Here is a 57,671-nt window from a genome sequence, read left to right on the forward strand (position 1 = left end):
CCGGCCAGGTCGTCGCCGCCCCCGTCTCTCATCTCCCGCCCGGCGATCCCCCGGCCCCTCCGCCCACCGGGCCCCTCCGCCCACCGGGCCCCTCCGCCCACCGGGCCCCTCCGCCCACCGGGCCCCTCCACCCACCGGGCCCCTCCACCCATTGCGCCCCTCCACCCACCGGGCCTCGCGGCGCAGCGAAGGAAACGTCATGACCGTGAAGACACATGAGCCGGGGCGGCCCTGCCTCCGCCCTTCACGCCCCCGCGGTGCGCCATGCCTCCGCCACGGGAGTGCGCGCGGTCGGGGCCGCGGCGGGCAGGCCGACCCCCATGCCACCCGCCGTCGGACGGTTCCCACCGCGCGGGCGATCAGGCGGCGGGGGTGGGGTGGCGTGGCCCGATGACCGTTCTGGACACACGGGCGCTCAACCGCGCCACGCTGGCACGGCAGTTGCTGCTCGACCGCGCCGACGTGCCGGTCCTGGACGCCGTCGCGCACCTCGGTGGGCTCCAGGCCCAGGAACCGCAGGAGCCGTACGTCGGACTCTGGTCGAGGCTGCGCGGGTTCGACCCGGCGGCGCTCGGCGACCTGCTGACCGGGCGGCGCGTGGTGCGCACCCACCTCATGCGTCGCACAGTCCACCTGGTGACCGCGGCGGACGCGCTGGCCTGGCGGGCCCGCCACGAGGTCATGCTGCGTCAACGGGTCCTCGGGACCTACCGGCGCGAACTCGCCGGGGTCGACCTCGCCGAACTCGCCGCGGCCGGCCGGGCGGTGATGGCCGACGGGCGGCCCCGCACCATGGCGGAACTCGTGGGTGCGCTCGCCGATCGCTGGCGGGCCCCGGGACCGCGCGCCCTGGGGGAGATGGTGGTCGCCGCCCTCGTCCCGATGGCGCAGCTGCCACCGCGCGGACTGTGGCGCATCCGGGCGGGGGTGCGCAACATGCGCCTCGACTCGTGGCTGGGGCGAGCGCTCGACCCGCCGGCCCCCGCGGGCACCGATCCGGTCGGCCGGGCGCTCGTACGGCGCTACCTGGCCGCCCATGGTCCGGCGGCCTCGGCCGACCTGCGGGCCTGGTGCGGACTCGCCGGGCTGCCGGCCGCCGTCGCCGCGACACGCGGGGAACTGGTCGCCTTCCGCGACGAGCGCGGCCGGGAACTCCTCGATCTGCCCGACGCGCCGCGCCCCGACCCCGGCACCCCCGCCCCGGTGCGGTTCCTCCCCGCGTTCGACAACGCGATCCTCGGCTACCACGACCGCGGCCGGATCATCGACGACGTCGACCGCGGCCTGTCGGTGGCCGGTGCCCGGGTGGTCCTGGTCGACGGCCGGGTCGCCGCGACCTGGAACGCCGCGGCAGGCACGGTGACCGTCACACCGCTGCGCGGCCTGGCCCGGGCCGACCACGCCGCCGTGGCCGAGGAGGGACACCGGCTGGCGTCCTTCCTGTCCGACGGGGACCGCCACGGCGTACGGATCGCCACACCGGTCCACTGACCGACGCCTGCCAACTCCCTTCCCGTTCGACTTACTTGAGACGGCGCGGCGGTCAGGACGGGAGAGTGGGCGCGGTGGCGACGCACCAGCCGTAGGGCGGCAGGGACACGGACCCGTCGCCGGCGGCGGGTGTCGCGTCGCCCGCCGCCGGCTCCCACGCGGCGGCCGGCACGGTGGCCGTGGCCGCCTCGCCGCCGTAGTTCAGCGCGACGGCGACGGCGGCGCCGCTGTCCGGGTCGTGGAGCGTGTAGGCGAGGACGGTGTCGTCGACGGTGTGCGGGCGGGGGCGGGCGCGCACCAGCCAGGGGTGGCGCCGGCGGACGCCGATAAGGGTCTGGTGCAGGCGCTGGACGTCGAGCCCCTCGGGGCCGAGGCCCGAGGGGGAGTCGGGGAAGGCGGGGCGGATGGCGTCGTCGCCGCCCACCCGCTCCTCCTTGACACCCTGGCGCCCGCGTTCGTCGCCGGCGTAGACGGACGGGACGCCGCCGACGGTGAAGAGCACGGTCAGCGCGTGCGCGAGGTGGCGGGGTTCGCGCAGTCGGCTGGCGATGCGGGTCACGTCGTGGTTGCCGACGAACGTCTGCGGGGCGAAGACGTCGAGCAGCGCGCTGTGACGCGTCAGGGACCAGGCCAGTTCGTGGGGGTTGACGTCGTTGAGCGAGCTCCAGATCGCCTTCCACAGTTCGTACTGGGTGACGGAGTCCAGCCCGCCCTCGGTGACGTACGAGGTGTAGTCGCCGTGGATCACCTCGCCGCACAGCCATGCCTCGGGATGGCGGGCCCTGACCCGGTCCGAGACCGTGCGCCAGAACGCTTGAGGGACGGCGTAGGCGGCGTCCAGTCGCCAGCCGGAGACACCGCGCGCCAGCCAGTGGTCCATGACGTCGGTGACGTGGTCCACGACGGCCGGCGAGGCGTGGTCGAGCGCGACGAGATGCCCGTGGCCCTCGAAGGTGCGGAAGTCGTCCCCCTCGGGGACGAACCAGTCGGCGTAGGAGGAGGCGGAGCCGTGCCGCACCACGTCGGCGAACGGAGCGAAGGAGCGGCCGACATGGTTGAAGACGCCGTCCAGCAGCACGTGCACGCCGCGGGAACGGGCCTCCTCCACGAGCCGGACGAGGTCGTCCTCGGTGCCCAGACGCGGATCGACACGGAAGTGGTCGACGGTGTCGTAGCCGTGCGTCTCGGACGCGAAGACGGGCCCCAGCGCGAGCCCGTTGCAGCCGAGCCCGACCAGGTGGTCCAGCCAGTCGGCCAGGACGGGGAGGCGGTGGCGCGGGGCGGAGTCCGGCGGCAGTGCGGCGGGTTCCGCGCCGAGGAAGCCCAGCGGGTAGACGTGCCACCAGATGGCGTGGTCGGACCAGGGCACGGCAGCCTCCATCAACGGGTTCGGGACGTGCGGTCGGCGGTGCGGACGGGGGAGTCGGCGAGACGGTTCATCAGCCCGGCGGCCAGCAGCAGCACCTGGCGTTCGGTCTCGGTGAGTTCGGCCAGGGCGAGGTCCAGCCAGGTGTCGCGCCGCGCCATGTCGTGGGCGAGGGCCTCCCGGCCGCGCGGTGTCAGCTCCAGCATGCGCTGGCGTCCGTCGTGGTCGTCCCGGGTCCGGCTGATGAGTCCCTCGTGCTCGAGTTCGGCGTAGACGCGGGTCAGGGACTGCGGCTGCTGGTGGTCGGCGGCGGCGAGGGCGCCGGCCGACATGGGGCCGTTGCGCAGCAGGTGGGCGAGGACGCTGTTCTTGTTCGGGCTCAGCCCGTCCGCGGGCCGCTCGGCGCTCAGCCTGCGGGCGAGCCGCGTGACACCCTGCCGGATCTCCGGGGCCGGTAGCGGACGGGCTGGTCGCTGAGACGTCACGACTCAAGGTATCACTTGCTAAATCGCCCATGTCTTCGAAGGGGCGGACCTTCGTGAGGTGCATTGCGTCGGACCTCAGCTGATTGCGAAGGTGCCGCGATGCTACGTGGTGCGTAGGAGTGGACGAGGCGGCCGTGCCAGGTACGGCGCCCTGATCACGGCCGTCGGCGGGCCGGGCGAGTCCCGTACCGTGCCCCTGACTCCAGAAGTCCAAGAGCGATGAGTTCCGCGGTGGTTCCCCGTCTGACTCGTTACAACAGATCACTCGCGTCCGAGGAGAGCATCGTGACCGTCACCTACACCTTCGACGTCTTTTCCAGCCTCGACGGCTTCGGCAGCGCTGACAGCGACAGCTGGGGTGGTTACTGGGGCAAGCAGGGCCCCGAGTTGCTGGAGCACCGCCTCGCCCTGTACGGCGAGGAGCAGCGGATGGTCTTCGGTGCCACGACGTATCGGGAATTCGCGCAGATGCTGGCCGACAACACCGAGGAGTCCGGGGTGCGTGACCCCTGGGTCACCCGGATGAGGAGCATGCCGACGACGGTGGTGTCGAGCACGCTGCGGGAACCGCTGGACTGGCCGGACGCGACCGTCGTGCGCGGCGATGCCGTCGACGCCGTCGCCCGGCTCAAGCAGGAGTCCGCGGTGCCGTTGCGCTCACACGGCAGCCTGTCGTTGAACCGGGCGCTGATGGCCGCCGGTCTCGTCGACCTCGTCCAGGTGACGCTCTTCCCGGTGATCACCGGTCGGACCGGAGATGCTCCGGTCTTCCGGGGCGCGGCCGACTTCGACCTCGAACTGGTCCGGAGCCGAACGCTCGACGGCCGCGTCCAAGAGCTCCTCTACCGGCCCACCCTGCATGTCTGAATCCGGACCACCACGTTCACCTCTCATGACCTGCACCTGGACGACAGCTCGCACCCCTACGACTTCCGGCCGGCGGACGACCGGGAACGCCGGGTCGTCAGAGGGTTCGGCGTGGACGTCCCCAAGGCGCTGCTGCCCCTGCCGCCGCACCGGATACGGGAGTTGCTGAATCGGCGCCTGTCGGGGCACGAGGGGATCGGCGCCCTGCTGACGGACTTCCTCACCGGACTGGACCGGCAGGCCGACACCCTCCGGCCCTCCGACGCGTCCCGCATGGGCAGGGGCGTAGTGGATCTGCCGGCGGCCTGGATCGGCCACCTGCTCGACGCGGACGCCGCCCTGCCGCCCGAGACCCGCCAGGTGGACGCGGCCCCGACGAACTCCGCGCCCGCGCCGGAGGACAGCCGGACGGCAGACGGCAGCTTCCGAGCCCATCCGTCCACCGTGTCAGGCGGTCGAACCCGCGCCGGAAGCGGCGGCGGGTGTGCGCAGGGCGAGCATGGCGATGTCGTCGTCGTTGTCGCTGCTGCGCATGCGTTCCAGCAGGGAGTCGCAGAAGGAGTTCAGGGGGCGGTGGGCGAGGGAGGCGGCGTGCCTGCGCAGGCGGTCCAGGCCGTGGTCGATGGGGTGGAGCGGGGATTCCACCAGGCCGTCGGTGTAGAGCAGGAGGGTGGACTGGGGCGGCAGGACGGTGACGACGTCGGGGCGGGGTCGGGTGATCCCCGTGCCGAGCAGGAGGCCGTGGGCGTCGTCGAGGTAGCGGGCCCGGCCGTCGTGGCTGATGAGCAGCGGGGGCGGGTGACCCGCGTTCGTCCAGTGCAGTTGCCACAGCTCACCGTCGGCGAGTGCGAGGGTGGCCAGGATCATGGTCGCCATGGGGGCTTCGACGATGTGCCGTATCGCTTCGTCGAGTTGGGTGACGACGGCACTGGGAGTGCTTCCCGGCTGTGACCACGCGAAGGCGCGCAGCATGTTGCGGACCTGCGCCATGCCGGCCGCGGCGTCGAGGTCGTGCCCGACGACGTCCCCGATGACCAGGGCATGGGTGCTGCCGGCGAGGGGGAAGGCGTCGTACCAGTCACCTCCGACGGAGGAGGCGTGCGGCGCGGGCACGTACCGCGCTGTCATCTCCACCTCGGGGACGGCGGGGAGGTGGGGCAGCAGGTGGCGCTGCATGGTTTCGGCGACTTTGCGCTGACGCTGGTACAGGCGTGCGTTGTCCAGGGCGAGGCCCGCGCGGCGGGTGAGGTCCTCGAGCAGCGGCAAGTCGTCGGCGGTGAAGGGGTCAGGACGCCGTGAGCGGCCCAGGGTCAGGGCCCCCAGGACATTGCGCAGGCCGCGGACGGGAGCGATGGCGGCGGAGTGCATGCCGGTGGCGGCGAACAGGCGTTGCTGCTCGACGGCTATGCCCGAGTCGGGCGGTCCCTGGTAGGTGGCCGGTCCGGCCAGGGAGGAGGCGGCGCCACGCAGTGCCCGGGACAGAGGCATCGGGGACTCCCCCGGCACCGGTGGCATGGGTCCCTGCAGGTCTTCCCGCTCGACGAGATCGCCGTCCTTGTGCCCTACGACCAGTGCGCGCCGCACCTCGTCCCGCTCGGTCAGCAGGTCGAAGACGGCCCAGTCGGCCAGCCGGGGCACCGTCAGGGCGGCCAGCCGGCGCAGCGACTCGTCCACGTCCAGGGTGGACGTCAGCTGGGTCGTCGTCTCCGCCAGCAGGGCCAGGCGGTCCATCTCCGTCAGCGGCGCGGGGACCGCGCCGAGGGCACCGTGTGAGGCCGTCTGGTCCCACCCGTACAGCACCACCACCGCGCCCGCCGTGCCCGAGGTGGGTGACAGGGGTGTGACCAGCCACGACAGCGGGACCAGGGTGCCGTCACCGCAGAGGAACCACTCCGCGTCGCCGTGGTCGGTGCTTCCGCCGAGAAGCGCCTTCCGCATGCGGCAGCGGGTGCGGGGGATGAGGTGCCCGTGGATGTCCCGGTGCAGCAGGTCGTGGAAGTCCTGTCCGACGAAATCCTGAGGGCTTCGGGCCAGCAGGTCCTGGGCAGCGCGGTTGGCCGCGACGACGAAGCCGTCGCTGTCGATGAAGACGGCGGCGGCCCGCAGTCCCTCCAGCGTTGTGGCGATCCGGGCGTGGGCCCGCACCTGCTGCCCGTCCGCGGAGGACGCGCTGGTGCCCGCGCCGGTGACATCCATGATCCTCCTCGCCCGATACAGACCATTCCCAGTTCCCGGAATGGGCGCCCGCATTCCCATGATGAGGGATGCGCGAGATTGACCTGCGGAAACGCGCCTGCGTAAACGCCGGTGCCGGGGCGGGGGAGGACGTCAACGGGTCGGTTCGATGATCTGTTGGGTCCCGTTGACGCCGAGGAGGCCGAGGGCGTCCGCGTTGTCAGGGTTCCCGCGGGCACCGTCACCGCCGAGGACAAGAAGAAGATCATCGAGCGCACCACCGACCTGTACGCAGATATGTTCGGGGAACGGGCCCGCCCCCTGCGGGCCCGGCGTCACGGTGCCGGGCGACTCGTCTCGAAACCCCGGCGCGAGCATGACGCCCGGCCTCCACGGAGGGCACGCCGCCGGGGCACGGGGACCTGGCGGCGCCCTCCCGGAAGACGGAGTGGCCGGATCTCTCCAGGGCCGGGCCACCCCCGTCGCTCCTGGTGGTGCTTGCCGGTTCAGGGACGTACGTCGACGTAGTCGCCGCCTGCCTTGGCCGGGCCGGTGGTGTGGGTGCCGGTGAAGTTCCACCGCCAGTAGCCGTCCTTGACCGCCTTGGCCGTGGTGCGAAGGGTGCCGGTGCCGCTGGTGTTCACCGTGGCCACGGTGGTGTAGGTGTTGCTGCCCTTCGGGCGGAACTGCAGTTTCACGGCCTGGCCCGCGTATCCGGCGTACCGGTAGGTGTCCCAGTTGGCCCGCACGAGTTTGCCGGTGATGGTGATACGGGCGCCCTTGGCCACCGGTTCCGGTGAGGCGTCGACGGTGAGCCGCGCGGCCCGCTTGAGGCCGAACGACCCCACGCCGGGGGCGAAAACGGAACCGCCGTCGTGGGCGTCGACCAGGGCGTCCACCGACCAGGTCCCCGCGTTGGCGTTGGCCAGGTCCACCGGGTCGTCACTGCCCGGAGCCGTGTGGGCGTTGACGGTGAACGCGGTCGTACATTCCGTCGCGCTCTCGCAGTACGCGTCGGTGGTGTAGAACCCGCCGTGCGGGCCCTTCAGGTCCACATCGGCGAACGACAGACCGGAGTCGTCCGATCCGGTGACGGTGACCGGGAACTGCACGTCGTGCGTGATGCCTACGATGACGTCGTGTCCGGAGTTGACGGTGGCACCGCTGACCACCGGGTCGCCGGGCGCCGCGTCGGCCGAGGCGCCGACCCCCGCCAGCAGAACGGCGACGGCCCCCACCACGACACCGCGGCTTGTCGCGCGAGCGACGGGATTGCGCCGTATGACACGTGCGGCGGTGACGGGCGGGGCGGTGTCGCGCCCGCCGCCTTCTCTGTCGCCAAGGGGTGCTGCGAAGCGGCTCATGGATCCTCCCGGAGATGGCAGGGCCGCCTTGCTGCCCACCGCACCGACCACGAGGGCGGTCGGTGGCGAGCGCAGGAGACCGAGGTATGTCCCTCCCTACGACTGCCGAACCGGCCCGATCGTTGCCCCCGGCCGGGCGGCAGAACAACCGGCCACCCGCCGGTCCGGCACGAACAGCAGCCGAGACAAGGGCGGGTGACCCTGCCGTCGTTCCTCGTGCTGCTAGGAGAGAACGAGAGTGGCGGCGGTGGCGGCGGCGACGACGGCGAGGACGCCGGGGGCCATCGCGCCGCCCCGGGTGCGGGGATCGGCGTAGTCGCCGGCCCTGGCGTGGAAGGCGACGGCTCCGACGAGTAGGAGCCCGAACCCCGCGGCGGCGGCCACTCCGACGGGCTGTACGAACAGACCCGTCAACAGGCCCGCGGCGGCGACCAGTTCGGCCAGTCCGATGAATCTGACCAGGCCGGCGCTGAGCCCGCCCGGCCCCCGCAACCGGTCCGGCACGGAGCCCTTGAGCAGTGCCTTCGGCAGCCCGGCGGCCAGTCCTACGGCGGCGAGCAGCACGCTCAGCACGGCGGCGGCGATGAACACGAGGGGGAGAACCTTTCGGGAGAGGGTCGGTCGGGGATGCCCTGCCCGGTCAGGCGAGCGGCTGCTCGGTGAAGTTCCTGAGCACCAGGGCGTGGGGGGCCTCGATGAGCCGGCCGCCCTCGTCGATCCGGCCCAGCTCGACCGCCGACAGTCCGAGGGTGTCCGCGAGCCGGGCGATCCGCGCGGTGGCCTCGGCCGAGTCGCCGGCGACGAAGACGACCCGGCGGCCCTGGCCGGCGGGCACCGGGGCCGCGAGCGCCCGCGCGGGCAGCTGGTTGAACGCCTTGACGACCTGCGCGCCGGGCAGGACCTCGCCGACGTAGTGCGAGGAGAGCCGCCCCTTGAGGATGTCGGGCGCTCCGGGCGTGTAGTGCGCGTTGGTGGTGTCGACGACGGTCTTCCCGCTCCAGTCGGGCAGTGACGTGCCGAACTTCTCCACCGCGGTGAAGGGGATGGCCATGAGGATCACGTCGCACGCGAGTGCCTCGGCCAGGGGCACCGCGCGGACCGCGGAGCCGAGAGAGGCGGTCAGGCCGCCGATCGACTGCGGTCCGCGCGTGTTGGCGATGCGTACCTCGACCCCGGCTCGGGCGAAGAGCTCCGCCAGGGCCGAGCCGATGTTTCCGGTGCCCACGATGGCGTAGCGGGTGTCTGCGGACATGTGTGTGTTCCTGTTCCGGTCGAGAGGGGGGAGCGGTCGACGTGATGCGGGGGGAGCACGTACGGCTGCCGCGGCCTCGCCGGGCCGCCGCGGTCGCCGTGTCCCCGTCGGGCGGGGCGCCGCCGCCGTCAGCCATTTGGTTGACGTGTTAACCAAACCGTAGGCAGGAATTGGTTCACATGTCAACCAAGGCGTAGGATGCGCCCATGGGAGAACCGCGGTGGCTCGACGAGCGCGAGGAGCGGGCCTGGCGCGGCCTGATGAAGTTGCAGGCCGGACTGTCCGAGTACATCGAGCGCCAGCTCCGCACCCGGTGCGGGCTGTCGAGCGCCGACTACCAGGTGCTCGCGCACCTGTCGGAGGCGCCGGACGGGCGCCTGCGGTCCTTCGTCCTCGGGGACGCGCTGCGCTGGGAGAAGAGCCGTCTGTCGCAGCACCTGACCCGGATGCAGAACCGTGGTCTGGTCACCCGTGAACGCTGCCTGGATGACCAGAGGGGCGCCGTCGTGGTCGTCACCGAGCGGGGGCGGGCCCTCGTCGAGACCGCCGCCCCGCTCCACCTCGCCGACGTACGGGACGTCCTGATCGACCACGCCACGCCCGCCCAGCTCGACCTGCTGGGGGATCTCGCGGACCAGGTCGAGGCGCGCCTCGCCGAACTCGATCCGAAGGCGTGACGACTCCTGCCCGCCCGGGACCGGCGGACGGTTGAGCCGACGGACCGACGGACCGACGGACCGCGGCACGGCCGGACGGTGGGAGCGGGCGGGGTCGTGCGGGGTCGTTCCGGCCGATCGCCGGAACGGTCGGCCCAGGGGCCGCTACCGGTCGCCGGAGACGGCTCGTCCGAGGGTCAGCGGGTGCTCCACTTCTGGTTGTCCCTGCCGTTGCAGGACCAGAGTTGGAGGCGGGTGCCGTTGCCGGTCTCCTGGTCCTTGACGTCGACGCACTTGTCGGCCTGCGTGTTGACCAGGTCGTGGGCGGCGTTGAGCCGGAACTGCTGTGCCGGGTTGCCGCTGCACTTGGCCAGCTGGATCACGGCGCCGTCGGACCTGGAGCCCCAGGCCACGTCCATGCACAGGCCCATGGACCGGACGGTGCCGTCCGACTTGAACTGCCACTTCTGCCAGTTGGCGCCCCCGCAGTTCCATATCTCCAGCGGAGAGCCGTCCTTGCCCTTGTCGCCGACGATGTCGATGCAACGGCCGCCCGCGTGACTGTAGACCAGCACTCCGGGCGCCACGGTCGTCGTCTTGCCGGTACCGGTGCTCGTGCCGGTCCCGCTCTTGGTGCCACTGCTGCCACTGCCGGTGCTGCTGCCGCTGCTCCCGCTCTTCGACGTGGACGTGCCGCTGCCGCTCTTCGACCCGGAGCCGCCCTTGGCCGAGGACGAGCCGGAATCCGCGTCTCCCTTGCCGGAGCCGGCCGCCGACCCGTGCTGGGAACCCGAGGCCGTCGTCGACTTCCCGCCGTGCGCGGTCTTCGACGGCGACGACGAGCGCGGGGCCCCCGGCACCGGGGCCGCCGAGCCGAAGCTCCCCGGGGAGTCGCCGCCCACCGAGTCGCCCAGCACGGTGCCCGAGGTGCTGCCCGCGTCGGCGGCCCGTACGGCGGTGTCGTCGTCCTCCCGCGTACTGATCAGGAAGGGCACCGACACCAGGAGTGCGCCGGCGATCGCCGCGGCGGCCAGCATGGCTCTGGGCGGGCGGCCCGGCCGGCCCTCCTTGGCCGCGCCCGCCTCCGAACCGCCGTCCGCCGAGCCCGCCGCCACCGCCGGCCCCGGCGCGCCGACCGCTTCGCCCACGCCGGTGGCCGCACCCTCGCCGCCACCTTCGGCCACCGCCGTGGCGCCGGTCCCCGCGTCACCGCTCGCCGCGGTGGAGCGGGTCTCCGCCTCGCCACTTGCCACGGTGGGGCCGGTCTCCGCCTCGCCGTCTGCTGCCGGGACGCCCCTGGTGGCCTGCCGTCCCGGCGCGGCGGGGGCGGTCACCGGGCCGGAGGAGGTCTCGCTCTCCGCCTCCGCCTCTGCCGGGGGTCCCGGCTCCGGAGCGGCGGACGGCCACAGCAGCGGCTTCGCAGGGGATGCCGGGGCGGGGGAACCCGCCCGGGCGGCCGGTTCGGCCTGGGCGGCCGACGCGCTCGCGCCCTCGGACCCGGCGGCGTTCTCGGCGGCGTTCTGTGCGGTGGTCAAGACGTCCTCCTGGCGGAGTTGCTGTGGGGGGCGAGGCCCACCGGGCCGTGGCGTTGCTGTCGGGTGTCACCGGCCATGTCTCAGGCCTCCTGCGGACGGGGAGCGAGCGCGGAATAGACCACGCCGTCGTACGCGATCCGCAGCGGAACGCCTGAGCCGGGGCCGTACCGGTGTTCGGTGGTGCCCGGACCGGTGATCACGATATCCCGGCCGACGGCGTGCGCGGTCAGCATGGCCACGGTCGCCGGGTAGTCGGCCAAGGGGGTGCGCCGGAGCAGGAGTTGCACCCGCTGCGCGCGGTTCAGCGGTACGGCGTCCACCCTCAGCCGGTCGCCCAGGAGCGCGGCCTCGGCCAGCTGGCTCTGCGGGAGGTCGATCCCCAGGGCGCGGATCTCGGCCGGCGTCACGGTCTCGTCGTCGGGCACGAACTCGGCTAGCGGCGCCCGCGACGGCCCGGCCCCGGGCGTGCCGGTGTCCGTGCCGGTGACCGCGCCCGTCCCCGGTGTGGCCGAGAGCCGGTCTGCCAGCCAGTCGTGCAGGGCGTCCCTGCCGGTTGCGGCCGGTGCCGGGGCGGGGTCCGCGGAGTCGTCGCCTCGGGGAGTGTCGCTCCGGCTCGCGAGCACCGCGTCCCGCAGCGCCGCCACCAGTGAGTCCTGCGGGGACCGCTGGACGCGGGGCTCGTTCGCGTGCGGGGTCGGCCGGGGCCAGCGGGCCGGGGTGGAGGCCAGCGATCCCGTCGGCACGTCGACAGGCTGGTTCGGCACGGTCGTCGCCAGTGCGCGGAGGCGTGCCTCGGCCCGCGTCTGGGCGGCGGTCGCCGTGGCCTGCCGGGCGCGGGCGTCGCTGACCAGGTCGTCCAGTTCCCGCCGCCGTACACGGGCCTCCCGCGCCGCGCCCTCCGCGGACTCGTGCCGTCCCACGGCGTCGGTGAGGTCTCGCGCGCGCTGCCCCGCTGCCCGGCGGGCCCGTTCCACCTCGCCGCGCAGGCCGGGCAGCGAGCCCTCGGCGACTCCGAGGCTCTCCTGCTCCACGCTCAACGCCAAGCGGACGGCGCCGAGTTCGGCACGGTGTCCGTCCCGCACGGCGCGCAGCTTCTCCAGAGCCTCGCCGGCCTCGCGGGCCCTGGTCCGGTCGGGGCGCTCGGTGTCCTGCTCGGGCGGGTGGTTGCGCTCGATGGCGGCCACCGCCGACTCCGTCTCCCGGACCGCGACTTCGGCGGCGCGTACGTCGCCGGCGAGCGTGTCGATCCGGGTCGTCAGGCGGGTGGCGAGCGTCGTCAGGCGCGTGACCTCCTCCGACGACTCCTGCCGGGCCCGCTCGGCTCGTTCCAGGGCGGCCTCGGCGGTGCGGGCGCGCTCCCGCGCGGTGCGGGACGCGGCGCGGGCCTCTTCCACGAGCCCGGCCTCCCGTCGTACCGCGTCGTCGGCGTCGGTCACCCGCGCGGACTGCGCCTCGGCCTCGCCGGCGGACGCGAACTCCTGCCGCCGGGCGCCGTGTTCGGCCTCCGCGGCGCGGACCAGGGAGGACGCCGCCTCGCCGAAGCGCCGCCAGGCCTCCCCGGCTTCGGCCGACGGTTCCCGGGGGGCCCCGGTGGCGTCGAAGCCCCACACACGGAGCCGGTTGTCGTCGCCGCGGACGACGAGCTCCACGGGCTTGCCGGTCTCCGCGGCGGCGCGTGAGGCGGCGAACAGGGCCCGGCCCAGGTGGTGTTGCTCGGTCGGCGTGTCACTCTCGGCCGTAGTGGGGGTGTCGGTGTCCAGGGCGAGCCAGAGCTGCGCCCCTTCGTCGGCGTCCGCGATCTGCGAGGCCAGGAGGCCGGGCAGGCCGCGCAGCGGATGCCGCCGCCAGTCCCGCAGGTCCGCCTCCGCGACGGCCTCGGGCCGGGTGCCGGACGTGGTGTCGGGTCCGGTGGGCGGGGCGGCGGCCCGGGCCTCGGCGTCCGCGGCGGCCCGCACCATCGAGGGCAGGTCGTACACCTGGGGGTGCGTACGCGGGGGAGTGATGCCGTGCCCCAGCGCGTCCCGCTCCCCGATGCGCACGGTCGCGGTGCCCGTGACATGGCGTACGCCCCGCGGGCCGCGCACCGTGATGTGGGTGTCGACCAGTGCCTCGTAGGTGCGGGTGCCGTGGGAGTCGCCCGTGGGAGCGGTCGTCGTGCCCGTCTTGAGCCATTCACGGCGGCCACCGCCGGCGCCCTCGGTGGTGCCCGTCGTCCGAGGCTGGTGCGCGAGGACGGGCACGGTCGCGCCGCCGAGTGTCCGGTTGTCGTCGTCGTGGCTGTAGGCGCCCTGGAAGCTGAGGCCGCCGGTGGTGCCGGCGCTCTGCGAGGACCCGCCGCCGACACCGCTGAGCGACAGCCGGTCCAGGGTGACGTCGGCGGCCTGGGTGACTCGGCGCGGGTGGTGCAGGCTCACGGACAGGGTGGGCGGGTCCGTGGGCTCGGACTCGAAGGGGTAGGCGCCGGGCATCGTGCCGGTCAGGCCGGCCGCGGTGCGCGGCTGGTCGAGGGCGATGTCGCCTGCCTGGATGAGTTCACCGATGCGGACGGTCGTGCTCTCCGCCGACGTGGACGCCTTCAGGGACCGCCACGTCCGCCGCTGACCCGGTGCCACCTCACCGAGCGCGGTGGCGAGTTCGTCCGCGGCGTTGAACTCGAAGACCGGCGCGGGCCCCGTCGGCACGAAGTGGCCGCCCGGCAGGGCCGGCGCCGCCGGACCGACGGTCGGCGGGCGCGGTCCGTCCGCGTCGTCGGCGGTGGCGGCCTCGCTGCCGGTGAAGCGCAGGGTGACCGTGGCGGGCACCGACGCCGTGCGGTACGGGCCGTTGCCGAGCACCCGGCTGATCCAGCTCGCGGTCTCACCGGCCCGCTCCGGGTCCTGGTCGCCGTAGGCGAGGACGCCGCCCCGGAGGAGGCCACCGACGATGTTGGGCGGCCAGTCCGCCACGAGTTCCGACCGGACGGCGACCTCGTACACGTAGTCGAGGTCGAAGTCGGCGGCGTTGTCGGTGCGCAGCCAGAACCGGTCCTCCGCCGTGGTGACGGCCTTCGTACCGTGACCGCGGGTGCTGCTCGCGCTCAGGACGGGCCCGCTGCGGTCGGTGCGGGTGTCGTGTTCGGGGCGCGGGTAGCGCGTGGTGGGGTTGAGGGTGAGCCCGTGCTGCGTGGTGCGGGTGGTACCGGTGGTCTCGCCGGACGCGGTGTGCGCGTGGTACTGCTCGAGGCCCGTGCCGGGGCCGGCGTTGCGGCCGCGCGCGGTGCGCAGGGCGTTGGCGTCGCCCCGGGGCCGGGCCGTGAGGGTGACCTCGACCAGGCGGGCGCCGCCGAGCGCGAGATGCCTGAAGTGGAAGCGCTGCACCCCTCGTGGGCCGCGACCGGGCAGGGCGCGCAGACCGGCGGTGGAGGTGAGGTCGGCGATCCGCGAGGCCACGCCGGGCAGATGGGCGGAGTGCCCTGGCCGGGTGACACCCGGCGCCTCCGCCTCGACGAGAGCGGTCAGTTCGGCACGGAGCCGGTCCCGCCGCTCCACGAGACGACCGGGGGACGCGGCGTCCCCCTGGCCGGTGCGGGTGCCGCCGGAGGCGCTGCTCGGCTGCGGCGCGGGTTCGTCGGACGATGTTACGGCGGGGCCGCCGGACGGCGTCACGACCGGGCCGCCGGGCTGCGTCACGGCGGGGGTGCCGAACGCCGCTACGCCGGGGGCGTCGGACGGCCGTACGGTGTGGGCGTCGGTCCGCTGTCCGGCCGGTTCGCCGAGCTGGGTGACGGACAGGACGCTCGCCAGGCCGGGTTCCCCGGTGCGGGTGAAGCGCTGCGGCAGGGGCAGTGTCCCGGGGGCCGCCGGGGCAGCGTCGAGTCCGTCGATTCCGGCGAACCACCGCTGTTCGCGGGCGAGTTGCCCGTTCGTCATGAGGAACTGCACCGCTTGCGGGATGTCCACGGCCACCGTGACCGGGCTGTCGCTGCCGTAGCCCAGGGTGTTGCCGACGGCGTTGCGTGTCCCGCGCCGGAGCGTGACCAGGAGGGTCGCGTCGGCGACGACGCGGTGTTCCTCGTCGCTCTCGGTGGCGGTGCGGTTGACGGAGGTGCCGGCGGAGAGGGTGGCCGCGTCGTCCGTCCTGGTCGTGCGGGTGTACTTCGCGGACGGCCCGAAGGCCGGTGGCCGCTGCGCCGGGGCAGCGGACCCGCCGGTGCCCGCTGACGGCACCGGCGCCGGTGCCGCCGTCGGTGCGGGACCCGTGTTCGGGGCGGGGCTCGTGGTGGTCGGCGCCGGTGTGGTCGCGGCCGCCGGGGTTCGCGTGCCCGTGACGGCGACGCCCAGTTGATGGCTCGCGCCGGCGGACTTCTGCTGGGCGCTGGAGTCGACGGAGACCACGCCGGTCTCCAAGTACTGCTTGGCGGTGCCCAGATGACGTGCGTCGCGCAGGACGCCGCGGATCTCCAGGGAGTACTCCTGGTCGGCGCCGAGACCCGGCAGGGTGATGCCCTCGACGACGTAGGCGCCCTTGAGGATCTGGTGTCCGCGCGCCGACAGGTTGGCGGGCGACAGGGCTGCCTGGAGCACTTCGGCGGCCAGCGTGGTCGGATCGGTGTTGCTCTGCCCGGCCAGGCCGGTCGACAGCAGCCGGGCCGCGTCCCTGAGCACCGCGGGGCTCGCCGCGCCCACCGCCCCGCTGACGGCGGCCAGCAGTCCGGGCTCCGGGCGCCCCGGGTGGCTGCCCTCCGCGAGCCGCCGTACCGCCTCCTGGAGCACTCCCGCGCCCCGGAAGACGTCCACGATCGAGTCGTCCGGGAGTTTGACGACCCCGGCCACCGGACTGCCGTCGGGGCCGGTCATCGCCAGCCGTTGCAGGTCGGTGTCGTCGGGACGGCGGACCGTGGCAGCCGGCGCGGGCGCCGCGGGGGTCTCGGCGGCCGCCAGGGTGCGGTGGCGGGGGACGGCCAGGGTGATGGTGCCGGAGAGGGTTCTCGGCAGCGGTCCCGGCGCGGGCGGCTGCTCGCCGGGCGGCACGTAGGGGTGGGCGACGGTGTGTTCGGCGAAGCGCACGGCGGGCTCGGCGCCGGGACCGTCGTACAGGTCGAGGGCGAAGCGGGCCGGTACCTCGAACTCCTCGCTGCCCTGGTTGGTGCCGATGAAGAGCTGGTCGTGGCCGAGGCCCGAGCCGGCGGTGGCCGTGTGTGCCGTCTGGTGGGCGAAGGTGTAGTCGCCGCCCCCGCCGAGGGTGCCCGAGCCCTTGGTGAAGGGGCCGACGGGACCGCTGACCGAGCCGCCGAAGCCGGCCGACCAGCCGTAACCGGAGGACTGCTGCTCGGTGCCGCCCATGCCGAACGAGGTGAGGGCGACGTGCTGGACGGACGGACGGGTACGGGTGTGCCGGCTGCCAGGCGTGGCGTCGGTGCCGGTGCCGACGTCGCGGGTGGCGGTCAGGTTCAGCTTGATCCGGTGTGTGCCGGTGGCCGTGGGGCGTTCCAGCCAGAGGCCGTGACCGCCGTCGACCATGGCGTCGGCGGCGGCCCGCAGCCCGATGTCCGAGCGGGCCTGCTCGAACCGGCGCAGGTTGTTCAACTGGGCCTGGACCAGGGCCTCGTCGGGCAGTACCCGGTTGCGCAGGGGCGTGTCGGTCCGGGGCGGCAGGTAGCCGCTCGCGCGGAGCCAGTCCTCGGCGTGCGCGAACAGTTGCTGCGGGCCGTGCAGCCTGAGCGGCACCGCGGTGATGCCGAGGCCCTGGAGGTTCTCCAACTCGGCGGGCAGCGAACGCAGTTCTCCGTCGGCCGGAGTGTCTCCCCGGGCATCCTGCCTGGCCGGCAGGCGCAGGTGCATGCCGTCGGGCCACGAGTCGAACGTGTGGGTGGTCTCGCCGCCGCCCGGCCGGACCAGCGTGACCGTGTGCCGGACGTCGGCGGGGGTGAGCAGGTGGCTGCGGTTGGTGCGCAGCGCGTGCATGATGCCCGCGCTGCCGCCGCTGCCGAGGGTGTCACTGGTCTGCCAGCGCACCCCGCCCTTGCCGAGGACGCCGCCGGAGACCGCGCCGGAGGCGTCGGGATGTCCGGCGGCGAGGCTGCCGGTGAACGCCGGACCGACTCCGAGGTCGACCCCGACCCCGTTGGTGACCTTGGCCTGGCCGTCCACCTTGACCGTGTGGACGAGGTGGCTCTCCAGGTTGATTTTGCCGTCCTGGCTCTGGTGCGTGGGCCGTCCCGGCGTGACCTCGGTGGTGACCTTCAGCATGCCGATCGCCCGGCCGCGCGCGTCCAGCAGCAGCGGCGAGAAGATGCCGCCCGACAGCTGCATGGGCAGGGTGCCGCGGAGGACCGGCTCGGAGAGGAACGCCTCCAGCGCCTGCGCGGAGGACTCACCGAGCGCGGACAGGTCCGCGTGGAGGACGCCCCGGACCGTCTCCAGCAGCCGGTGCGGTTCCGCGACGGTGTCCACCCCCCACATCGGAAGGTCGTCCAGCCGGGCCGGCGACGGCAGTACGGCGTCCACGTCGGCGTCGACGGCCAGATGCTCGGGGAACCAGACCGTGACCGGCCCATGCCCTTCCGCCACACCCCAGTTGTCGGTCGGCGCCATGCGCGGCACATCGACCCGCACCTCCCAGTCGGTGTCGAACCGGTAGGCGTGGGACAGCTCGTTGCTGCGCTGCGCCGTCGTGGTCTGCACGACCTGGGTGACCGACGTCGACAGCGACAACTGATTGTGCGTCAGCGACAGTGAGGGGCTGAAGTCCCAGGCCCGCACGGGTCCGACCTTCGGGACGGGCAGGGACGCCGACCACGGCACGGACACCGTCCGGAAGGTGCCCGACGCCTCGGTGTCGCCCCACTCCTGCGTCCCCAGACCACGGCGCTCCACCCGTACGTCGGGGTCCGACGGGTCCTGCGAGCCCTGCCGCCGCGACGGCAGGGGGTCGCGCAGGGCGAGCCGCACATCGACGGTACGGCGGCGCCCGTCGACCTCGACGGTGATCCGGTGCCCCATGCCGCTGCGCAGATACGGCAGGTTCAGCACCAGCTGCTCTCCACTGAGCAGGCGCCGCAACCGGGCCCGCACCGGATGGTCCTGGGCCACGGGCGCGGAAAGGCGCAGCGCCCGCAGCACCTGCTCGTGCAGGCCCGCCACGACCTGGGCGGGAAGCGGCTCCACCTGCACGAGCCCCACGTTCCCGTCGCGCTGCGTGCCGTACCTCCGGACGTACGAAGACGGAGTCACCGGTGCGAGGGGGGAGGCGGCGGTGGTGGTGGTTCTGCGGCGGGGTGGGGCGATGGTGTCGTGGTGGGGGTGGCCGATGAGGGTGGTGAGGAGGGCGAGGTGGCGGGGGCGGAGGCCGGCTTGGGTGTAGTGGGTGCGGTCGTGGGTGGTGGCGGTGTGGATGTCGTGGGGGATGGGGCGTTGGTAGATGCCCATGAGGCTGCCGTGGATGTCGGGGCGGTGGCGGGCGGTGTCGTCGCGGTGTTCGTCGCGGAGGCCGAGTTGGTGGCCGATCTCGTGGGTGAGGTCGGTGGTGGTGGCGTTGGTGCGCCAGGTGTGGTGGGAGGTGCGGTGTCCGGTGGTGGGGTCGGCGAGTTGGACGGTGAGGTGGGGGGTGGTGCCGGGTGGTGCGGGCAGGACGGTGACGTGGAGGCGTTCGCCGGTGGGGAGGCGGTAGTGGGGTGTGTTGAAGGTGTGGTGGACGCCTGTGGTCACGCGGTCCCAGACGGCTTGGCGGTCGGTGTCCGGTATGGCGTCGGCGTTGGAGAAGGCCACGGTGACGGTGAGGTCGATGACGGGTTCGCCGTTGTGGGTGAAGCGGCGGACGTCGAAGGCGGAGTCGACGCGGTACTGGGTTTTTTTGCCCTTGCGGGTGGTGGGGGTGGAGACGGGGTCGACCCAGCTGTGGGAGCGGGGCACGGGCGTCGCGGCCGAGCGCGCCGCGTGCCACCCGGCTTCCGCCGTCGCCGCGTCCGGCTTCCCGGGTGTCGGTGACCCGTCGGCCGAATCCGCCAGCGGCGCGAACGGATCGGCCGAGTCCGTGGAGGCCGACTCCGTGACCGCCGTGCGGAGTTGGGCGATTCTCGTCCGTGCGTCCGCGACCGACTCCCTGGTCCGCGTGAGCTCCTCGGTGACCGCCGTGAGCTCCGCCTGCTGCTCCGCGAGCTCCGTGTTCAGCCGTTCCAGACGTTCGGCCGCCGTACGGGCGTCCCGCTGGTCCGGACGCTCCGCCTGAGGCGTCGGCGTGGCGGCCCGCGACCGGACGCGGTTGATGGCGTCGACACTCGACGTGAGCTGCCGCAGCCGGATCCTGGCCGCCCGGATGTCCGTGGTGAGCTCGCTGATACGCCGCCGATGCTCACCCCTTCGGGTCCGGAGCTGGGCGATCTCGCCCTCCAGGTGGGTGATCTCGGCCTCGATCGCCGCGATGCCCTCCCGCGCCAGACGGATCTGCGCCTGCACGGGAGTCTCGCGGTGCCCCACCAGGTACGCCGAGATGTCCGTCAGGTCGGCGTCCGTGAAACCCTTGTGCCGGGTGTTCGGGTCACCCGCGACCTCGGGCTTGGGGTCCTTGCGCACGTTGTCGCGGCCACGGACCCACGAGGGATGGTTCACCTCGGCCGTGTTCCGCCGGATCGCCTCCTTGAGCTCCTCGTTGTTCCTGTCCGACTTGGAGAGCAGTTTGTCCCGCTCCAGATCCGTCCGGATCCGGACGACGTACTTCCCGGAGCGCGTGGGCGGGGTCACCAGGATGCGTTCGTAGCCCGGCGCAAGGCCGCCCTCCCGGGTCCTGCCGTCCGGGGTGGCGGCATGCCATTTGGCCATGCGGTCGCCGCCGTGACTGCCCTCCTCCTCCATGTAGCGGACGGTGTGACCCGCCAGGGCGAGGGCTTCGAGGTTGCCGCTGCGGAAGCCCAGATGCCGGAGGCCCGCTGGGGAGCCGCCGTTGAGCCGGCCCTGCCGGTGCAGGTACTCGTACAGCCGCATCTGCCCGATGCGGCTGTCGCCGCCCCAGGTCCGCACGCCCTCGCGGTCCGTCCAGAAGTCGGTGAGGTCGTGGACGTCGAGTCCGGCCGTCCGCTGCGCGGCGACGATCGGCCCGTACTTGTCGCGCAGCGCGTGATGGGTCTTCGCGTCCCCCGCGATGATCACGAGGGGACCCTTGTCCCCTCCGGGGCGCGGGCGCCGGTTGATGCCGCGGAGGATCTGCTCGATGCCGGTGTAGCTGGTGTCGTGTTCGACGTGGACGTCACCGCGCTTGCCGCTGAAACGGGACCACAGGACGATCGTGTCCCGGCCCGGCTCGACCGTGATGCCCCGGCCGGCCAGCCAGGAGGCCACCGCCGCCTGCTGGTCCGGGGGGAAACCGGCGTCGTCCAGGCGCCAGTTGGCCCGGAGCCGAGCGCGCAGGTCCTCGTCGAAGTGCTTCGCGACGAGGGTCGTGCCCGACCCCACCGGGACCAGGTAGTTCTTCCGCTGGTTCTTGGTGAGGCTCAGGAAGTGACCCGCAGTGACCCGGTCGGTCTCCAGCTCCGCGGCGGTCTTGATGTCCGCGGCCTCGAAAGTGGTGGCTTCCGTGAAGTGCACCTGCCGCTCCGGGACACCGCCGGCCAGATAGAAGTCCCGGATGTCCGTGCCCTTGTCGCGCGGGTCGGCCCCCTCGCCCCGCGGGCCGCCGACCACCACCACATGGAGGTTGGGGTCGCGCAGCAGCGCCGCCGCGATACCGAACTGGTCGCCCGTCGCATAGCCGGGCTGATGGATGACCATGCTCGGCCGCACGGCCGGGTCCGGCGGGCCGACGAGGGCGTCGAACCGGGCGGCGAGGTGGGTGAAAGGGCTCTCCTGCGGGGCGTCCGCCGTGTCACGGAGGCCGAGCGCGCGGCCGAACGCACGGGCCAGGTCGGCGGGGGTGTCGTCGGTGCGCCACAGCCGGCCGGAGGCGGGACGGCCGGAGTCCGGGCCGGTCAGCTCCACCGCCAACTGCGCGTCGTCACCGGGCGCGACCCGCTCGACGGTGACGTGCAGCCGTTCGCCACCGGGCAGCCGGTGGCCCGGGGCGTTGAAGACCTGCTCCACACCGTCGGCCAGGTGGTCCCACAGCGCGTCCGCGTCCGCCTCGGGGACACCGTCGGCGTCGGAGAGGGCCACCTTGACGGTGACGTCCACGATCGGGATGTCGCTGTGACTGAAGCGGCGGACCGTGAAGCCGGACGGAATGTCGTACGACGCCGTCCGGCCGCTGCCGCTGCCGCTGCCGCTGCCGCTGCCGTCGCCGTCACCGTCGTCCTGCGCCCGGTGCGGGTCGGGGTTCTCGCTGTGGCCCTGCCGGGGATACGACCGCTCCACGGGCGCGGCGACGGCACGTGACATCCGCCAGTTCTCGGGCAGCGGCACGACCGCGGGGGAGGGGTCGGAGCCGTCCGCGTCGACCACGGGCGCCAGCGGATCGGCGGCGTCCGGCGGAGTGGACCGCGACGCCTGGATCGCGGTCCGCAGCGTGGTGAGACGTTCATCGGTCCGGTCGAGTTCGATGCGCGTCTCGGCCAGTTCCGCGGTGATCCGCCGCAGCGCCGACTGCCGGTCGGCGAGCTCGGACCGCAGTCCCGCCAGGCCCTCGTCGGCCACGCGCGCCCGCCGCTGGTCCTGCCGCTCCGACGCGGGGGGCGGCGGCGGAGCGTCGCGCGGCACGCCGAGGTTGCGGTTGATGGTGTCGACGACCGATCTGAGCTGCCGAACGCGCCGACCGGCCTCGGCTATCTCACGGTTGAGTTCGGCGATCCGCCTTCGGTGCTCGGTGCTGCTCGCCTCCAGCCGGGCGATCTCGCCGGTCAGACGGGCGATGTCGGCCTCGACGGCCGCGATGGCCTCGTGCGCCAGCCGGAGCTGGGTCTCCTCGGGCGTCTCCGGAGTCGGCTCCAGGTAGTCCGCTATCGCGTCGAGGTCGCTGTCCTTGAAGCCCTTGGGATAGGTGTTGACGTCCTCGTGGATGGGGGCGGGTTTGTCCGCCTTGCGGACGTCCGTCTTGCCGCGTACCCAGTGCGGGTGGTGGAAGTCGTTCGCGGGATCGTCGATCTTGTTCCTGAGGTCAGTCCTGGTCTTGTCGGCCTTCAACTCCTTCTCGTAAGAACCCACTTCGTCGCGGATCTGGACGACGTACTTCCCCGACCGGGTGGGCGGGGTCACCAGGATGCGCTCGTACCCCGGTGCCAGCCCGCCACCTGCCGTCCTGCCGTCGCCGGTGGCGGCATGCCACTTGGCCATGCGTGCGCCGCCCAGGCTGCCCTCCTCCTCCATGTAGCGGACGGTGTGGCCCGCCAGGGCGAGGGCTTCGAGGTTGCCGCTGCGGAAACCCAGGTGCTTCATCCTGGACGCGTCACCGCTCCAGCGCCTGCTGCGGCGGTCGAGGTACTCGTAGAGCCGCATCTGTCCGACGCGGCTGTCACCACCCCACGTCCGCACGCCTTCCCGGTCCGTCCAGAAGTCCGTGAGGTCGTGCACGTCCACGTCCCGCGCACGGTGTTTCGCGACGAGCCCCGGATACTTGTCCGGCCGCCCGGCGTTCGTCTTCGCGTCCCCCGCGATGATGACGAGCGGCGGCTTGACGCCGTCCGGGCGCGGTTGGCGGGAGATGCGGTCGAGGATCTGCTCGATGCCGGTGTAGCTGGTGTCGTGTTCGACGTGGACGTCACCGCGCTTGCCGCTGAAGCGCGACCACAGGACGATCGTGTCCCGGCCCGGCTCGACCTCGATGCCCCGGCCGGCCAGCCAGGAGGCCACCGCCGCCTGCTGGTCCGGGGGGAAACCGGCGTCGTCCAGCTGCCAGTTGGCCCGGATCCTGGCGCGCAGGTCCTCGCTGAAGTGCTCCGAGACCCAGGTCGTACCCGACCCGACGGGGATGAGGAACCTCTTCTTCTTCGTCGCGCTCAGTCCGGTGTACGGGGTGGGGGTACCCGCGGTCACCTCGGCGGCCACCCTTTCGGCTGCGGCCTTGATCCCGGGCGCGTCCAGGGAGGCCGCTTCCTCGAAGTGCACCTGGTGCTCGGGCACACCGCTGGCCCGGTAGAAGTCCGCGATGTCACGGCCCTTGTCGCGGGGGTCCGCGCCGGCACCCGACGGACCACCCACGACCACCACATGCAGGGCGGGGTCACCGAGCAGCGCGGCGGCGATACCGAACTGGTCCCCCGTCGCATAACCCGGATGTGTCAGCAACGCCCTTGCGTCCGGCGGCGGTTGCGTCGTCCCCGAGGCCCCGACTGCCTGCCCGGTCGACGGACCGGCCACGGCGTTGCCCGTGAACGGTGCGAGGGGGGAGGCGGCGGTGGTGGTGGTTCTGCGGCGGGGTGGGGCGATGGTGTCGTGGTGGGGGTGGCCGATGAGGGTGGTGAGGAGGGCGAGGTGGCGGGGGCGGAGGCCGGCTTGGGTGTAGTGGGTGCGGTCGTGGGTGGTGGCGGTGTGGATGTCGTGGGGGATGGGGCGTTGGTAGATGCCCATGAGGCTGCCGTGGATGTCGGGGCGGTGGCGGGCGGTGTCGTCGCGGTGTTCGTCGCGGAGGCCGAGTTGGTGGCCGATCTCGTGGGTGAGGTCGGTGGTGGTGGCGTTGGTGCGCCAGGTGTGGTGGGAGGTGCGGTGTCCGGTGGTGGGGTCGGCGAGTTGGACGGTGAGGTGGGGGGTGGTGCCGGGTGGTGCGGGCAGGACGGTGACGTGGAGGCGTTCGCCGGTGGGGAGGCGGTAGTGGGGTGTGTTGAAGGTGTGGTGGACGCCTGTGGTCACGCGGTCCCAGACGGCTTGGCGGTCGGTGTCCGGTATGGCGTCGGCGTTGGAGAAGGCCACGGTGACGGTGAGGTCGATGACGGGTTCGCCGTTGTGGGTGAAGCGGCGGACGTCGAAGGCGGAGTCGACGCGGTACTGGGTTTTTTTGCCCTTGCGGGTGGTGGGGGTGGAGACGGGGTCGACCCAGCTGTGGGAGCGGGGCACGGGCGTCGCGGCCGAGCGCGCCGCCTCCCACTGCGCATCCGCGGACGTGACATCGGCGGACGTGACATCCGCGGCCGGTTCGGGTGACCCGTCGGTCGTGTCCGCCAGCGGCGCGAACGGATCGGCGCCGAAGGGACTGTCGGCATCCCCCATCAGATCGCCGATGTCCCACGCCTCGCCGTCCTCGTCGCTGTCCTGCCCCTGAGGGTCCGGCGTGACCTGGGCCCGGGCCTGGGTCGGCACAGGCGCGGGAGCGGGGGCAGGCGGTGGAACACCCTGTCCGGTCCGTACGGGTCGAGCGGGCGTCACCGGTGTCGTCTCGGCGTCCTGGCTTCGCGCCTGCGCGGCCGCGGGTGAGGGCGTGGCCGTGGCCCCCGGACGCGCCCTCGGCGGCGTCCCGGTGAACAGCGAGTGCAGCCCCTGGAGCAGCTGGTCGTTGTCCGGGTCGTCCGCCTGTGCGGCCAGGCCGGTGAAGTAGCGCCCCAGATCGGAGGCGGGGTCGGCCGCGTCACGGATCGCCCGCGCGATCCTGCCGGCGTGCTCCTCGTCGTGGGTGGGGGCCACCGACTCGGCGGCCGAACGCAGGGTCCGCGCCTGTTCCTCGCGCAGCCGCTCGGCACTTCGTACGAGTGCGTCGCGCTGGGCCGGCGTGAGATGGACGATCTCGTCCTCGAGCCGCTCGTACCGTCCGAAGTCCCGGGGGTCGATGGGTTCGAGGAGCTTTCGCGCTGCCGGCAGGTCGCTGTGGTCGGCGCCGAGGACGTCCGCGACGAGGGCGTCCGCCTCCCGGCCGAAGGCAGCGCGGACACGGTCCATCTCGTCGACGCCCAGCTGCACGGTGGTCGCCCGGCCGCCCGTCGGGGGCAGCGCACGCAGCACGCTGACAGCGGTCTCCGCGCTCTCCAGGGTCTTCCAGGCGTCCGAGGACCGCTGAGCGTCGGCCCATTCACTGCCCTGGACGATCGCCTCCGTCGCCTCCGTCAGCTCCCTCACCGCCGTGGACACGCTGGGCGGAGCGGTGTCCTCGGTGTGGCCGAGCAGGTCGTACGGCGTGTTGTTGGTCCGCACGGACAGGTAGGGGCGGCCCTGGAGCTGGAGGGTGTTCGTGGTGTTCGCGCCCTCCACCACGGCGGGCAGCGAACCCAGCTGGTACACCCGCCGGAACAGGTCCTGCGAGAGGTTGCCCGCCTCCACGACCACCACGTCACCGGCCCGGGCGTCCGCGAGGGCGGCGGGCAGGGCGGGGTCGTCCAGCTTCATCGGCCGGTACCAGGACTCCCCGTAGGCGGGGGCGAAGTCCACGGTCGCCCGGCCCATCGCCAGGATCACCGACACCCCGTCAGGGCGGGCGTCCCGGACGCCGCCCGCGAGAGCCGGCAGCGCGGAGGCACGCTGGGCGGGCTCCAGGTTGTGCAGGCCGTACGCGGGCATGAGGTCGGCCCGGCCGCTGCCGACCGCCTCGACGACGGCCTTGAGGCCGGTCGCGGCCTGCGGGGAGGCCGCCTGCCCGTCGATCATGGCGGCCAGGTCCGCGCCGGTCGCCCTGGGCACGTGGAACCGGAACAGGGAGCTGTCGGGCGTGCCTTCGGGGCCCTGGAGATCGGTGACGGTGGCAATGCCCGGTGCGGTACGGGTGTACGTGTAGCGGTGGCCGCCGTCCCAGGCGTACGGCCTCAGCACCAGGGCGCGGTCCGCGCCGGCGAAGTCCAGGAACCTGTCGGCCTTCGCGGGATCACCGGTCATGCTGTCGTTGGCGGCCACCAGGACCAGGTGATCGCGACGGTCCGCGCCGCCCGGAACGTGCGTCGAGCCCGGGTCGAAGGTGTCGTCCACCCAGTCGATCCGCTGCTTCGTGCTGTCCGGCAGCAGGGCGTCGAGGCGGTCCTGGACGCTTCGCGGCGCGATGACGGTGAACCGCTTGTCGTAGCCGAGCTCGGTCAGCGCGTCCATCATCATGGTCGCCGCCGCCTGATGCCCGAAGTTGGCGGCCTCGTCGACCACGACGGTCACCCCTGGCAGCCGGTCCAGCTCGCCCCGGACCAGCTCGCGCTGCTCCACCTCGTACGGGGTGGGCGGCGCCCCCCTGCGGCCGGCGCCGATGCGGTCGAGCAGGGCCTGACGGTCGTGGGACGAGGCGGTGAACAGCTCGTGCCACAGGGCGTGTTCGGGAACGGCCGGGAGAGGTCCGCCGCGCGGGGACGACGCCGTCACCGCCGTACCGGAGAGGCCAACCGGCGTATGAAGGACGGGAGTTGCCGTGCCCGGGACGGAGGCCGGGGAGTCCGTGGCGACGGCCGTGGGCGCCGAGGTCGTCGGAACGGGGGTCGGGGGGCCGGCCGTGTCGTCGTCAGTCACCGTCGCGCCGGGCGACGTGTCCGTCTCCACCGTCCCGGCGACCGGGGCGAACGGGTCCGCGCCGCCGGTGGCCTCCGTCCTGACGCGTGGCGGGGCGGTCGTGTCGTCGGGGTCGCCGATGAGGGTGTTGAGAAGGGTGAGGTGGCGGGGTCTGAGGCCGCCCTGGGCGTAGTCGGCCTGCTCGTCGGCGGACACCGTACGGACGGCCTCCGGGACGGGCAGCTGGTAGGAGCCCATGAGGCTGCCGTCGATCCGGGGGCGCTGCGGAGCCGTGTCGTCGCGGCTCTCGTCGCGCAGGCCAAGCTGGTGGCCGATCTCGTGGGTGAGGTCGGTGGCGGTGCCGTCGGTGCGCCAGACGTGGTGCGAGGTGCGGCGCCCGGAGGCCGGGTCGGCGAGTTCGACGGTGAGGTGGGGGGTGGTGCCGGGCGCCGCGGGGACGACGGTGACGTGCAGGCGCTCCCCGGTGGGCAGCCGGTGGCCGGGCGCGTTGAAGGCCCGTTGCACACCCTCGGTCATGCGGTCCCAGACGGCCTGGCGTTCGGCGTCCGGTACGGCGTCGGCGTTGGAGAAGGCCACCTCGACGGTCAGGTCGACTACGGGTTCGCCGTCGTGGGTGAATCGGCGGACGTCGAAGCCGGAGTCGACGACGTAGCGCGTCACCTGACCGTCGGCGCCCTTCGGTGCCGACACCGGGTCCACCCATGTGTGCGACCGCCCCACGGGTGCGGCGGCCGCTCGCGCGGCGGTCCAGCCGGCCGGCGCGGAGGGCGGCGCCAGTGGTGACGCGGGGGAGACCGGTGAGAGGGAGGGGACAGGGGTGGCGGACGTGGTGTCGGTCCGCACGGGCGTCGCGTCCGGACCGGCGTCCGGCGTCGGGGACGTCGCGTCCTGCGCGCTCGAACCGGCGGGGTTGTCGCTCGTGCCCGTCGACGTGATGCCGTCGGCGTCGGGCTGCTGATCCGCTGGGGGCGGGGCGTCCTCGGAGCCGTCGGAGTTCCGCGCGTGCCCGGAGTTCCGGGAGGCCGAGTCCGGTGAGCCCCGGTGGTTCGTGCCCGTGCCCGAGGGCTCGCCGCCCCGTCCCGGGCTGCCCGCGGCGGGTGTGCCGGCCCCGCTGCCCGTACCGGGCGGGACACTGGACGACGACGTGGGAACCGCCCCGGAGCCGCCGGCCGCGCCGGTGACACCCCCTCGGCCGCCCACACCTCCGGTGCTTCCGACGCCCCCGGTGTTCCCGACGCCCCCCGTGTTCCCGTCGCCTCCGACCTCGCCCGCTCCGCCCAGGGCTCCCGTCCCGCCGAGACCACCGGTGGACAGATCGACGTCCACCGTCCCCGACCCCGTCCCCGACTCCGTCCCGGGAACCGTCCCCGTGCCGGAGACCGTGTCCACCCCCGTGCCGGAACCCGTTTCCCCGGCCTTCCCCCGGCTCCCCCTGCCCGTGCCGGAGCCCCCGGTCCCGTCGGCTCCGCCGGGCGACGACACGTTGACGCCGCCGAAGTCGAAGCCGGAGCGGAACGCGCCGCCGAACTTCGAGGCACTGTCGAAGAGCGCGGAGGTGACCACGGAGCTGAGTCCCGCTCCGAGGAAGGTGTCCCAGCTGCCCTCCCACTTGCCGTTGAAGAGGCCGTTGACGAAGACCTCGGCCAGCGCTTCCGAGCCACCCGCCACCAGGAACTCGTTGCCGCTGCTGCCCGTGCCGCGCACGAAGCGGTCGCCGAAGCTGTCCGACCTCCGCGGGTTGTCGAACTTCGAGGTGATGTCGTCGGTGATGTTCTTGGTGTTGGTTCTGCCGAACTGGTTGCCGCCCGGGCCGTCCACGAGATTGCGGAAACCCTTTCCGACGTTCTTGGTGAAGGAGTCGAAGGCCCCGTGGAACAGTCCGGTCAGGGCGCCGAACACACCGTCCTGGACGATCTGGCCCCAGTCGAAGTTGTCCGGCCGGCGTCCGGGCGGTGCCATGGTCATCATCGCCAGCCGCACCGCGAACGTCTGGAACGCCTCGTCGAACGCCTCCGACAGACTCGGCAACAGGTGGGTGCGCTTGAGGAGATGGTCCAGGGTGGCCAGGATCGCCACCCGGCTGCGGGCCTTCGCGGTGGCCGCCTGGCTGGCGGCGGAACCGCCGGTGAAGAACGACAGTGCGGTGACGATGGCCAACTCGATGAGCAGACGCACCAGTTCGGCGATGATCTGCCACTTCGCCTCCATGATGTCCATGGAGATCTTGACCCGGCCGTCGCCGACGTCGTCGAGCTGCTTGGAGAACTCCCGCAGGTAGTTGGTGCCGCCGTTGTCGACGAACAGCCGCATGGCCCGCACGTACTGCTGCCCGACCTGCGGCGGCAGCGACTGGCCGACGCCGAAGACGGACTGCTCGATCAGGTCGGACAGGTCCCGGACGTTCTTGCCGAGCCGCTTGTACGGCTTGTGGCTCGCGTACGCCAGGTCCTCGTCCGCTTGCAGCATCTTCTCGCCGATGAGCACGAAGAGCAGGTTGTTGAGCTGGGGCGAGACGATGATGCTCATCGGAGGGTCAGTGCCTTCCGCCGCGGCGGCCCGCCGAGTTGATCGAGTCGATGACACCGCTCTGGGTGGTGCGGATGTTGTCGAGGTTGGCCAGGGTGCCGTCGGCGACGCTGACCACGGCGTCGACCAGCGAGGTCCCCGTGTCGAGGGCCGTCTTGCGTTCGCGCTTGTCCTGCGGGACGACGTCCTTCGCGAAGCTGTCGTCGTGGCCGGTCCAGCCGACGGTCTCGTTGATGCCCAGGGTGAAGTCGCGCAGCATCTCGTGGGCGAGCGCGCTGATCTGGTCGATCTGCCGCACGCCGGCGGCCAGCCGCTCGGGCTCGGCGTAGTAGGCGTTTTTGTCGCTCATCCGGGATCAGTCCTCCGTGTCCTCGTGGATCTCGTCGCGCAGCCGGCGGGACGAGAGGCGGTCGTCCCCGGCCCGGGGGCCGTCGAGGACGCCGGGGCCGAAGATCTTGTGCCAGTCGACGTTCACCCCGGGCAGTTCGGGCACCGCGTCGTGGGGGCGGGTGAACGGCTCGAAGGCGTGCATGACCTGACGGGCCATCACCGACCGTGCCTCCTGGGCGGCCTCCAGCACACTGGCGGCCAGTTGCGCGGCCGGCATGGTGCGGTACTTGCCGTCCAGGAAGCGCAGCGCGGTCAGGTCGCCCTGCGCGCTGACGGTGACCTCCACCGCGCGGTCCTGGGAACGCACCGTGGAGCTGGCGGTGCTCAGTTCGCGCTCCGCCTCGGTCACCGCCGCCTGGGTGGCCTCGAGATCGGCCATGGCCCGGGCGAGGCGCTGCTCGATGGTCTCCCTCATGTCGCTCATGTCCGCGTCGCCTCCCTGTGTCCGCGCATCGCGCTCAGCGTCCGATCACGGCGGGCGCGCCGCCGTCGTCGGTGCCCCACACGTCCTCGTCCTCCTCGACCCAGCTGCTGCGGCCGCGGTCGCCGCTCTGGGTGGCCTGGCCGCCCTGGGTGCCGCCGCCCGCGGGGTAGTAGGGGCTGCCCGTACTGGTCGTCGCGGTACGGCCCCGGGTGACGACCACGTCCTCGTCGTCCTCGGTGGCGCGCCGCGCTCGTGACCGGCCGCGGGTGTTGCCGCCCGCGTCGGTGAGGACGGTGCGGACCCGTTCGCCGCTGTTGCTGTTGTTCCCGCCGCCGCCCATGCCGCCCATGCCGCCCATGCCCGGGAAGAGGGGTGTGCCGCCGGAGCCGCCCGCCTCCCCCGTGCCGCCCGCCGTGCCGTCGGCGAGGCTCGCGGACGAGGGGGCGCCGAGGGCACTCGCGGACAGCAGGTCGCTGGTGCTGCCGTCGTCGTAGTCGGAGTAGCCCGCGTAGTCGCCGTCACGACCGCCGGCGCCCGTGTCGAGGCCGTCCAGCAGGCTCGACGTGGTGAGCGCCGAGGAACCGCCGCCGCCCAGGCCGTCTCCGAGGTTGCCGGAGGAGGTCAGGTCGTCCAGGTCGAAGCTGCTGCTCGTGGTCGGTGTGACGGTGTGGTCCGCGAGGTCGCCCAGCCCGTCCCCGAGGCCGGTGCTGATGTTGCCCGTGGTGACCGTGCCGTCGGGGGCGGTGGTCGTCAGGGCGCCGGTCTCCGGGTCGATGGTCGTCTTCGTGCCGTCGGGGAACGTGGTGGTGAGGGTGCCGTCGGAGTTGAGCGTGGTCGTGCTGCCGTCCGGGTTGAGATGGCCGCCGGGGATCGTCAGGTCGCCGGTGGTCTTCGTGCCGTCGGGGGCGGTGGTGGTGACGATGCCCGTCTCGGGGTCGAGGAGCTGGGTGGTGCCGTCCGGGTAGCGGGTGGTGAGGGTGCCGTCCGCGTTGAGGGTGGTCGTGCTGCCGTCGGGGTTGGTGAGCGTGGACCCCTTGGTCGCCGGGTTGCCGTCGTCCGTCGTACCGCCGAGACCGAGGCCCAGCCCCGCGCCGAGGTTGGTGCCCGTGCCGTCCCCGAGTCCGTCGCCGAGGCCGTCCCCGAGTCCGTCGCCCAGCCCGTTCCCGAGGTCGGACAGGTCGCCGAGGCCGTCGGTGAGGTTGCTCGTACCGCCCGGGCCGTCACCCAGGCCGCCGAGGCCGTCCCCGAGGTTGCTGAGACTGTTCCCCAGCCCGTCCCCGAGGTTGTCGAGGCCGTCGCCGAGCCCGTCACCCAGGTTGTTCAGACTGTCGCCGAGGTTGTCGAGGCCGTCGCCGAGGCCGTTGCCGAGGTTGTTCAGCGAGTTGTTGAGGTCGTTCCGCTGCTGGTTCGCCTGGTCCTCGGCGATCTGCCGCTGGTCGTCGGCGTAGTTCTCCGACAGGGTGGATGTGTCCTTCGTGCGCAGTTCGGCGAAGGCGTCCTCCAGGTCGCTCCACGCCGTCTTGAGGTTGGTGAGCGAGGTCTGGGCCGGCGTGACGAGGTCCGTCTGCACGTTGTCGTTCCACTGCTTGACGGCCTCCTCGCCCATCTTCTTCCAGGACGCCATGTCGTGGAGGTCGCCGTACTCGGGATGGACCTGCTTGAAACCGGCGTTGGTGGCGTAGTTCTTGGCGGCGCCGTTCGAGGACACGGTGGTGTGCTTGATGTTGTTCTCCAGCACCCACACGGACACCTTGTCGAGGATCTCCATCAGGATCCGGTGCGGGTCGTGGCGGCCGTCGGCGGCCCACGCGTCCCAGGCGTCGCTGAGCGCCTTCGCCTCCGTCATCAGCGCCTTCTCCGCGGTCGCCAGTGCCTGGCTGAACCGCGACTTCGGCACATGGCCGCCCGGCATGGCCTCCGCCGCGGCGGTGCCCTCGGGGGCGAGCTGGTCGACGTAACCGTCGTAGTTGCGGTGCAGTTGGTGGATCAGCTGCCAGAACAGTCCGGCTGCCTGGCCGCGCCAGGCCGCGTTCTCCGAGCCGAGGGAGGTCTCCCACTGCTTGAGCACGGCGGCCTGGTCCTGGAAGAACTTCTGCCCCCGGTCGAAGGCCTGGGCGGTGCGCTCGAAGGAGTCGGCGTCCACGGCCTCCGCGTTGAGGACCGTCAGTCCGTTGTACGAGAACCCGCGCGTCGTGCGGCCGGAGCGCAACTGGTCGATCGCCGCCCTGGAGCCGCTCTGGTACTGCGACAGCAGGCTCAGGTCCCACTCGTTGCCGAGGACGCCGGTGAACTTGCCCGCGCTCCACAGTTCCCCGGCGTCCAGCAGCCGGGCGCGGCCGTTGCCGTCCACCGGTACGCCGATGAACACAATGTTCGCCTGGTACAGGGTGCCGCCGTCGTGCTTGCCGTCACCGCCGGCGTGGACGAACGCCAGGTCGTAGTCCTCGCCCTCCTGCGTGTGCCAGCCGACCAGGACGGAGAAGTTGCTCGACGTCAGCTCGGTCGACGCCAGGGGCGAGATGTCCATGCGGAAGAGGGGGAAGCCCTCGCTGCTCAGAAGCGAGTCGAACACCTTCTTCCTGCTGGGGACCGGGTAGCCCGTGTAGAGGGTGACTGCCTTTCCCCAGTAGTCGTCGGCGTCGGAAACGATCGGCATGGCGGGGCTCCGCTGCGTGGGGGTGGAGGAGGTGGACGGGGGTGCGCCGACGGGTCATTCGCCGGTGGAGGACCCCTGGTCGTGCAGGTCCTCGTCGACCCCCGACCAGACGTCGAGGAGCTTCTCGCCGCTGATGCTCTCCAGCGTGGCGCCCTGGGTGTTGAGGAGGGTGGTGATGGTCTCCGCCAGGCTGTCGTCGATGTCGTCGAAGAGGGTCTTCTGGTCGCCGAGGATGTCGTCGATGGACTTCGCGGTCGACAGGGCCGAGGCCACCAGCGTCTTGCCGTAGACCGTGTCGTCGCCCGTCATCAGCCCGATGCCGAGGACGGGGTTCTCGTCGATGTACGCGGCGGGAATGGTGCCCTTGACGATGCTGTGCAGGGCGAGGATCCCGTTCGGGTCGTCCTTCACGATGTTCTTGAGGGCCGTGATGAACGTGGCCAGGTCGTTCTCCCGGAACGTCTTGAGCTTCTGGGCGTCGAGATGGGTCAGGTCCGCCATGGCGTGGTCCTCTCGGGGCTCGTGGGGCGACGGGGAACCGGACGGGTCGTCCCGGCGGGGCCGGCCGTCCGGTTCGGTCGGCTGGTGCGTCCGGCCGGCCGGGTCAGCGGCCGATGCGGACCTCGGACCACATCTGCGAAAGGGAGTTCTCGCTGTAGCGGTAGCTGTCGGAGATGTCCGTCAGCAGCGAGGAGTGCGAGGTGAGCAGGGTCTCCATGTTCTTGACCGCCGCGTCCCACGCGGCCTGCTTCTGCGCGTACATCGCGGCGTCCTCGCCGTACCAGGACTTCTTCAGCTCGCCGAGCTCGGCCTCCAGGGACGCCAGCGTGTTGGCTATCGCCTTGGTCTGCTGGACCATGTCGTCGGCGGCGTTGTTCATGTGGTTGTAATCGACGTAGATGTAGCCGTCGGTCAGGTTGTCGGCCATGAGATGTCTCCTGCTCGGTGGGGGAGGGGCGGCAGCCGGGTCCGGGCGACCCGCTGTGAGGGCCTGGGTCAGCCGGCGAGCTGGTCGAAGGCGGCCTGCGACTGGCTGTACGCCTGGTTGATCGACTCGTTGGAGGAACCCTGCTGCCTGCCGTGCTGCGTGAGGCTCTGGTTGAGCTTGTCGACCATGTCCTCGAGGCTGCGCAGGATGCTGTCGCACTGCTCGTCCCACTGCTTGAGCAGTCCGCCGAACTGGCCGCCGTCGCTGCCCTGGTAGCCGCTGGACAGGGTGGCGCGGGTGTTGTCGACGTCCTGGCGGGACTTCAGGATGCCGCTGAACGCGCTCTCCAGTGCCTGGATGCCGTTGCGGGTCGCCTGTTCGCTGGACTGCTGGCCATTGCCTGCCATGGTTGTGCCTTTCGGTTCCGGTCCTGCCGCGACTGCGACTTCGGGAGACTAGGGTCGCTGGTGAGAAGGGTGCAACACGGCGCGGCTGGACACCCGTTGCATCGGCCAAACGCTAATTGCTTTTACTTGGCGGCAACTTGGCGGCCCCGGCCGGTTCCCCGCTCCTCGGTCCGGCCGCCGCGCAGTGGGAGGTCCTCGACGCGGGTACGGCTCCGGCCGCCGCCTCGGGGCTCAGGTCGGGGCCGGTCGGCAGCATCGCCAGCAGCGGAGAGGGCAGGTTCCGGGCGTCGGCCTCGCCGTAACCCAGCGACTTGAGGGCCTTGTCGGACGTCACGCGGTACTTCACCCCGTCGTCGCCGACGAAGTAGGTGGTGGTGCCGATCGTGGCGCCGCCCGCGCCGAGCACCCGGGCGAGCAGTCCGTGCCCGGGCCGGACCACGACCGCGTCCACCGGCAGACAGGCCCGCGCCACCTGCTCCCCGCCGGCCCGCGCCACCGGCGACAGGGCGCTCTCCCGCACCAGCACGGAACCGACGCGCGCGCCCCGCGCCCCGGGCAGCACCTGCGCGCACGCCGTCCAGCCGTCGGGGACGCGGGCCGCGCGGGGCGGGGCGTCGGGCAGGCCGGCCGTGGAGGGGTCGCGGCCCGTGCTGCCGGGCGCCTGATGCTCCTTGAGGACGTCCGCGCCCAGCGGCAGGGCGGTCGGCGAGCTGCCGCCGTACGCCTTCTTCCGGGTGGCCGGGTCACCGAGGAGCAGGGCCGCGGTGGTCGCGGTGACCGGGGTCAGGCCCTCGCGGCGGAGCAGGAAGTACTGGCTGTTCGGGTCCCGCGCCCCGGCGGGGGAGGCGCCGGTGGCGGGGGCGGCTCCGCCCGGCACCGTGATCTCGAAGACCTGGCCGACCTTCGTCGCCGTACCGCCCAGGGACGGGCCCGCCGAACCCTGCCCCGGCACCGAAGGCGGAGCCAGCCTCGGGCCCGCGACCAGGGAGTTCAGGAACGCGGCGGACACCGGGCGGGGCGACACCGAGCTGTAGCCCAGGGACAGCAGGGCACCGGACGCGGTGTCCAGCGGCAGCCGGCTGCCCTGCCACACCAGGTACGTCTTCGCGTCCGGCCCGCTGACCAGCACCGCCTCGTCGGCCGCGAGCGGGTCGGCGTCCAGCGGGACCCCGGCCGCGAGGGCCGTGACCGCGCGCTCGCCGTCCGGCCCGGCCGAGGAGCCCGCCGCGCTCTGCGCGGGGACCAGCGCCGAGCACACCGTCCAGGCGCCGCTCTCCAGGTCGCCCGGGGCGGGCACGGCGTCCGGCGCCCCGGTGATGCCCACCGCGGCCCCCACCGGGGTGTCGCGCAGCGAGGCCGTCCCCACGTCCGTCGTGGTCAGGTCGGCCCCGCCGATCAGCAGCGCCGACGCGTAGTTGCGCACCGGGCGCAGCCGTTCCCCCAGGTACAGGTAGCGGGCGCCGGTGTCCTTGTTCACGATCAGGGCCTCGCCGCTGCGCCAGGTGTCGTTGCCGCCGGGCGAGATCAGGCCGAACACCACCGCCCCCGCCGCGATCAGGACCGCGATCACCACACCGATCCCCGCACCCCGGGTGGTGCGTCCCAACGGGCTCTCGGGGGCGTCGGGTTCGGCGAGCAGCATGCCCGAGGTGAGCCGGCCCATGACGAAGGCGTGCGCCTGCACCTGGTCGCGCTTGGATTGCATGAACCGCGGTCCTTCCAGTCGGCCGATCCGCGTCGGCCGGGTCAGCTGTGCGTCGGCGTGAGTCAGCCGTTGAGGGCGCGCAGTGCGGCGAAGACGCCCAGCACCCACAGCGCCAGCGGCAGCAGGGCGATCGCCAGCAGCGACTGCAGGAGCTCCGCCGCCCGGCCCCAGTACGGCAGCATCCGCCGCCCCGGCACCGTCCAGGACGCCACCGCGAGGACCGTGGCCAGTGCCAGCAGGCCCGCCACCAGCAGGGGGCGGTCCGCGGGCGCGGTGTCCGCGGCCAGGGCGAGCACCAGCAGGACCACGCCCCAGGCGCCCGGCAGCACCAGGGCCAGCCGCTGCCACACGTTGACCATGCCCCGGCCGTGCACCAGCAGGAGCAGCGCCAGGGCCACGGCGGTCAGGATCTCGGCGAGGCCGGCGTGGCGGGACAGCGGCACCAGGCAGCCGGCGCACAGGATGCCCGAGGCGGCGTACAGGCCGGTCATCCAGCCGCTCGCGAGCTCGGTACGGGTGGCGACGTCCTCACCGCTGTAGGGCTCGATGCCCTCCTGGAGCTGCTGCGGGTTGGTCGGCAGGGCAGGCATCCGCATGCCGGCCAGCCGGAACGACAGGGACGGCACGAAACCGCCGAGCAGCACCGCGAGGGAGGCGACCGCGGCGGCCGCGCCGTCCGTGGCCAGGTCGAAGACGCTCATCAGGCCGCCCGCCACCGCGCCGGCCACGGCGACCAGCGCGGAGGCGGCGAACAGCGGGGTGCGTACGGCGGTCAGCGCCAGCGCGAGGACCGCGCCGCCCGCGCCGGCCGCGGAGGCCGCCAGCAGCCGGGCGCCGAGCACCTGGTAGGCGTGCGGGCCGGCGATCTCGCCCCCCGGCAGCAGCCAGCCCGCCAGCGCCAGGAAGGGCGCCGCCATGAAGCCGAGGGTGGCGCCCGCCGCCGCGTCACCGACCGCCCGGCTCGCCGAGGCCGCCCCGGCGAGCAGCAGCAGCCCGGCGACACCGGCCGTGACGATCCGGGGGCCGGCCGGACCGCCGGGCCAGGCCAGTACCAGCAGACCCAGTGTGAGGAGGGTCACGACCAGGCCGAGGAGCAGCCGCCGGCCGGCGGCCGGGGTCCAGCCGTGCAGCCGGTCGCGGGTGACGGTCGCGATGCCGTCCACCAGGTCGTCGAGCCGCACCTGCGGCAACGCCTCGGTGTGCGGGCGCAGATAGAGCACCTCACCGTCCTTGAGGTCCACGGCCGCCAGCGTGGCCTCCTCGTCCAGCGGGGTGCCGCCGAGCCGTTGCAGGACCCAGCCGTCGTGCTCCAGACCGCTCTCCTCGATCTCCTCTCCCGCGTAACGCAGCACGGTGGGCAGCAGATCGGCCACGGGCACGTCCGCGGGCACGGCCAGGTCGATGGTCCTGGCCGGCGCGCGCACCGTCAGGCGGCACAGTCCCGCAACGGAGCTGTCGGTCATCGGGAGTCTCACGTCTCCAGGGAATCGGGCCGCGAGGCGACCGCGGGGCGTGGGAGGCCGGACAAGACACGCGGGATCGCCGTGTCGGCCCGGGGCTGCTTGGACGTTGGAGTCGTCGGCATGCAGACTACTGACCGACAACCGAACGGAATTATGAGCCCCGGATCAGCGGCGTGTCACAACACCGCCCGGCGAGCGCCCCGTTGGGTGCGGCAGACCGGGCGATAAGGCCCATTTCCGCTAAGGAGCATGTGCGTTGAGCGTGGTTCTCTTCCGTCGGCCTGCCCGCCGCAGGGGCCCGGACATGCCCGAGGGCGAACTGAGCCTGCAGGAACCGCCGACGCTCCCGGAGACCGTCCCGGACAGCTCCGCGGTGTGGACGTATCTGCCGATGGCGATGATGTCGGTGTCCATGATGCTGATCTTCATCAAGCCCGGCGGCGGCAGCGGCGCCTTCAGCTACATCGCGCTCGGCATGATGGTGATGGCCTCCGCCGCCATGATGGTCGGCCAGGTCATGCGCAAGTCGGGCGAGCGCAAGCAGCGGCTGCGCGGCGAGCGGCGCGACTACCTGCGCTACCTCACCCAGACCCGGCGCCAGGTCCACCGGGCCGTCGTGGAGCAGCAGTTGGCGCTCGCCTGGCGCCACCCCGACCCGAAGGTGCTGCCCGCCATGGTCCGCACCACCCGGCTGTGGGAACGCCGGGTCAAGGACGAGGACTTCGGCGAGGTCCGGATCGCGGTGGGCGACCAGCAGTTGTCGATGCGGCTCAACCCGCTGGCCACCAAGCCCGTCGAGGACCTCGAACCCCTGAGCGCGCACGCCCTGCGCCGCTTCATCCGCGCCTACAGCACCGTCCCCGACCAGCCCATCGCCCTGTACCTGCGGTCCTGGTCCCGCGTGCTGACGCGCGGCGACGAGACGGCCGCCAGGGCCATGGCGCGCGCCGCGCTCAGCCAACTGGCGCTGTTCCACCCGCCGGAGGAGCTGTGGATCGCGCTGTGCGTCTCGGACGAGCGGCGCGCGGAGTGGGAGTGGGTCAAGTGGCTCCCGCACAACCTGCATCCGCAGGAGCAGGACGGCGCGGGCCCGGCCCGGATGGTCGCCGGCGCCTTCAACGACCTGGAGGACCTGCTCGGCGCCGAGTTCGCCGAACGGCCGGTGTTCGACCCGGACGCGGTGCCCGGACGCGACGAGCCGCTCACCGTGATCGTGGTCGACGGGGTCACCGTCCCGGCCGGCCACCGGCTCGACGGGCAGGGCTTCCGCAACACGATCGTCCTTGACCTGTCCGGCGCCCTCACCTGGCGCCCGGGACGCAGCACCCTGCGCCTGGACGTCACCCCCGCGGCGGTACGGCTGGTGCGCACCGACCGCACCCGCAAGGAACAGTCCACCCTGCTGGGCCGGCCCGACCGGATGGGCCCGGCCGCGGCCGAGTCGCTGGCCCGGCTCATCTCCCCCTACCGGATGAGCCTGACCGCCGACGCCGCCGAACCCCTGAGCACCGACGTGCAGTTGACCGCGCTGCTCGGCATCCCCGACCTGTTCCGGCACGATCCGGACACCCTGTGGAGGCGCAACACCGGCTCCGCGCGCCTGCGGGTGCCGATCGCGGTCGGTGCCGACGGCGCCCCCGTCGACCTCGACATCAAGGAGTCCGCGCAGGGCGGCATGGGCCCGCACGGCATGCTGATCGGCGCCACCGGCTCCGGCAAGAGCGAGCTGCTGCGCACCCTCGTGCTGGGGCTGGCCCTCACCAACTCCTCCGAGACCCTCAACTTCATCCTGGTCGACTTCAAGGGTGGCGCGACCTTCCTCGGCCTGGACGAACTCCCGCACACCTCCGCCGTCATCACCAACCTCGCCGACGAAGTCGCCCTGGTGGAACGCATGCAGGACGCCCTGCACGGCGAACTCATCCGCCGCCAGGAACTGCTGCGGGCGGCCGGCAACTACACCTCCGCCCTGGAGTACGAGAAGGCGCGCGCCGCCGGCACCCCGCTGGCTCCGCTGCCCAGTCTCTTCGTGGTCGTCGACGAGTTCAGCGAACTCCTCGCCGCGCACCGCGAGTTCATGGACCTGTTCGTGATGATCGGCCGGCTCGGCCGGTCCCTGGGCGTGCACCTGCTGCTCGCCTCGCAGCGTCTGGACGAGGGCCGCATGCACCAGCTGGAGAGCCACCTCTCCTACCGGCTGGGCCTGCGCACCTTCTCCGCCATGGAGAGCCGCGGCGTGCTCGGGGTGCCCGACGCCTACCAACTGCCCTCGCAGCCCGGTGCCGGCTTCCTCAAGAGCGGGGTGGAGGCACTGACCCGCTTCCGCGCCGCCTACGTCTCCGGCCCCTACCGGCACCGGCGCGGGGCCGCCGTCCAGGCCCGCGTCGCCAGCCAGGTGGTGCCCTGGACGGCCGGCTGGGTGGTGCCCCGGACCTCCGCCCCCGTGGCCGCGCCGCAGCCGGAGGAGGAGACGGAGTCCGCCGAGAGCCTGCTGTCGGTGGCCGTGGACCGGCTGCGCGAGGCCGGACCCGCGGCCCACCAGGTGTGGCTGCCGCCGCTCGGCGCGCCCCCCACCCTCGACGCGGTGCTGCCCGGCCTCCGGGCCACCGCCGACCGCGGCCTCAGCGCCACCCGCTGGCCCGGAACCGGGCGCCTGCGGGTGCCCGTCGGACTCGTCGACAAGCCCTTCGACCAGCGCCGCGACCCGCTCGTCCTCGACCTGTCGGCGGGCGGCGGGCACGTCGCCGTCGCGGGCGGTTCGCAGAGCGGCAAGTCGACCGTGCTGCGCACCCTGATCGCGTCCCTCGCCCTCACCCACACCCCGGCCGAAGTCCAGTTCTACTGCCTCGACTTCGGCGGCGGCACGCTCTCCTCGCTGGCCGGCCTCCCGCACGTCGGCGGGGTCGCGGCCCGGCTGGACAGCGAGCGCATCAGCCGTACCGTCGCCGAGGTCACCGCGGTCTTCAACCACCGCGAGCAGTTCTTCCTCGACCACGGCATCGACTCCATGGCCACCTACCGGCGCCGCCGGGCCGCCGGGGAGTTCGCCGGCGAGTCGCACGGCGACGTCTTCCTCGTGGTCGACGGCTGGGCCCAGGTCAAGCAGAACTTCGACCACCTGCTGCCGACCCTCAACCAGATCGCCACCGGCGGCCTCAACTACGGCATCCACCTGATCGTCAGCACCACCCGCTGGGTGGAGCTCAGCGCGCAGGTCCGCGACCAGAGCGCGACCCGCCTCGAACTGCGGCTGGGCGACCCCATGGACTCCGTGGTGGACGTCCGCAAGGCCGCGACCGTGCCCCGGCAGCCCGGCCGCGGCCTGACCGTCGACGGGAAGCTGCACTTCTTGACCGCGCTGCCCCGCACCGACGGCACCGACAGCGCCGAGGACCTCTCCGACGGTGTCACCGCCCTCGCCGAGAGCATCGCGGCGGGCTGGACCGGCCCGTCCGCTCCCGCCGTACGGATGCTTCCGCACCGCCTGCCGTCCTCGGCGCTGCCCGCGCCCGAACTCGGCGACGGGCTGCGACTGCCGCTCGGCCAGGACGAGGAGACCCTCTCCACCCTGTGGCACGACTTCAGCCGCACCCCGCACCTGGTGGCGGTCGGCGACACCGAGAGCGGCAAGACCAACCTGCTGCGGCTGGTCGCGAACGCCGTCACCGCCCGCTACAGCCCCACCGAGGCGCGAATCCTGGTCGTCGACTACCGGCGCGAACTGGCGGACGCCGTACCGGCCGACTACCAGCTCGGCCACGCGGTCTCCCTCGACGCGCTCAAGGAGCTGGTGGGCGGCTCGGCCCGGGCCATCAAGACCCGCCTGCCCGGCCAGGACATCACCCCCGCCCGGATGCGGCTGGCCGACTGGTGGAACGGGCCCCGCCTGTTCATCCTCGTCGACGACTACGACATGGTCGTGGGCAGCAACAACTTCGACCACCCCTTCGCACCGCTCTTCGACCACATCGCCCTCGGCCACGAACTGGGCCTGCACATCGTCGCGGTGCGCTCCGCGACCGGCGCCGGACGCGGTCTCAACGACCAGCTCCTGCGCCGCCTGGACGAGGCCAACACGCCCGGCGTGCTGCTGTCCTGCCCGCCCTCGGAGGGCTACGTCTTCGGCAACACCAAACCACGCAACCTCCCGCCGGGTCGCGCCCAGTACATCGCCCGCCGCAAGGCGACCCTGATCCAGACGGCACTCCTGGACGGGGACGGCGGGGACGGCGGGGACGGCGCGGGGGAGACCCCGGGCACGCGCTGACGAAGGTCGCCCGCGGCGTCGGGGCGGGGCTCGGGGCGGGCCGCCGTGCGGTGATCGCGGGTCGGGCCGTCCTGCTCAGGAATGGGCTCAGGCGGGGGGCCTCGGCGCCCCGCCTGCTCGGGGCGGCTCAAGAGCGCCCGTCCGGGCGACGGTTCAGGCCCCGCCCCGCTCCGGAGCGGGCTCCCTGCCCGCCGGGCGCCAGTGGCGGGCACGGCCGCGGGGGGTGATCAGTGCCGCCCAGGCCACCAGGAGCACCACCAGGCCACCTGCGGCGGCGAGCAGGACGGCTCGCTGGGTGGGGCGGGTACTGGCGTCGGCGGGGAGGCTGACCGGTGCCTGCCGGGCCTGGGGACGCCGGGGAGCCGACGCGGCCGTCACCGCGGTCACGGCCGCGTAGGGGTCGACGAGGGGGACGGTGTCGGGGTAGGCGGTCGACACGAGCCGTTCCACCGTCTGCTCGGCGGTCAACTTCGGTTGCGCCGACCGTACTTGCGCCGCCGCGCCCGCGACGAACGCGGCCGCGAAGGAGGCGCCGGAGCCGATGAAGTGGCCCGTTCCCCGGGGGCCGATGCCGATCACCCCGTCGCCCGGCGCCGTCAGGTCCGCGCGCCGGGGCAGCAGTGCGCCGTCCGGGCGCCCGCCGTCCGCGTCGACGTCCAGCACCGACAGCACCCCCGGCTGGGCGGCCGGCCAGTAGTCGCGCGGCACCGGGGTCGCCCGGTCCGCGCCGGTCCCGGTGGGCGCGTCCGGCACGGCCGCGGCGACCACCACCGCGTCGTGCGCCACGGCGTCCTTGACGGCCGTGGTGAGGCCGGCCGAACCGGTCTCCAGAGCGGGCGACACGACGATGACCCCGGCTCCGGCCCCGGTCGCGGCGGTGATGCCCGCCGCGACGCTCGCGGCCGTCGCCGCACCCCGGTCGTCCGTTCCCCGTACGGCCACGATCCGCGCCCGCTGCGCGACGCCGGCGAACCGGACGCCGTCGGCGCCGGCCGCCGCGACCAGCCCCGCGACGAAACTGCCGTGACCCACACAGTCCGCGCCGGCCTCGCCCACCGCCGTGACCCGGCCCTTGAGGGCGGGCGCCGTGGCCGACACCCCGGTGTCCACCACGGCCACGGTCGTCCCGGCCCCGGAGGAGAACTCCCAGGCACGCGTCAGCTGCAGCCTCTGCTGCTCCCACGGCACGGTGGTGGCCCGCTGGTCCGAACTCCCGGTGCAGGCGGCGCCGGCGCCCAGCCGGGCCGGCATCACGGGCAGTCGCAGCGGCTTCGTGTCGGCGGCCACGGCCGCGGGCGCGCCGGCGAACGGCAGAAGCGTCCCGATGCTCAGCGACAGGGCCAACGCGCGCGTGTTTCGCGGGAGATGAGAGCGGAGGCGGAGGTGACGCAGGAGGCGCATGAAGCGCATCCTACGGTCCGCCCCACCGCACCCGTCCCCGGCCCACGCCGCCTGCCGCCGCCCCCGGCCGGGTTCACGCGTCCTGCGGTGCCACCCGCGCCACGGGCACGTCGTCCGGCACCAACAGCCGCAGGTCGTCCAGGCCGGGCGCGGCCATCGCGCTCACCCGGCCGGCCTGGCGCGTCATCATGGACTCCAGTACCTGCCGGGCGAGTCGGGCGTTGCCGAACGAGCGATCCCGGGGCAGCGACTCGAAGTGCTCGCGCAGCAGCGCGCCGACACCCGGACCGCACTCGTATCCCGAACCGTCCGCGTGCATCCGCACGATCGTGACCAGTTCGTCCGAGGTGTAGTCGGCGAACTCCACGCGCCGCGAGAACCGGGACGACAGGCCGGGGTTGGAGGCCATGAAGCCCTCCATCTCCCGGGTGTAGCCGGCCGCGATGACGACCACCTCGTCCCGGTGGTCCTCCATGAGCTTGAGGAGGGTGTCCACGGCCTCCTGGCCGAAGTCCGAGCCGGAGGAGCCGCCGGGCGGGGTCAGCGTGTACGCCTCGTCGATGAACAGCACACCGCCCAGGGCGCGTTCGAAGACCTCGCGGGTCAGCTGCGCGGTGTGCCCGACGTACCGGCCGACGAGGTCGGCGCGGGACACCTCGACCAGCTGGCCGCGCGGCAGCACACCGAGGGAGACCAGGAGTTCGCCGTAGAGGCGGGCGACGGTGGTCTTGCCCGTGCCGGGCGGGCCGGTGAAGACGAGGTGGTGGCTGATGCGCGGGGCGGGCAGTCCCGCGGCCTCCCGGCGGCGGGCGGTGGAGAGCAGGTTGACCAGGTCGGTGACATCCCGCTTCACCGCGTCCAGGCCCACCATGTCGCCCAGGCGCGACAGCGCGTCGCCCCGCGCGGGGCCGCTCGCGGTGCCGGCGGCGTCGGCCGCGGCCTGCTCGCCGACGTCCTGGGGGAGCAGCAGCGACAGGTCGCGCTCGCCGACCTCGGACTGCGTGGACAGCCGTACGGCCTGCCGGTCGACCATCTCCTCGAACACCTGCCGGGCGGCACGGCCGTTGCCGAACGTGGCGTCCTTCGGCATGCGTTCGAAGTGCGCGGCGAGCGCGGCGCTGGTGCCCTCGCCGAGCTCGTACTGGTGCCGGGCGCACATGCTCTCCATGATCGCCACCAGTTCGTGCACCGCGTAGTTCTCGAACTCCACCGTCCGGGAGAACCGCGAGGCGAGGCCCGGGTTGGAGCCGAGGAAGGACCGCATCTCCCCGGAGTAGCCGGCGGCGACGACCACCACGTCCTCGCGGTGGTCCTCCATCAGCTTCAGGAGCGTGTCCACGGCCTCCCGGCCGAAGTCGGCGCCGGAGTGGCCGCTGTCGCTGGTGAGGGTGTACGCCTCGTCGATGAACAGCACACCGCCCAGCGCCCGGTTGAAGGTCTCCGTCGTCTTGATGGCGGTGCCACCGATGACCTGGGCCACCAGGTCGGCGCGGGACACCTCGACCAGGTGCCCGGAGCGCAGCGCGCCGAGCTGCGCCAGCACGGTGCCGTAGAGACGGGCGACGGTCGTCTTGCCGGTGCCGGGCGGACCGGCGAACACCAGATGGCGGCTCATCGGCGGTGCCGACATGCCGAGTTGGGCCCGCCGCTGCGCGAGCTGGGTGAGGTTGACCAGGGTACGGACCTGCTGTTTGACGTTGGACAGGCCGATCAGGGACTCGAGTTCGGCCAGCGGGCCCGTCTCGGCGGTGTCGGCCCCGGAGCCCGGCACGGTGCCCGCCGGGTCGGTGTCCTCGTGGTCGCCGTAACCCCAGGCGTCGCGCCGGCCGTTGCCGGTGCTGGTGAGTCCCTCGACGGCGAGGCGGTCACCGGCCCGGGACTGGACGAGGCCGCTGCCCGTGTTGTCGCGGACCGTGCAGTTGACGACCGACACCGGTGTGGTGGTCTCGACCCTGAGCCCGTCCTTGGCGCTGCCCGCGAGGGTGCAGCCGTTGAGCGAGGCCCGCCCGCCCTCGTGGATCACCGCGCCGTTCCCGGCCGCGGTGGTGATCTGGACGCGGGTGGCGGTGAGTTCGCCGTCGGCCTCGACCACGAGCCCGTCGGCGCCGGGCTCGCGGAGCTCGCAGTCGCGGGCGGTGGCGGTGCCCTCCGCGGCCACCAGCAGTCCCGGGCCGGCGGACGCGAGCACGGTGGTGCCGCCGACGTAGAGGTTGCCGAGCCCCTCGACGCGGATGCCCGCGCCGCCGGCCCGGTCGATCTCGCTGTCCTCCAGGCGTCCCCGCCCGTCCTTGACGACCTCGACGCCGTCGCCGCCGGTGCCTTTGATCCGGGCCCGGCGGAGCATCGGGTTGGCGCCCGTGCGGATGCGGATCGCGGCGCCGGTGGTGTCGAGCACCTCCAGCCGGTCGATCTCGGCGGTGGACTCCTCCTCCAGCAGCACACCGCTGTCCGCCGCGCAGTCGCGGACGGTCAGGGAGGTCAGGGTGGGCGAGGCGGCACCCGCCACGCGCAGCGCGGGCGCCTGGGAGGAGTCCAGCCAGCAGTCCTCGTACGTGCCGCGGGCCCGGTCGGTGACCAGCAGGCCGTTGCCCTCCGTGCGGGCGGAGCGGCAGCGGCTCAGCAACGGGTCACTGCCGTGCGAGACGACGAACGCCGGCCCCGTCGTCGCGGTGACCCGGACGTCCTCCAGGACCGTGCGGGAGGCGCTGGTCAGGTGCACGCCGACCGCGGTGTCGTGCACGACCGTGCGCAGCACGCGCGTGGTGCAGTGCTCCTCCAGGGTGATGGCGGGCTTGTCGGTGGAGGAGAGGTCGCAGTCCTCGACGGAGCCCTGCGCCTCACCGTTGGCGAGGACCCCGTGACCGCGCGCGTCCCGGATGGTGCAACCCCGCACGGTGACCCGGCCGCGTTCGCCGATGACGACGCCGGAGGTGCCGAGGTGTTCGACGGTGCAGGAGTCCAGGGAGCTGTCGACCGCCGAGGTGACGACCACGCCGGCACCCTTCGGATTGCTGACCCGGCAGTCCCGCATGGCGAGCGAGCCGTTGCCCCGCGCGAGGACGGCCGTCCACGCGGCGCCGGTCACCTCGCAGCCGTCCATCGCGGCCTGCCCCCGTACGGCGTCCACGGCGGGCACGTCCTCGTCGCGCCCCCGCAGCACCAGGTCGGTGAGCATCACGGCGTCGGCCTGGAGGCTGAGGACGCTGCCGCGCCTGGGTCGTATCTCCACCGTGCCCCGGGCCTGCTCGGCCACCAGGGTGACCCGGGTGCCGATGACGAGGCTCTCCTCGTAGATCCCGGGCCGCACACTGATCACGGCGCCGCTGCGCGCCCGCGCCAGCGCCTCGCCGATCGTTCGGAAACCCTCGGTTCCCTCCGGACAGACCGTCAGTAGCTGGCGTGACACGCGCTCTCCATCTCTCACAGCCTCGGCGGGCCCTGGGGCCTCCCGTTCGGATCAGGTCGGGCTCGCGGGCCCGGATCCAGCCTGATCCACACGACAGACCCCTGGCCGCCCAGCGGCAGGGGCAACCCCCATCATGCCTTTGACGAGGGGTGGTTGACACGTCGGTCCGGCTGTGGCGGAGGGCGCCGGGGGCCTCGGGCGGCGCGGGGGCGTCGTATTCGATCGGGATGCACCGGTCCGGACCTCTCTGCGCCGGTCGGCGCAGACCGCGGGCACGTGCGCGCCGCACCCGGCGTCCGAGCACCGCCCAGCGCCCACCGCCTCGGGCCTCGGCGGCGGGATACGGCCCGCCCCCGGGAGCGGCACGGCCGTCACACCCTCACCCGCGGCGGGCCCGGCGGGCACCGTGCCACTAATCGACGTGCACGCCCCCGGGGCGGCCTCGTAGCGTCGACCCCATGAGTCGAGCCTTCGTCCCCGACGACTTCGTCGTCCCACCCGATCTCGCCACCGAGCGGTTCCGCCTCGAACCGCTGGGGCCGCGGCACAACGCCGCCGACCTGGCCGCCTGGACCAGCAGCATCGAGCACATCCGCGCCACCCAGGACTTCCAGGACCAGACATGGCCGCCCGCGGCCGGAATGACCGCGGAGGACAACCTCGCCGACCTGCGTCGGCATGCCGACGACTTCGCCCGGCGCACCGGATTCACCTACAGCGTCATCGAGCCCGACACCCTGGAGGTCATCGGGTGCGTCTACATCTACCCCTCCCGTTCGGACAGCCATGACACGGACGTCCGCTCCTGGGTACGGGCCGACCGCGCACATCTGGACGCACCGCTGCACGACGCGGTCATCGCCTGGCTGACGGCGAGCTGGCCCCTCGGCAGGCTCCGTCACCACCCGCGCTGACCGCGACCGGCCCCCGGCGTCCGCCGCGCGGGCGGTGGTAGACAGGAGCAATGGAACGCCAGATCGCCTTCGGGCGGTGCGAGAGCGAGGCGCGGGCTCTGGGCGTCGACTGGATCCACGGCTCGCCCTCGGCGAAGCACAACACGGATCCCGACATCCAGGTCCACGCCTACGACGAGCACACCTTCATCCTGCGGCAGAACAAGGCCGTGCACTACGAGGCACCGTTCCTCTTCCTGCTGTTCGGGAACGAGCGGGCGGTGCTCGTCGACACCGGCGCCACCGAGGAGGCGGAGCACTTCCCGCTGCGCCGGGTCGTGGACGGCCTGATCGACACCTGGCGTGCGGCCCACCCGCGTGAGCGCTACCGGTTGCTGGTGCTGCACACGCACGGCCACGCGGACCACGTCGCCGGCGACGGCCAGTTCGCCGACCGCCCCGACACCGAGGTCGTCGGGGCCGGCCTCGACGAGGCGTGGGCGTTCCTGGGTCTGGCGGCTGACCCCGATCGGACGGTACGGCTCGATCTGGGCGGTCGTGAGCTGGAGTGCCTGGCCACCCCGGGCCATCACGAGGCGGCCGTCACCTACTACGACCCGCACACCGGGATCCTTCTCACCGGCGACACCGTCTACCGCGGACGCCTGTACGTCGACCGGTGGGACGACTTCCGGCGCAGCATCCACCGCCTGGCGGACTTCGCCGGCAGCCGCGCCGTCACCCATGTCCTCGGCTGCCACATCGAGATGACCACCACACCCGGCCGGGACTACCCGGTACGCACCACCTACCAGCCCGACGAGCCGCCGCTGGAGATGACCGGGGAACACCTGCGCCTTCTGCGCGACGCGGTCGACGACATCGCGGGCCGGCCGGGCACGCACGTCTACGACGAGTTCATCATCAGCAACTGACCGTGAGGCGACCCGAAGAGATCTTAAGAGAGTATGACGAGGGGGCGGGATTCCCCCCCGCTCGGCCTCCGGTTGGGCCACCATGGTGCCTTCATCACGGATGAAGCAGTCGGCCGTGTCGAGCGTGACACGGTGGGCGTCCCCGCGGTTTGGGAAGCGGCACCGCGGGCGCGGCGCCCTGGAAGACCTCCAGGGCGCCGCATCCCTTTCGGGCCCGTCCGACATCCGCCCCCGTCCGCCGACGCGACAGCTCCGGATCACGGGCAAGGGACGCTGAGCGACCCCCCACGCCCGTCGCCCGGCGGCAGCAGGGACGCTCCGACCGGGCGACGGGCCCACCTGCCCGGGCGTGGTGCCGCGCCGAGGTCGGGCGCGGGCGGCGCTCGTCGCTCAGAACCCCGGCCGCTCAGAACCCCGATCCGAGGCGCTCGGTCGTGTAGGCGCACTCGGTGTAGATGTATCCGGGCGAGATCTTCGCCGTGTCCGAGGCGGGTGTGGAGAGGCTGTCGCTCTTCGGCTTGTGCAGGAAGTACGTGGTGCCGGCGGGCAGGCTGATCGTGCGCTGCGGGTAGTTCCTGCCGCTGTCGTTGCACGGTTTGAAGCCGCGCATGATGGTGCTGCTCCACGGGTAGGTCTTGCAGCCGCCGCAGCCCTTGAGGGTGAAGCTGCCGGTGACGGGACCCGTGTAGAGGACGGTGACCTCGTCGGGGCTGTCGTTCTGGACCGTGACCGAGATGCCGCCGCCGGTGCTCGTCGTGGGCAGGTGCTTGCCCGCGGCCGGTACCGTCTGGGCGATCTCCGCCGCGATCGCGATCTTCTTCGCCAGGGCCGCGTTGCCGGCGTTCTTGTGGGCCGAGGCGTACTCGGTCATGGTCGTCTGCGCCGTCTTGAAGTCGCCGTCCCGGTACTGGTCGACACCGCACGCGTACGTGCCCGCGTCGGCGCTGTCGGTCGCCCGCTGGGTGTCCTTGGCGAGGGCGGCGACGATGTCCGCCTTGTCGCCCGGCAGGCTCTCGATCTGCGAGCTGAGGCCGCGCAGCCGGTCGACCGCCGCGCAGGGTTCGTCGCCGCGCAGGTCCTTCTCCTCGCGGGCGACGGCCGAGCCCACGGCCGGTTCCACCTTCGCGGCCGGCCCCGACTCGGGGAAGGTGCTGAGCAGTTCACCGAACTGTGTCGTCCAGGTGGTCTCACCGCCGGTGAGTGCCTGCGCCCCACACGTGTACAGGGAGGTGGCCAGGCGGTCGTCGGGCCACGTTTTCAGGTCTCCGAGGTCCGTGCCGCGCAGCGCCGCCGGAACCGTGCGCAGGAAGGTCAGCGGCTGAATCGCCGCGCAGTTGTCGCCCTGCCCGTAGGCGGCGCCGACCGTCGAGTAGTAGGTCCTCATCCGGTCCGGCACCCGCTCGGCCGCGCGGGAGTCCGGGTGGTCGGCTACCAGGTCGCCGTACTCCGTCAGCGCCCTGCGGTAGTCGGTCTCGCCCGCGCTGAACGACTTACTTCCGGCCGCCGCCACCAGCCGGTCGGCGTGGTCGAGCCGGTCGAGCAGCATCCGCTGCACCGCCTCGTCCCGCGCACCGTCGTAGAGGACGGCACCTCCGGCCGGTACGAGGAGCAGGACCAGGCCCAGCACGAGGGCCAGGGGCGCCTGTCTCGGCCACATCAGGGGGGTGCGCAGGCCGACGCTCGCGCCGTGTGCGGCCACCGCGGCGAGGAACAGGCCGTACACGACGAGGGCGAACACGGAGACGCCGTTCGCGTCGGCCGGAAGCGCCGCCAGCAGCAGGGCGGCGGTGGCCACCCAGCACAGCGCCATGAGGAGCGGGCGGCGTACGAGGGCGTAGCCCAGGCCGAGGCCGCTCAGGTTGAGGACCGCGACCGCGACGGCGCGCGCTCCGTCGGCCGGGGCCGGCGGCGGCGCCGACGGCATGGGTGGGACGGTGAATCCCTCATGGTGCATGCCGAACTGGTCACTGGTCATGGCGGCCTCCCCCGATCAAATACGCCCGCACACCTGCGAGTTGACAGTGTACGGGCGAAATGGCAGTACAGACAGGGATATTGGCACCCGGTCGCCGGTCGCCGGTCGCCGGACTGCCGACGGCCGGCCGGCGGGCGCCCGTTGCCGCCCGGTCGCGGGTCGGAGCACCGGCCGGCGGGCGCTCAGTCCTTGAGGGGTGTCAACTCGGCCAGCAGGAGGGTGCGGTCGTCGGCGACACCGGTGGTATCGGCTGCGGCCGGGGTGAGCAGCCGCTGGGAGAGGATGCGCAGCCGGTCCTCGGTGCCGTCCGCGGGGTCGGTGCTGCCCGCGTCGAGGGCCTGCGCGAGCTGGGCGATGCCCTGGTCTATGTCCGCGTGGCGGGACTCGACGAGACCGTCGCTGTAGAGAAGGAGCAGCGTCGGCTCGGTCACGTCCAGCACGGTGGGCTCGTAGGTGCCCGTACCGATGCCGAGGGGCAGGCCGGCGCTGGTGAGGGTGACCGGGGCGCTGCGTCCGTCCGAGCCGCGGATCAGTGGGGGAGGGTGGCCCGCGCCGACGAGGGTGCACGTGCGTTCCTTCGGGTCCCACTCCGCGTACATGCAGGTGGCGAAGGAGGCCCCCGGCGTGTCACAGGCGAGGGCGTCGAGCCGGTGCACGAGTTCGGCCGGCGGGATGTCGAGCCCGGCCAGCGTCCGGACGGCCGTACGGAGCTGGATCATCGCCACGGCCGAGGCCGGACCGTGCCCCATGGCGTCCCCGACCACCAGGCTGACCTGACCGCCCGGCCGGCGCAGGACGTCGAACCAGTCACCGCCGACGATGTTGTCCTGACCGGCGGGAAGGTAGCCGTGGGCGATCTGGCAGCCCGGGAACGTCCGTGCCGTGTCGGGGAAGAGGGTGTTGCGGATGGCGTGCGCCATGCGCCGTTCGCGTTCGTAGCGGCGGGCGTTGTCCAGCGCCACACAGGCCCGCGCGGCCAGCGACTCCACCGCGACGGCCTCCCCGATCACGAAGGGCGCCTTGTCCGGGCCGCGGGTGCAGGCGATGAACCCGACAGCCGTGCCCCGCAGTTGGAGGGGCACGACGAGGAAGGCCGCGCTGTCCAGCAGGTCGTCTATGCGGGCGTCACCCGGCCCGGAGGCGCTCAGCCGCTCGGAGGTGTGGGAGTCCACCGCGTCGAGCAGTTGCGTCTGCCCGGTGGCGAGGGCGCGCGCGTACGGCGTCTCGCGGGGGAAGACGATGACCTGGCCGACCGGCAGCAGCGGTTCCCAGTCCTCCTGCGCGTCCGCGCCCACGCGCAGCGCCAGTCGGCGGGCCTCGATCTGCGGCGGGTCGGCGGTCGCGTAGGCGTTCTCCTCCAGGAGCCACCGCTCCAGCAGGTACACCGACGCCGCGTCGCAGAATCCGGGCGTCAGCGCGTGCACGACGTGCCTGCCGGTCAGGTGCAGGTCGAGTTCCGAGCCGATCACGTCGGCCGCGGGTGAGAAGGCGGGGCGGCGGCGTGCGGACACCGGGAGGGGCGCCTCATCGCCGGGGCTGGGCTGTTCGTACGGCAGGGTGGTGCCTTTCCGGGGTGGGGACCGGGTCCGGCCGCGGGTCGGAGGACGGCCTCGCCGCGCGTCTCGGGCAACTATATGATGTTGCGTCAAGGCGGTTCGGGAGCAGGGGAGTTGCGTGTTGCCTGACAATGAGGGTCTTCCGCCGGGCGCCGATCCGGACAAGGCGAGCGTTGCCCGGATGTACGACGCGATGCTGGGCGGACAGCACAATTTCGCCATAGACCGTGAGGCCGTGGCGGCGTTCACCGGCATCGATCCCCAGGTGCGTCCGCTGGCTCGGGCCAACCGCGCGTTCCTCGGGCGGGCCGTGCGCTTCCTCGTGGAGTCCGGGGTACGGCAGTTCATCGACCTCGGCTCGGGCATCCCCACCCAGGGCAACGTCCACGAGGTGGCGCAGGCGGCCAGTCCGGGAGCCCGCGTGGTCTACGTGGACAACGACCCGGTGGCCGTGGCGCACAGCGCCTCCCTGCTCGCCGACAACCCGGACGCGGACATCGTCGACGCCGACATCCGCCGGCCCGCCGACGTCCTGTCCTCGCCGCAGGTGCGCAAGCTCATCGACTTCGACCAGCCGGTCGCCGTACTGATGATCACGATCCTGCACTTCGTGGCGCCCGAGGAGGACCCGGCCGGCATCGTGGCCAGCTTCCGGGACGCGCTTCCCGAGGGCAGCTGGCTGGCGCTCACGCACGCGACGGACCAGGACCGGCCGGACACCGCCGCCGCCGTGGGTCAGCTGTACCGCTCCCGGGCCACGTCCCCGGTCACCGCCCGCTCGCACGACGAGATCCTCGGCCTCTTCGACGGCTTCGAGCTGGTCGAACCGGGCCTGGTGTACGTCCCGCTGTGGCGCCCGGGCCCCGACGACGTGGTCCCGGAGGACCCGTCGCAGTACTGGGTCTACGCGGGCGTGGGCCGCAAGAAGGGGTAGACGCGGGGGCTGACCGCGGTCAGGGGGTGAAAGCGGTCCGGCTGTACGGCGGGCCAGGGGCTGTCCGGCTCTTCAGCTCGGCGGGCCGGGGTCTGTCCCGGCTGTCCGGCCGCCTCCGCGCCTCGGGTGAGGCCGGCGCCGGCCTGGCCACCCCCGGAACAGGCCGGTACCGGTCGCGGTTCCGGTCAGGACGCCTCGACGGCCTTCTTGATCCGCTGCCCGAAGGCGTCCGCGTCCTTGCGGGCCGCCCCGAGGGCGAAGCTCACGAGCAGCTTGCCGATGCCGTGACCTTCGAGGATGTTGAAGATCCGCACCTTGGTCGTGCCCGCGCCGGTGGCTTCCAGGTCGTAGCCGCCGTCGTCGGCCGTCACGGAGTTCTTCGAGATCTCCGTCCAGCGGATGCGGTGCGGCGCCTCGAACTCGGTGATCTTGAACTTCCGGGCCGACTTCATGCCCGCGTCCTTGACCGTGCTGGTGAACACCGTGCCCACGGCGGTCGGACCCTCCGGGGTCTTGGAGATCTCCTGGACCCTGGGGCTGAACTTGGGGTCGTTCGTGCCGGCGGCGAGGAAGGCGAAGACCTCCTCGACGGGGCGGTTGATCTCGGTTCTCGCCTCGAACTGACCGGCCACGGTTCCTCCTGCTGTTGCGGGTCGACGGACTCCGGATGCGGGCACCTTGGGGGGGTGCGGGTGTGTCGGGGGTGCGGATACATGAGGGGCGCGGGTACGCGAAGGGGGTGCCGAGCACGTCCAGCCTATCGGCCGGGCCCCGCCCGCGCTCCCGCAGACGGGGGCCGTTCGGCGCACTCGACGCCGCCCCCGGGGCCGGGACTGTTCTGGCGGGGCGAGTACCTCCCCGTCGGCTGGAGCGCGGCGCCGGCCGCGACGTCAGCCGACGAGATGGGTCACCACCGCACGCATCGCCTGTCGCAGGGCCGAGCGGGTCTCCTCGGTGGGATCGAGGGTCTCGAAGCCGTGGCGGCCGTTCGGGACGTCCACCAGTTCCAGAGCTGCCCCGCAGTCCTGCGACGCGGTCACGAACGCCTCCACGGTGGCGGCGATCTCGGGTGTCTCCCGCCCCGCCCGGACGAGGACGACGGGCAGGCCACCCCCGTGCGCGACAGCTCGGACCGGGTGGAACCGGCCGTCGGACAGGCCCCAGGCGGGCAGCGGCGCGAGGACGGGGCAGGACGCGGCTAGGCAGCGCAGCCAGACCGGGCGCTCCCTCAGCCAGTCCGCCGTGAGCAGGCCCCCGCCGGAGAGGAACCACAGGGCGACCCGGTCGGCGTCCACCCGGGGATCGGCCCGCACCAGTTCCAGGGCGGCGGCGACGTCCGCGGCGGCGCGTGCGAAGTCTCCGACATCGTGCAGCCGGTGGTCGAGGGTCACGCCGACCATGCCCTCGGCGGCCGCCAGACGGGCGTACCCGACCAGGGTCGGCCAGTCGCGCGGTGTCGGCCGGGCTCCGGCGGGCACCGGTCCGCCGTGCACGAAGACCACGGCCGGTCTCGGGCCGTCGGCGTCGGGAAGGTACAGGTCGACATGTCCCCGGCGGTCGCGGGGCGACTCGGGCACCTCCAGGGCGAAAGGCCGCGGGTGGGCGGGTGTTGCGGCGGCGTCGACGGGGCGGAGGCGGCGCCCCTCACCCGCCGCGGCACGCACCAGGACGTCCGCCAGAGCGGAGGGGCAGGACAGCATCGGCCAGTGGCCGGAGGGCAGTTCGAGGAAGGTGACCCGCGGGTCGGCCAGGGTCGCCAGCACCGGGTCGCCGAGATCGGCGAGTTGTTGCACCACGTCGACGCTGACGCCGTTGCGCGTGCACAGCACCCCGGTGGTGGGCATCGCGGCAGCCGCTCCGGTCAGCCGCAGCGGCTGGAGCAGAGTACCCAGTGGCTGCGGCGCGGCCAGGGCGGTGAGCCGATCCAGTGCGGCGGCGGAGAGGTCGGCGGTACTGCCCCAGCGCTGCCACCCGTCACGGGAGGGCGGAGCCAACACGCCGTCGCACTCGTCGCGTCGGGCTCGGCCGGCGAGTTGTGCGCGCAGGACCTGGTCCGGTACGGCGGCCAGGGCCGGGACGCCGTTCCGCGGCATTCCGCAGTCCAGGTACACGACGCGGGTGACGTGGTGGGGCCGACGGTCGGCGGCCCCGAGTGCCGGATGGATGCCGTGGTCGTGCCCGACGAGCACGATCTCCCGGCCGGACGCCGTGCCCACCGCGTCGATCACCGCGATCACGTCCTCGATGTGCGTCTCCAGGCTTACGTGGGCGGACGCGGCGGGACGGCTCGCGTCCACTCCGGTGAGCGGGACCGCGTGCGCCTCACTGCCCGCGGCGGCCAGCAGCGCGGCTGTCTCCCGCCACACCTCGGCGCCGGTGAACGCGCCCGCCACCATGATGAACACGGTCATGACTGTCTCCCTGGGTACGGCACATGACGCCACGCCGATCGTGGACGTCCGGGCTCACGGACCCGGACCTGGGACCGGGCCGCGTGCGCGGATACCGTAGGAACTCCCCCAGAGGGAGGTTCAACCGTTGTCACACGAAGTCGCCTGGAGCATCGGTGAGTTGGCCGAGCGTGCGGGTGCCACCGTGAAGACCGTCCGGTTCTACTCCGACCGCGGTCTGCTGCCCGAGACCTCCCGCAGCAGCGGCGGGCATCGCCGCTACGGCCCAGAGGCGCTGGAGCGGCTGCGGCTGATCCGCTCCCTGCGGATCCTCGGCCTGCCGCTGCCCGAGGTGCGCCGGGTCCTTGAGGACGAGGGGGCGGCGGGCCGGGTGCTGGAGGACGCCGTCTCGGTCCGCCTACGCGAGCTGGGCGGTGAACTGAAGGCGCTGCGCTGGCGGGAGGCGGCGCTGCGGCTGGTGCGGGAGTGCCCGCCCGCGGAGCGGGCGGACCGGCTGCGACTGGTCGGCGCGGTGAACGTCCCGCCGAGCACGGCGCCGCTGGCCCGCTTCTGGCGTGCCTGGCTGCCGCCTCGGATGCCGGCCCGGGCGACGTCGGCCTTCCTGGAGGTGGCCGTCCCGCAACCGCCCGACGAGCCGGCGCCGGCGCAGGTGCTGGCCTTCGCCCGGCTGCACGCGATGACGACGGCGCCCTGCCCGGGCGGCCGCCGGCCTCAGCCGGAGGTGCACCGGGTGGCCGGGGCCGGCGGGGCGACCGTGCTCTACGCGGGGCTCGCCGAGGCGTACGAGCTGGTGGGACCACTGTTGCGGCGGGCACGGGATCCCTACCCGGGTGAGGCGTTGGACGCCTTCGTGGCGGCATACGCGCGGGCGTACGGCAGCCGCGACACCCGGGGCTTCCGTCGCCCGCTGGCCGCGCGGCTCGCGGCCGAGCCTCGTCTGAACCGGTACTGGGAGCTGACAGCCGTGGTGCGTACGCCGGAGGGCGGCAGGCCCGAGCCGACCGCGGGCTCCGCGGACGACTGGCTGCGCACGGCACTGGAGCGGGACAACGCCACTGCGGCGTAGACCACGGGCGGCCGGCGGCAGCGCGGCGCGCGTCGAGGCCGCGCCCGCGAGCGGGGGCGGGCGGCGCCCCGCCCGCCGGCGTGAACCTCGTCTCAGTGTGGGCGCCGGACGGCCTGATCGCGAGCTGCCTGAACGCGGCCGGAATGTGCTCGTTCCGGATCTGATCCGACCGCGAACCCCTGACGCGCAGGGGCGAAGCAGCGGCCTTTCCAGGCATGGTGCGCGGTCGCACCGTGCCGTGGTGCGCCCCCTCCTGACGCGCCGGAGCCGCCCCGCGCGCACCCCGTTCCGGCCGGACACGTCGAATCCGCCGGGTGATGTCAAGGAATCACGGGGAAGAAGTGGCGACAACGGAGAGGAGGTTGCCGTGGAGGGTGGAGATCTGGAACTGGGTGAGCTTCTGGCCGCCGCGGAGGCGGCCCCGCCCGGAGAGTCCGTCGACGTGGTCGCACGCGACCTGCGCAAGCGGTTCGGCGCGGAGCGCGTGTCGTTCCTGTTCGTCGACCTCATCGGCGAGCGGTTGGTACGGCTGACCGCCGCGGTCGAGGGAGACACGGACACGAGCGCGCAGACGATCGGTCTGCGGGGCAGTGTCTACGACATGGTTCTGCGCAGCCAGCGCCAGCACGTCGATCCGGACGGGCAGGGCGGGCGGCGCGTCATCACACCGGTCACCAACCGGGGCGACTGCCTCGGTGTCCTGGAGATGACCCTGCGGGACGCCGACGACACGGTGCTTCGGCAGGTGGCCGAGGCGGCGCACGCGCTGGCCTACATCATCGTCACCGACCGCCGCTTCACCGACCTGTACCACCTGGGACGGCGCACCACGAAGACGAGCCTGGCCGCCGAGATCCAGCACCAGTTGCTGCCCTCGGCCTCCTGCTTCGAGGCACCGCAGTTCAGCCTCGCCGCGGGACTGGTTCCGGCCGACGACATCGGCGGTGACACGTACGACTACACGCTCGACCGCGGCATGCTGCATCTGTCCATCACCGACGCCATGGGACATGACACCAACTCCGCTCTGCTGGCGACGCTGCTGGTCGGTGCCCTGCGCCGGGCCCGCCGCAGCGGCTGCGACGCCCTCGCCCAGGCGCACAGCGCCCATGAGGCCCTGCTGACCCACAGCCACGGCCTGGCCACGGGACAGCTGATGTGTGTCGCGCTCGACACCGGCGTCTGCGAGCTGGTCAACGCGGGGCATCCGTGGCCCCTGCGGCTGCGCGACGGCGTCGTGGAAGAGGTCAAGCTCGGTGTCAACCTGCCGTTCGGTGTGGCGGGGCCCACCTCCTTCCGCGTGCAGGAGCTGCGGCTGCTGCCCGGGGATCGCATGATCTTCCTCACGGACGGTATGCAGGAGCGCGGTGCCGGAGCGGTCGACCTGGCCGCCCTCGTCCGTGACACTCGCGCAGAGCATCCGAGGGAAGCGGTCCGCTCGCTGGCCACCGCGGTCCTGGAGGCATGCCACGGCACCCTCAAGGACGACGCCACCGTCCTGGTGCTGGACTGGCACGGGCCCCGGGAAACCGATCCCTCCGGCACCTGATCGCCGGGTCTTCGCCCGGGACGCCCCACCGCACCCGCGGCACCCCCGCCGCGTCCGACGCCATCGGGACACGCCGTCGGCTCCCGCCCGTCCCCGGCGGGCCGGCCCGTGGGGGGTGGCCGGGCCCGCCGGGTGGGGCGTGGGGGTCAGCCCGCGATGGAGTCCAGTTGTTCCGCCGCCGGGCGCAGGGCCCACAGGTCGCCGCCCGGGGGCTCCTCCAGCAGGGGCACGGCCCTGCGGGCCCGGGTGTCTCCCGCGTCGGCGGCCGCGTGGACGACGTCGG

General features: G+C 73.1%; 32 protein-coding genes and 2 pseudogenes (1 of these 34 running past the window's edge). 11 read left to right on the plus strand and 23 right to left on the minus strand.

Features of this window, described 5'->3' with window-relative positions:
* Nucleotides 1-390: 390 nt before the first annotated feature.
* Nucleotides 391-1,491 (plus strand): winged helix DNA-binding domain-containing protein, encoded by a 1,101-nt coding sequence (locus ABZT03_RS27185; RefSeq protein ID WP_356043774.1) that lies wholly within the window; start codon nucleotides 391-393, stop codon nucleotides 1,489-1,491.
* Between the two features lie 52 nt (nucleotides 1,492-1,543).
* Here ABZT03_RS27185 and ABZT03_RS27190 read toward each other — a convergent pair whose 3' ends face one another.
* Both ABZT03_RS27190 and ABZT03_RS27195 read right to left on the minus strand, forming a co-directional pair.
* Complete coding sequence (locus ABZT03_RS27190; RefSeq protein ID WP_356043777.1) at nucleotides 1,544-2,860, minus strand: alpha-amylase family protein; 1,317 nt, start codon at nucleotides 2,858-2,860, stop codon at nucleotides 1,544-1,546.
* An 11-nt stretch (nucleotides 2,861-2,871) separates the two neighbouring features.
* Nucleotides 2,872-3,342, minus strand: coding sequence for a MarR family transcriptional regulator (locus tag ABZT03_RS27195; protein WP_356043779.1), 471 nt, complete (start codon nucleotides 3,340-3,342; stop codon nucleotides 2,872-2,874).
* Nucleotides 3,343-3,627: 285 nt separating this feature from the next.
* Here ABZT03_RS27195 and ABZT03_RS27200 point away from each other — a divergent pair, with 285 nt between their 5' ends.
* Both ABZT03_RS27200 and ABZT03_RS27205 read left to right on the plus strand, forming a co-directional pair.
* Complete coding sequence (locus ABZT03_RS27200; RefSeq protein WP_356043782.1) at nucleotides 3,628-4,209, plus strand: dihydrofolate reductase family protein; 582 nt, start codon at nucleotides 3,628-3,630, stop codon at nucleotides 4,207-4,209.
* A gap of 3 nt (nucleotides 4,210-4,212) precedes the next feature.
* Nucleotides 4,213-4,566 (plus strand): annotated as a pseudogene (locus ABZT03_RS27205) (AraC family transcriptional regulator); the annotation flags it as partial.
* Nucleotides 4,567-4,656: 90 nt separating this feature from the next.
* Here the strand turns inward: ABZT03_RS27205 and ABZT03_RS27210 are convergent.
* A complete protein-coding gene (locus ABZT03_RS27210; protein ID WP_356043785.1) occupies nucleotides 4,657-6,405 on the minus strand; it encodes a SpoIIE family protein phosphatase in 1,749 nt (582 codons plus the stop codon).
* 156 nt (nucleotides 6,406-6,561) lie between these two features.
* Between ABZT03_RS27210 and ABZT03_RS27215 the strand changes: the two are divergent.
* A pseudogene (locus ABZT03_RS27215) lies at nucleotides 6,562-6,705 on the plus strand (tautomerase family protein); the annotation flags it as partial.
* Nucleotides 6,706-6,890: 185 nt separating this feature from the next.
* Here ABZT03_RS27215 and ABZT03_RS27220 read toward each other — a convergent pair.
* The 3 genes from ABZT03_RS27220 to ABZT03_RS27230 all read right to left on the minus strand — a co-directional run bounded on the left by ABZT03_RS27220 (nucleotide 6,891) and on the right by ABZT03_RS27230 (nucleotide 9,000).
* Nucleotides 6,891-7,748 (minus strand): calcium-binding protein, encoded by an 858-nt coding sequence (locus ABZT03_RS27220; RefSeq protein WP_356043787.1) that lies wholly within the window; start codon nucleotides 7,746-7,748, stop codon nucleotides 6,891-6,893.
* Between the two features lie 222 nt (nucleotides 7,749-7,970).
* Complete coding sequence (locus ABZT03_RS27225) at nucleotides 7,971-8,339, minus strand: DoxX family protein (RefSeq protein WP_356043790.1); 369 nt, start codon at nucleotides 8,337-8,339, stop codon at nucleotides 7,971-7,973.
* 49 nt (nucleotides 8,340-8,388) lie between these two features.
* Nucleotides 8,389-9,000, minus strand: coding sequence for an NAD(P)-binding domain-containing protein (locus ABZT03_RS27230; RefSeq protein WP_356043792.1), 612 nt, complete (start codon nucleotides 8,998-9,000; stop codon nucleotides 8,389-8,391).
* A 206-nt stretch (nucleotides 9,001-9,206) separates the two neighbouring features.
* Between ABZT03_RS27230 and ABZT03_RS27235 the strand changes: the two genes are divergently transcribed.
* Nucleotides 9,207-9,677, plus strand: coding sequence for a MarR family winged helix-turn-helix transcriptional regulator (locus ABZT03_RS27235; protein ID WP_356043795.1), 471 nt, complete (start codon nucleotides 9,207-9,209; stop codon nucleotides 9,675-9,677).
* Nucleotides 9,678-9,853: 176 nt separating this feature from the next.
* Here the strand turns inward: ABZT03_RS27235 and ABZT03_RS27240 are convergent, their stop codons facing one another.
* The 10 genes from ABZT03_RS27240 to eccD form a co-directional block, all read right to left on the minus strand.
* Nucleotides 9,854-11,191, minus strand: a complete 1,338-nt coding sequence (locus ABZT03_RS27240; protein WP_356043798.1) for a ricin-type beta-trefoil lectin domain protein — start codon at nucleotides 11,189-11,191, stop codon at nucleotides 9,854-9,856.
* An 80-nt stretch (nucleotides 11,192-11,271) separates the two neighbouring features.
* Entirely contained in the window at nucleotides 11,272-29,022 is a 17,751-nt protein-coding gene (locus tag ABZT03_RS27245) for a hypothetical protein (RefSeq protein WP_356043801.1), read from the minus strand.
* 7 nt (nucleotides 29,023-29,029) lie between these two features.
* On the minus strand, nucleotides 29,030-29,371 hold the full coding sequence (locus tag ABZT03_RS27250; RefSeq protein ID WP_356043804.1) for a hypothetical protein: 342 nt from the start codon (nucleotides 29,369-29,371) through the stop codon (nucleotides 29,030-29,032).
* 6 nt (nucleotides 29,372-29,377) lie between these two features.
* Nucleotides 29,378-29,836: a YbaB/EbfC family nucleoid-associated protein gene (locus ABZT03_RS27255; RefSeq protein ID WP_356043806.1), complete on the minus strand. Its 459-nt coding sequence runs from the start codon at nucleotides 29,834-29,836 to the stop codon at nucleotides 29,378-29,380.
* A gap of 34 nt (nucleotides 29,837-29,870) precedes the next feature.
* The gene (locus ABZT03_RS27260; protein WP_356043809.1) at nucleotides 29,871-32,492 is read right to left on the minus strand and encodes an AAWKG family protein; all 2,622 of its coding nucleotides are present in this window, start codon (nucleotides 32,490-32,492) and stop codon (nucleotides 29,871-29,873) included.
* Between the two features lie 54 nt (nucleotides 32,493-32,546).
* Entirely contained in the window at nucleotides 32,547-32,993 is a 447-nt protein-coding gene (locus ABZT03_RS27265) for a type VII secretion system-associated protein (protein ID WP_356043811.1), read from the minus strand.
* Between the two features lie 103 nt (nucleotides 32,994-33,096).
* Nucleotides 33,097-33,420 carry a WXG100 family type VII secretion target gene (locus ABZT03_RS27270; protein WP_356043814.1) on the minus strand — a complete coding sequence of 108 codons (324 nt, stop codon included), beginning with the start codon at nucleotides 33,418-33,420 and terminating at the stop codon, nucleotides 33,097-33,099.
* Between the two features lie 68 nt (nucleotides 33,421-33,488).
* Nucleotides 33,489-33,827 carry a hypothetical protein gene (locus ABZT03_RS27275; protein WP_356043816.1) on the minus strand — a complete coding sequence of 113 codons (339 nt, stop codon included), beginning with the start codon at nucleotides 33,825-33,827 and terminating at the stop codon, nucleotides 33,489-33,491.
* 112 nt (nucleotides 33,828-33,939) lie between these two features.
* The gene (gene eccB / locus ABZT03_RS27280; RefSeq protein ID WP_356043819.1) at nucleotides 33,940-35,532 is read right to left on the minus strand and encodes a type VII secretion protein EccB; all 1,593 of its coding nucleotides are present in this window, start codon (nucleotides 35,530-35,532) and stop codon (nucleotides 33,940-33,942) included.
* A 62-nt stretch (nucleotides 35,533-35,594) separates the two neighbouring features.
* Nucleotides 35,595-36,995 (minus strand): type VII secretion integral membrane protein EccD, encoded by a 1,401-nt coding sequence (gene eccD, locus ABZT03_RS27285; RefSeq protein ID WP_356043822.1) that lies wholly within the window; start codon nucleotides 36,993-36,995, stop codon nucleotides 35,595-35,597.
* A 304-nt stretch (nucleotides 36,996-37,299) separates the two neighbouring features.
* On the opposite strand from eccD, the gene eccCa reads away from it, so the two are divergent.
* Nucleotides 37,300-41,262, plus strand: a complete 3,963-nt coding sequence (gene eccCa, locus ABZT03_RS27290; protein WP_356043825.1) for a type VII secretion protein EccCa — start codon at nucleotides 37,300-37,302, stop codon at nucleotides 41,260-41,262.
* 153 nt (nucleotides 41,263-41,415) lie between these two features.
* Here eccCa and ABZT03_RS27295 read toward each other — a convergent pair whose 3' ends face one another.
* Nucleotides 41,416-42,663, minus strand: a complete 1,248-nt coding sequence (locus ABZT03_RS27295; protein ID WP_356043827.1) for a S8 family serine peptidase — start codon at nucleotides 42,661-42,663, stop codon at nucleotides 41,416-41,418.
* Nucleotides 42,664-42,736: 73 nt separating this feature from the next.
* A complete protein-coding gene (locus ABZT03_RS27300) occupies nucleotides 42,737-46,069 on the minus strand; it encodes a right-handed parallel beta-helix repeat-containing protein (protein WP_356043830.1) in 3,333 nt (1,110 codons plus the stop codon).
* A gap of 458 nt (nucleotides 46,070-46,527) precedes the next feature.
* Here ABZT03_RS27300 and ABZT03_RS27305 point away from each other — a divergent pair, with 458 nt between their 5' ends.
* Together ABZT03_RS27305 and ABZT03_RS27310 are read left to right on the plus strand one after the other, a co-directional pair.
* The gene (locus tag ABZT03_RS27305) at nucleotides 46,528-46,983 is read left to right on the plus strand and encodes an N-acetyltransferase (protein ID WP_356043833.1); all 456 of its coding nucleotides are present in this window, start codon (nucleotides 46,528-46,530) and stop codon (nucleotides 46,981-46,983) included.
* Nucleotides 46,984-47,033: 50 nt separating this feature from the next.
* Complete coding sequence (locus tag ABZT03_RS27310) at nucleotides 47,034-47,897, plus strand: MBL fold metallo-hydrolase (RefSeq protein WP_356043836.1); 864 nt, start codon at nucleotides 47,034-47,036, stop codon at nucleotides 47,895-47,897.
* A gap of 406 nt (nucleotides 47,898-48,303) precedes the next feature.
* Here the strand turns inward: ABZT03_RS27310 and ABZT03_RS27315 are convergent, their stop codons facing one another.
* A complete protein-coding gene (locus ABZT03_RS27315; protein ID WP_356043838.1) occupies nucleotides 48,304-49,872 on the minus strand; it encodes a hypothetical protein in 1,569 nt (522 codons plus the stop codon).
* Nucleotides 49,873-50,054: 182 nt separating this feature from the next.
* Nucleotides 50,055-51,383, minus strand: coding sequence for a PP2C family protein-serine/threonine phosphatase (locus ABZT03_RS27320; RefSeq protein ID WP_356043841.1), 1,329 nt, complete (start codon nucleotides 51,381-51,383; stop codon nucleotides 50,055-50,057).
* A gap of 166 nt (nucleotides 51,384-51,549) precedes the next feature.
* Between ABZT03_RS27320 and ABZT03_RS27325 the strand changes: the two genes are divergently transcribed.
* Nucleotides 51,550-52,362 (plus strand): SAM-dependent methyltransferase, encoded by an 813-nt coding sequence (locus ABZT03_RS27325; RefSeq protein WP_356043843.1) that lies wholly within the window; start codon nucleotides 51,550-51,552, stop codon nucleotides 52,360-52,362.
* A 185-nt stretch (nucleotides 52,363-52,547) separates the two neighbouring features.
* Here ABZT03_RS27325 and ABZT03_RS27330 read toward each other — a convergent pair whose 3' ends face one another.
* Both ABZT03_RS27330 and ABZT03_RS27335 read right to left on the minus strand, forming a co-directional pair.
* Complete coding sequence (locus ABZT03_RS27330; RefSeq protein WP_356043845.1) at nucleotides 52,548-52,994, minus strand: SRPBCC family protein; 447 nt, start codon at nucleotides 52,992-52,994, stop codon at nucleotides 52,548-52,550.
* A 258-nt stretch (nucleotides 52,995-53,252) separates the two neighbouring features.
* Nucleotides 53,253-54,773, minus strand: a complete 1,521-nt coding sequence (locus ABZT03_RS27335; protein WP_356043847.1) for an alpha/beta hydrolase — start codon at nucleotides 54,771-54,773, stop codon at nucleotides 53,253-53,255.
* A 127-nt stretch (nucleotides 54,774-54,900) separates the two neighbouring features.
* Here ABZT03_RS27335 and ABZT03_RS27340 point away from each other — a divergent pair, with 127 nt between their 5' ends.
* Nucleotides 54,901-55,839, plus strand: a complete 939-nt coding sequence (locus ABZT03_RS27340; protein WP_356043849.1) for a MerR family transcriptional regulator — start codon at nucleotides 54,901-54,903, stop codon at nucleotides 55,837-55,839.
* Between the two features lie 367 nt (nucleotides 55,840-56,206).
* A complete protein-coding gene (locus ABZT03_RS27345) occupies nucleotides 56,207-57,388 on the plus strand; it encodes a PP2C family protein-serine/threonine phosphatase (RefSeq protein WP_356043851.1) in 1,182 nt (393 codons plus the stop codon).
* A gap of 146 nt (nucleotides 57,389-57,534) precedes the next feature.
* Here the strand turns inward: ABZT03_RS27345 and ABZT03_RS27350 are convergent, their stop codons facing one another.
* On the minus strand, nucleotides 57,535-57,671 hold the 3' portion of the coding sequence (locus ABZT03_RS27350; RefSeq protein ID WP_356043853.1) for an alginate lyase family protein. 1,138 nt of this gene lie beyond the right edge of the window; only the last 137 of its 1,275 coding nucleotides appear in the window; its start codon lies off the right edge, out of view; it ends in the stop codon at nucleotides 57,535-57,537.

Origin of the sequence: Streptomyces sp. NPDC005574 (genome assembly GCF_040605435.1) — a bacterium.
Classification (GTDB): domain Bacteria; phylum Actinomycetota; class Actinomycetes; order Streptomycetales; family Streptomycetaceae; genus Streptomyces.

Bases quoted from the DNA above. Each gene is read 5' to 3' on its own strand.
- ABZT03_RS27250 (WP_356043804.1), bottom strand. From the start codon at position 29,371: ATGAGCGACAAAAACGCCTACTACGCCGAGCCCGAGCGGCTGGCCGCC.
- ABZT03_RS27265 (WP_356043811.1), bottom strand. From the start codon at position 32,993: ATGGCGGACCTGACCCATCTCGACGCCCAGAAGCTCAAGACGTTCCGG.
- eccCa (WP_356043825.1), top strand. From the start codon at position 37,300: ATGCCCGAGGGCGAACTGAGCCTGCAGGAACCGCCGACGCTCCCGGAG.
- ABZT03_RS27245 (WP_356043801.1), bottom strand. From the start codon at position 29,022: ATGAGCATCATCGTCTCGCCCCAGCTCAACAACCTGCTCTTCGTGCTC.
- ABZT03_RS27220 (WP_356043787.1), bottom strand. From the start codon at position 7,748: ATGAGCCGCTTCGCAGCACCCCTTGGCGACAGAGAAGGCGGCGGGCGC.
- ABZT03_RS27335 (WP_356043847.1), bottom strand. From the start codon at position 54,773: ATGACCGTGTTCATCATGGTGGCGGGCGCGTTCACCGGCGCCGAGGTG.
- ABZT03_RS27230 (WP_356043792.1), bottom strand. From the start codon at position 9,000: ATGTCCGCAGACACCCGCTACGCCATCGTGGGCACCGGAAACATCGGC.
- ABZT03_RS27270 (WP_356043814.1), bottom strand. From the start codon at position 33,420: ATGGCCGACAACCTGACCGACGGCTACATCTACGTCGATTACAACCAC.
- eccD (WP_356043822.1), bottom strand. From the start codon at position 36,995: ATGACCGACAGCTCCGTTGCGGGACTGTGCCGCCTGACGGTGCGCGCG.
- ABZT03_RS27315 (WP_356043838.1), bottom strand. From the start codon at position 49,872: ATGACCAGTGACCAGTTCGGCATGCACCATGAGGGATTCACCGTCCCA.
- ABZT03_RS27185 (WP_356043774.1), top strand. From the start codon at position 391: ATGACCGTTCTGGACACACGGGCGCTCAACCGCGCCACGCTGGCACGG.
- ABZT03_RS27275 (WP_356043816.1), bottom strand. From the start codon at position 33,827: ATGGCAGGCAATGGCCAGCAGTCCAGCGAACAGGCGACCCGCAACGGC.
- ABZT03_RS27305 (WP_356043833.1), top strand. From the start codon at position 46,528: ATGAGTCGAGCCTTCGTCCCCGACGACTTCGTCGTCCCACCCGATCTC.
- ABZT03_RS27310 (WP_356043836.1), top strand. From the start codon at position 47,034: ATGGAACGCCAGATCGCCTTCGGGCGGTGCGAGAGCGAGGCGCGGGCT.
- ABZT03_RS27235 (WP_356043795.1), top strand. From the start codon at position 9,207: ATGGGAGAACCGCGGTGGCTCGACGAGCGCGAGGAGCGGGCCTGGCGC.
- ABZT03_RS27255 (WP_356043806.1), bottom strand. From the start codon at position 29,836: ATGAGCGACATGAGGGAGACCATCGAGCAGCGCCTCGCCCGGGCCATG.
- eccB (WP_356043819.1), bottom strand. From the start codon at position 35,532: ATGCAATCCAAGCGCGACCAGGTGCAGGCGCACGCCTTCGTCATGGGC.
- ABZT03_RS27295 (WP_356043827.1), bottom strand. From the start codon at position 42,663: ATGCGCCTCCTGCGTCACCTCCGCCTCCGCTCTCATCTCCCGCGAAAC.
- ABZT03_RS27260 (WP_356043809.1), bottom strand. From the start codon at position 32,492: ATGCCGATCGTTTCCGACGCCGACGACTACTGGGGAAAGGCAGTCACC.
- ABZT03_RS27210 (WP_356043785.1), bottom strand. From the start codon at position 6,405: ATGGATGTCACCGGCGCGGGCACCAGCGCGTCCTCCGCGGACGGGCAG.